The sequence below is a fragment of the Pseudomonas sp. NC02 genome (assembly GCF_002874965.1).
GTDB lineage: Bacteria > Pseudomonadota > Gammaproteobacteria > Pseudomonadales > Pseudomonadaceae > Aquipseudomonas.
Window position 1 is genome coordinate 2,172,119 of record NZ_CP025624.1, and the last position, 55,777, is coordinate 2,227,895.

57 protein-coding genes (2 of these 57 cut by a window edge) are annotated in these 55,777 nt (G+C 60.1%); 28 read left to right on the forward strand and 29 right to left on the reverse strand.

Translation table 11 applies throughout. From position 1 onward, the window contains the following. The 3 genes from C0058_RS10170 to yghU all read left to right on the forward strand — a co-directional run. Positions 1–957, forward strand: the 3' portion of a protein-coding gene (locus tag C0058_RS10170) for an efflux RND transporter periplasmic adaptor subunit (protein WP_003207891.1). The gene continues 225 nt to the left of window position 1, outside the view; only the last 957 of its 1,182 coding nucleotides appear in the window; its start codon lies beyond the left edge, outside the window; the stop codon is at positions 955–957. Continuing rightward, positions 950–2,377: an efflux transporter outer membrane subunit gene (locus C0058_RS10175; RefSeq protein ID WP_003207893.1), complete on the forward strand. Its 1,428-nt coding sequence runs from the start codon at positions 950–952 to the stop codon at positions 2,375–2,377. The genes C0058_RS10170 and C0058_RS10175 overlap by 8 nt, the downstream gene beginning before the upstream one ends. 133 nt (positions 2,378–2,510) lie before the next feature. Continuing rightward, complete coding sequence (gene yghU / locus C0058_RS10180; RefSeq protein ID WP_102368478.1) at positions 2,511–3,344, forward strand: glutathione-dependent disulfide-bond oxidoreductase; 834 nt, start codon at positions 2,511–2,513, stop codon at positions 3,342–3,344. Positions 3,345–3,445: 101 nt separating this feature from the next. On the opposite strand, the gene C0058_RS10185 is transcribed toward yghU, so the two are convergent. The 3 genes from C0058_RS10185 to C0058_RS10195 form a co-directional block, all read right to left on the reverse strand. Next, positions 3,446–4,741, reverse strand: coding sequence for a cation:dicarboxylate symporter family transporter (locus C0058_RS10185; protein ID WP_102368479.1), 1,296 nt, complete (start codon positions 4,739–4,741; stop codon positions 3,446–3,448). A gap of 91 nt (positions 4,742–4,832) precedes the next feature. Further along, positions 4,833–6,041: a pyridoxal phosphate-dependent aminotransferase gene (locus C0058_RS10190; protein WP_102368480.1), complete on the reverse strand. Its 1,209-nt coding sequence runs from the start codon at positions 6,039–6,041 to the stop codon at positions 4,833–4,835. Positions 6,042–6,052: 11 nt separating this feature from the next. Further along, positions 6,053–6,718: an RraA family protein gene (locus tag C0058_RS10195; RefSeq protein ID WP_003207901.1), complete on the reverse strand. Its 666-nt coding sequence runs from the start codon at positions 6,716–6,718 to the stop codon at positions 6,053–6,055. A gap of 117 nt (positions 6,719–6,835) precedes the next feature. Between C0058_RS10195 and C0058_RS10200 the strand changes: the two genes are divergently transcribed. Together C0058_RS10200 and C0058_RS10205 are read left to right on the forward strand one after the other, a co-directional pair. After that, the gene (locus C0058_RS10200; RefSeq protein ID WP_008433274.1) at positions 6,836–7,732 is read left to right on the forward strand and encodes a LysR family transcriptional regulator; all 897 of its coding nucleotides are present in this window, start codon (positions 6,836–6,838) and stop codon (positions 7,730–7,732) included. 51 nt (positions 7,733–7,783) lie between these two features. Beyond that, positions 7,784–8,707, forward strand: a complete 924-nt coding sequence (locus tag C0058_RS10205; protein WP_003207904.1) for a LysR family transcriptional regulator — start codon at positions 7,784–7,786, stop codon at positions 8,705–8,707. On the opposite strand, the gene C0058_RS10210 is transcribed toward C0058_RS10205, so the two are convergent. Further along, positions 8,610–9,314 (reverse strand): TetR/AcrR family transcriptional regulator, encoded by a 705-nt coding sequence (locus C0058_RS10210; protein WP_102368481.1) that lies wholly within the window; start codon positions 9,312–9,314, stop codon positions 8,610–8,612. The genes C0058_RS10205 and C0058_RS10210 overlap by 98 nt on opposite strands. Before the next feature lie 124 nt (positions 9,315–9,438). On the opposite strand from C0058_RS10210, the gene C0058_RS10215 reads away from it, so the two are divergent. The 4 genes from C0058_RS10215 to C0058_RS10230 all read left to right on the forward strand — a co-directional run bounded on the left by C0058_RS10215 (position 9,439) and on the right by C0058_RS10230 (position 13,192). Beyond that, positions 9,439–10,662 (forward strand): MFS transporter, encoded by a 1,224-nt coding sequence (locus tag C0058_RS10215; RefSeq protein WP_003207907.1) that lies wholly within the window; start codon positions 9,439–9,441, stop codon positions 10,660–10,662. Positions 10,663–10,774: 112 nt separating this feature from the next. Then, positions 10,775–11,155: a type 1 fimbrial protein gene (locus C0058_RS10220; protein ID WP_003207908.1), complete on the forward strand. Its 381-nt coding sequence runs from the start codon at positions 10,775–10,777 to the stop codon at positions 11,153–11,155. Between the two features lie 22 nt (positions 11,156–11,177). After that, positions 11,178–12,083 carry a LysR family transcriptional regulator gene (locus tag C0058_RS10225; RefSeq protein ID WP_003207910.1) on the forward strand — a complete coding sequence of 302 codons (906 nt, stop codon included), beginning with the start codon at positions 11,178–11,180 and terminating at the stop codon, positions 12,081–12,083. A gap of 116 nt (positions 12,084–12,199) precedes the next feature. Beyond that, positions 12,200–13,192, forward strand: a complete 993-nt coding sequence (locus C0058_RS10230) for an MBL fold metallo-hydrolase (protein WP_102368482.1) — start codon at positions 12,200–12,202, stop codon at positions 13,190–13,192. Positions 13,193–13,199: 7 nt separating this feature from the next. On the opposite strand, the gene C0058_RS10235 is transcribed toward C0058_RS10230, so the two are convergent. Next, complete coding sequence (locus C0058_RS10235) at positions 13,200–14,123, reverse strand: LysR substrate-binding domain-containing protein (protein WP_087692926.1); 924 nt, start codon at positions 14,121–14,123, stop codon at positions 13,200–13,202. Between the two features lie 196 nt (positions 14,124–14,319). Here C0058_RS10235 and C0058_RS10240 point away from each other — a divergent pair, with 196 nt between their 5' ends. From C0058_RS10240 to C0058_RS10260, 5 genes are all read left to right on the forward strand, one after another. Then, a complete protein-coding gene (locus C0058_RS10240) occupies positions 14,320–15,240 on the forward strand; it encodes an ABC transporter permease (RefSeq protein WP_003207915.1) in 921 nt (306 codons plus the stop codon). A 7-nt stretch (positions 15,241–15,247) separates the two neighbouring features. Then, on the forward strand, positions 15,248–16,111 hold the full coding sequence (locus C0058_RS10245) for an ABC transporter permease (RefSeq protein WP_008433279.1): 864 nt from the start codon (positions 15,248–15,250) through the stop codon (positions 16,109–16,111). A 62-nt stretch (positions 16,112–16,173) separates the two neighbouring features. Beyond that, a complete protein-coding gene (locus C0058_RS10250; RefSeq protein ID WP_102368483.1) occupies positions 16,174–17,754 on the forward strand; it encodes an ABC transporter substrate-binding protein in 1,581 nt (526 codons plus the stop codon). A gap of 5 nt (positions 17,755–17,759) precedes the next feature. Beyond that, the gene (gene argH, locus C0058_RS10255) at positions 17,760–19,265 is read left to right on the forward strand and encodes an argininosuccinate lyase (protein WP_023659030.1); all 1,506 of its coding nucleotides are present in this window, start codon (positions 17,760–17,762) and stop codon (positions 19,263–19,265) included. An 11-nt stretch (positions 19,266–19,276) separates the two neighbouring features. Continuing rightward, on the forward strand, positions 19,277–21,100 hold the full coding sequence (locus C0058_RS10260) for an ABC transporter ATP-binding protein (RefSeq protein ID WP_102368484.1): 1,824 nt from the start codon (positions 19,277–19,279) through the stop codon (positions 21,098–21,100). A gap of 44 nt (positions 21,101–21,144) precedes the next feature. Here the strand turns inward: C0058_RS10260 and C0058_RS10265 are convergent, their stop codons facing one another. From C0058_RS10265 to C0058_RS10290, 6 genes are all read right to left on the reverse strand, one after another. Beyond that, positions 21,145–21,441, reverse strand: a complete 297-nt coding sequence (locus C0058_RS10265) for a DUF3144 domain-containing protein (protein ID WP_003207921.1) — start codon at positions 21,439–21,441, stop codon at positions 21,145–21,147. Between the two features lie 82 nt (positions 21,442–21,523). Continuing rightward, entirely contained in the window at positions 21,524–22,816 is a 1,293-nt protein-coding gene (locus C0058_RS10270) for a sorbosone dehydrogenase family protein (protein ID WP_102368485.1), read from the reverse strand. Continuing rightward, the gene (locus C0058_RS10275) at positions 22,813–23,241 is read right to left on the reverse strand and encodes a DUF2231 domain-containing protein (RefSeq protein ID WP_003207924.1); all 429 of its coding nucleotides are present in this window, start codon (positions 23,239–23,241) and stop codon (positions 22,813–22,815) included. The genes C0058_RS10270 and C0058_RS10275 overlap by 4 nt, the downstream gene beginning before the upstream one ends. A gap of 123 nt (positions 23,242–23,364) precedes the next feature. Further along, positions 23,365–24,867 (reverse strand): glycine betaine/L-proline transporter ProP, encoded by a 1,503-nt coding sequence (gene proP / locus C0058_RS10280; protein ID WP_003207926.1) that lies wholly within the window; start codon positions 24,865–24,867, stop codon positions 23,365–23,367. 128 nt (positions 24,868–24,995) lie between these two features. Beyond that, positions 24,996–25,886, reverse strand: a complete 891-nt coding sequence (locus C0058_RS10285; protein WP_102368486.1) for a bestrophin family protein — start codon at positions 25,884–25,886, stop codon at positions 24,996–24,998. A gap of 86 nt (positions 25,887–25,972) precedes the next feature. Beyond that, positions 25,973–26,479: a GNAT family N-acetyltransferase gene (locus C0058_RS10290; RefSeq protein WP_102368487.1), complete on the reverse strand. Its 507-nt coding sequence runs from the start codon at positions 26,477–26,479 to the stop codon at positions 25,973–25,975. A 101-nt stretch (positions 26,480–26,580) separates the two neighbouring features. On the opposite strand from C0058_RS10290, the gene C0058_RS10295 reads away from it, so the two are divergent. Further along, positions 26,581–27,489 (forward strand): bifunctional oligoribonuclease/PAP phosphatase NrnA, encoded by a 909-nt coding sequence (locus C0058_RS10295; protein ID WP_102368488.1) that lies wholly within the window; start codon positions 26,581–26,583, stop codon positions 27,487–27,489. 78 nt (positions 27,490–27,567) lie between these two features. Next, the gene (locus C0058_RS10300; protein ID WP_102370233.1) at positions 27,568–28,263 is read left to right on the forward strand and encodes a tRNA (adenine(22)-N(1))-methyltransferase TrmK; all 696 of its coding nucleotides are present in this window, start codon (positions 27,568–27,570) and stop codon (positions 28,261–28,263) included. 3 nt (positions 28,264–28,266) lie between these two features. On the opposite strand, the gene C0058_RS10305 is transcribed toward C0058_RS10300, so the two are convergent. Next, positions 28,267–29,121: an aldo/keto reductase family oxidoreductase gene (locus C0058_RS10305; RefSeq protein ID WP_003207934.1), complete on the reverse strand. Its 855-nt coding sequence runs from the start codon at positions 29,119–29,121 to the stop codon at positions 28,267–28,269. Positions 29,122–29,192: 71 nt separating this feature from the next. Between C0058_RS10305 and C0058_RS10310 the strand changes: the two genes are divergently transcribed. Continuing rightward, positions 29,193–29,825: a TetR/AcrR family transcriptional regulator gene (locus tag C0058_RS10310; protein WP_023659027.1), complete on the forward strand. Its 633-nt coding sequence runs from the start codon at positions 29,193–29,195 to the stop codon at positions 29,823–29,825. Between the two features lie 92 nt (positions 29,826–29,917). Further along, positions 29,918–30,781 carry a DNA/RNA non-specific endonuclease gene (locus C0058_RS10315; RefSeq protein ID WP_102368489.1) on the forward strand — a complete coding sequence of 288 codons (864 nt, stop codon included), beginning with the start codon at positions 29,918–29,920 and terminating at the stop codon, positions 30,779–30,781. A 19-nt stretch (positions 30,782–30,800) separates the two neighbouring features. Here the strand turns inward: C0058_RS10315 and C0058_RS10320 are convergent, their stop codons facing one another. From C0058_RS10320 to C0058_RS10350, 7 genes are all read right to left on the reverse strand, one after another. Then, a complete protein-coding gene (locus C0058_RS10320) occupies positions 30,801–30,980 on the reverse strand; it encodes a DUF1289 domain-containing protein (RefSeq protein ID WP_003207939.1) in 180 nt (59 codons plus the stop codon). A gap of 4 nt (positions 30,981–30,984) precedes the next feature. Beyond that, on the reverse strand, positions 30,985–31,356 hold the full coding sequence (locus C0058_RS10325) for a hypothetical protein (RefSeq protein WP_003207940.1): 372 nt from the start codon (positions 31,354–31,356) through the stop codon (positions 30,985–30,987). A 361-nt stretch (positions 31,357–31,717) separates the two neighbouring features. After that, positions 31,718–32,932, reverse strand: coding sequence for an MFS transporter (locus C0058_RS10330; RefSeq protein ID WP_008438863.1), 1,215 nt, complete (start codon positions 32,930–32,932; stop codon positions 31,718–31,720). 5 nt (positions 32,933–32,937) lie between these two features. Beyond that, entirely contained in the window at positions 32,938–33,267 is a 330-nt protein-coding gene (locus C0058_RS10335; protein ID WP_102368490.1) for a hypothetical protein, read from the reverse strand. A 2-nt stretch (positions 33,268–33,269) separates the two neighbouring features. Further along, positions 33,270–33,833 (reverse strand): isochorismatase family protein, encoded by a 564-nt coding sequence (locus C0058_RS10340; RefSeq protein WP_102368491.1) that lies wholly within the window; start codon positions 33,831–33,833, stop codon positions 33,270–33,272. Between the two features lie 28 nt (positions 33,834–33,861). Continuing rightward, complete coding sequence (locus tag C0058_RS10345) at positions 33,862–34,311, reverse strand: MarR family winged helix-turn-helix transcriptional regulator (protein ID WP_003214523.1); 450 nt, start codon at positions 34,309–34,311, stop codon at positions 33,862–33,864. A gap of 275 nt (positions 34,312–34,586) precedes the next feature. Further along, positions 34,587–34,979, reverse strand: coding sequence for a tautomerase family protein (locus C0058_RS10350; RefSeq protein ID WP_003214522.1), 393 nt, complete (start codon positions 34,977–34,979; stop codon positions 34,587–34,589). 107 nt (positions 34,980–35,086) lie between these two features. Between C0058_RS10350 and C0058_RS10355 the strand changes: the two genes are divergently transcribed. After that, complete coding sequence (locus C0058_RS10355; RefSeq protein ID WP_003214521.1) at positions 35,087–35,950, forward strand: LysR family transcriptional regulator; 864 nt, start codon at positions 35,087–35,089, stop codon at positions 35,948–35,950. Between the two features lie 4 nt (positions 35,951–35,954). Here C0058_RS10355 and C0058_RS10360 read toward each other — a convergent pair whose 3' ends face one another. Further along, positions 35,955–36,944 carry an AraC family transcriptional regulator gene (locus C0058_RS10360; protein ID WP_102370234.1) on the reverse strand — a complete coding sequence of 330 codons (990 nt, stop codon included), beginning with the start codon at positions 36,942–36,944 and terminating at the stop codon, positions 35,955–35,957. Positions 36,945–37,009: 65 nt separating this feature from the next. Here C0058_RS10360 and C0058_RS10365 point away from each other — a divergent pair, with 65 nt between their 5' ends. The 3 genes from C0058_RS10365 (at position 37,010) to C0058_RS10375 (ending at position 39,438) form a co-directional block, all read left to right on the forward strand. Continuing rightward, positions 37,010–38,242, forward strand: a complete 1,233-nt coding sequence (locus C0058_RS10365) for an MFS transporter (RefSeq protein ID WP_102368492.1) — start codon at positions 37,010–37,012, stop codon at positions 38,240–38,242. 294 nt (positions 38,243–38,536) lie between these two features. Further along, positions 38,537–38,914, forward strand: a complete 378-nt coding sequence (locus C0058_RS10370; RefSeq protein ID WP_008438853.1) for a glyoxalase/bleomycin resistance/extradiol dioxygenase family protein — start codon at positions 38,537–38,539, stop codon at positions 38,912–38,914. Between the two features lie 20 nt (positions 38,915–38,934). Continuing rightward, positions 38,935–39,438 (forward strand): DUF2867 domain-containing protein, encoded by a 504-nt coding sequence (locus C0058_RS10375; RefSeq protein ID WP_102368493.1) that lies wholly within the window; start codon positions 38,935–38,937, stop codon positions 39,436–39,438. Between the two features lie 28 nt (positions 39,439–39,466). Here the strand turns inward: C0058_RS10375 and C0058_RS10380 are convergent, their stop codons facing one another. Both C0058_RS10380 and C0058_RS10385 read right to left on the reverse strand, forming a co-directional pair. Further along, positions 39,467–39,685, reverse strand: a complete 219-nt coding sequence (locus tag C0058_RS10380) for a DUF4287 domain-containing protein (protein ID WP_003214516.1) — start codon at positions 39,683–39,685, stop codon at positions 39,467–39,469. 85 nt (positions 39,686–39,770) lie between these two features. Continuing rightward, positions 39,771–41,444, reverse strand: a complete 1,674-nt coding sequence (locus tag C0058_RS10385; protein ID WP_102368494.1) for a M24 family metallopeptidase — start codon at positions 41,442–41,444, stop codon at positions 39,771–39,773. A 77-nt stretch (positions 41,445–41,521) separates the two neighbouring features. Here C0058_RS10385 and C0058_RS10390 point away from each other — a divergent pair, with 77 nt between their 5' ends. Together C0058_RS10390 and C0058_RS10395 are read left to right on the forward strand one after the other, a co-directional pair. Further along, positions 41,522–43,021: a PLP-dependent aminotransferase family protein gene (locus C0058_RS10390; protein WP_102368495.1), complete on the forward strand. Its 1,500-nt coding sequence runs from the start codon at positions 41,522–41,524 to the stop codon at positions 43,019–43,021. 77 nt (positions 43,022–43,098) lie between these two features. Then, entirely contained in the window at positions 43,099–44,304 is a 1,206-nt protein-coding gene (locus C0058_RS10395) for an MFS transporter (protein WP_102368496.1), read from the forward strand. Positions 44,305–44,357: 53 nt separating this feature from the next. Here the strand turns inward: C0058_RS10395 and C0058_RS10400 are convergent, their stop codons facing one another. From C0058_RS10400 to C0058_RS10415, 4 genes are all read right to left on the reverse strand, one after another. Next, positions 44,358–44,810, reverse strand: coding sequence for a thiol-disulfide oxidoreductase DCC family protein (locus C0058_RS10400; RefSeq protein WP_102368497.1), 453 nt, complete (start codon positions 44,808–44,810; stop codon positions 44,358–44,360). Between the two features lie 24 nt (positions 44,811–44,834). Further along, a complete protein-coding gene (locus C0058_RS10405; protein WP_102368498.1) occupies positions 44,835–45,494 on the reverse strand; it encodes an aspartate/glutamate racemase family protein in 660 nt (219 codons plus the stop codon). Positions 45,495–45,531: 37 nt separating this feature from the next. Beyond that, a complete protein-coding gene (locus tag C0058_RS10410) occupies positions 45,532–46,869 on the reverse strand; it encodes an MFS transporter (RefSeq protein ID WP_102368499.1) in 1,338 nt (445 codons plus the stop codon). 320 nt (positions 46,870–47,189) lie between these two features. Continuing rightward, positions 47,190–48,905 (reverse strand): ABC transporter ATP-binding protein, encoded by a 1,716-nt coding sequence (locus tag C0058_RS10415; protein ID WP_102368500.1) that lies wholly within the window; start codon positions 48,903–48,905, stop codon positions 47,190–47,192. 613 nt (positions 48,906–49,518) lie between these two features. Here C0058_RS10415 and C0058_RS10420 point away from each other — a divergent pair. Both C0058_RS10420 and C0058_RS10425 read left to right on the forward strand, forming a co-directional pair. Further along, entirely contained in the window at positions 49,519–50,160 is a 642-nt protein-coding gene (locus C0058_RS10420; protein ID WP_256579565.1) for a hypothetical protein, read from the forward strand. A gap of 227 nt (positions 50,161–50,387) precedes the next feature. Then, positions 50,388–50,789: a hypothetical protein gene (locus C0058_RS10425; protein WP_102368502.1), complete on the forward strand. Its 402-nt coding sequence runs from the start codon at positions 50,388–50,390 to the stop codon at positions 50,787–50,789. A gap of 220 nt (positions 50,790–51,009) precedes the next feature. Here C0058_RS10425 and C0058_RS10430 read toward each other — a convergent pair whose 3' ends face one another. Then, positions 51,010–51,900, reverse strand: a complete 891-nt coding sequence (locus tag C0058_RS10430; RefSeq protein WP_102368503.1) for a LysR family transcriptional regulator — start codon at positions 51,898–51,900, stop codon at positions 51,010–51,012. A gap of 121 nt (positions 51,901–52,021) precedes the next feature. On the opposite strand from C0058_RS10430, the gene C0058_RS10435 reads away from it, so the two are divergent. Beyond that, entirely contained in the window at positions 52,022–53,137 is a 1,116-nt protein-coding gene (locus C0058_RS10435; RefSeq protein ID WP_102368504.1) for an NADH:flavin oxidoreductase, read from the forward strand. A 97-nt stretch (positions 53,138–53,234) separates the two neighbouring features. Here C0058_RS10435 and C0058_RS10440 read toward each other — a convergent pair whose 3' ends face one another. After that, positions 53,235–54,407, reverse strand: a complete 1,173-nt coding sequence (locus C0058_RS10440) for a Xaa-Pro peptidase family protein (RefSeq protein ID WP_102368505.1) — start codon at positions 54,405–54,407, stop codon at positions 53,235–53,237. An 87-nt stretch (positions 54,408–54,494) separates the two neighbouring features. On the opposite strand from C0058_RS10440, the gene C0058_RS10445 reads away from it, so the two are divergent. Beyond that, the gene (locus C0058_RS10445) at positions 54,495–55,442 is read left to right on the forward strand and encodes a LysR family transcriptional regulator (protein ID WP_102368506.1); all 948 of its coding nucleotides are present in this window, start codon (positions 54,495–54,497) and stop codon (positions 55,440–55,442) included. A 62-nt stretch (positions 55,443–55,504) separates the two neighbouring features. On the opposite strand, the gene C0058_RS10450 is transcribed toward C0058_RS10445, so the two are convergent. Beyond that, positions 55,505–55,777: the 3' portion of a helix-turn-helix domain-containing protein gene (locus C0058_RS10450; RefSeq protein ID WP_256579566.1), read on the reverse strand. The gene runs 57 nt beyond the window's last position; the window shows 273 of its 330 coding nt (coding positions 58–330); its start codon lies beyond the right edge, outside the window — the gene reads right to left on this strand; the stop codon is at positions 55,505–55,507.

The following is a 55,777-nucleotide window of genomic DNA, read 5'->3' on the forward strand; positions in this document are numbered from 1 at the left end:
GGGCGTCTTGAGGCGTACTCCCGAGCGTCGATCTTTGCCCGGGTCAATGGCTACCTCAAGACCTGGAACGTCGACATCGGCGACCACGTGAAGGCCGGGCAACTGCTGGCCGAAATCGACACGCCGGAGCTCGATCAGCAACTGCTGCAAGCCAAGGCCGTGCTGGCTTCGGCCCAGGCCGACGAGTCGCTGGCACAGACCACCGCCAAGCGCTGGCAGGCGATGCTTTCGTCGGACTCGGTGTCGCGCCAGGACGTGGATGAGCGCACCGGCGACCTGACTGCCAAGCAGGCCAAAGTGGTCGCGGCCAGGGCCAACGTCGACCAGTTGGTTGCCACCAAGGGCTTCCAGCGCTTGACTGCGCCGTTCGCCGGCGTGGTCACTGCACGCTCCACCGATGTGGGGGCGTTGATCAGTGCCGGTGGTGCCACCGGCAAAGAGCTGTTCGCGGTCTCCGACGTCAGCCGCCTGCGGGTTTATGTGCAGGTGCCGCAGTCGTCGGCGCCGCAGATCCAGGTGGGTACCGTGGCACGTCTGAGCGTGCCGGAATATCGCGGTGAAACCTTCAACGCCAAGGTGATCGCCACCGCCGATGCGGTGAACGCCGCGTCCGGCAGCACCCTGGTGCAACTGTTGGTGGAGAACCCCGGCAGCCGCCTGCTGCCGGGCGGATACACCAGCGTGCAGTTCACCTTGCCGGTGCAGACCGACGTGCTGCGCCTGCCTGCCAGCGCCCTGGTGTTCGATGACAAGGGCATGCGCGTGGCCACCCTCGACGCGAATAATCATGTGCACTTCAAGACCGTGACCATCGCCCGGGACTTCGGTGACAGCGTGGAAATCGGCAGCGGCCTGGTCGCCACCGACCGCGTGATCGACACCCCGCCCGACGGCCTGGCCGACGACGATTCGGTGCAGCTGGCCGCCAATCCCGTGGAGGCCAAACCCCATGGCTAAGCGCACTTGCCTGGTATTAGTCGCGACCCTGGGCCTGGGCGCCTGCCATCTTGCGCCGCCGCTGGACGTGCCGGAGGTACCCATTGCCGCGCAGTTCCATACCCAGGGACCGTGGACCGTCGGCACGCCGAACGACCAAGCAAGTCGCGACGGTTGGTGGCACATCTACAAGGACCCGCAACTGGACGCGATGGAGCAGCAGTTGCTGCAAAGCAACCCGGACTTGAGCGCGGCACTGGCTCACTATTCCCAGGCCCAGGCGTTTTTGGCCCAGGCGCAATCCGGGCTGTTTCCAAAGCTGATCGGTTCCAGCAATGCCCAGCGCATTCGCCAGTCGGACACCCGCCCCCTGCGCTCTGCCAGCCCGCCGAATGTTTACGATTCCGGGACAGTGGGGGTCGAACTGGACTATGAAGTCGACCTCTGGGGCCGTGTGCGCGACACCGTTGCCGCCGGCACCAGCGACGCCCAGGCCGCCAAGGCCGACCTGGCCTCAGTGCGTCTGAGTTTGCAGGCGCAATTGGCCGACAGCTACATCCGCCTGCGTGGCATCGACCGGCAAGACCAGTTGCTGCAGGAAACCAGCGATGCCTATGCCAAGGCTTTGAGCCTGACCGAAGGCTTGCACGGCGGCGGTATCGTCTCCGGGCTGGACGTGGCGCGGGCGCGTACCCAACTGTCGACGGTCAAGTCGCAGCTGAGCCAGAATTTGGTGCAGCGTGCAGTGCTTGAACACTCGATAGCGGCGATGCTGGGTGAGTCCGCATCGACCTACGCGATTGCCCCAAGCGTCGCGGATATCGCCTTGCCCGGCGTGCCCACCGGTGTACCGTCTACGCTGTTGCAGCGTCGGCCGGACATCGCCGCTGCCGAGCGCCGGATTGCCTCGGCCAATGCACGCATAGGGGTGGCGAAAGCCGCCTGGTTCCCGGCCCTTACCCTGAGTGCCCAGGGTGGTTTCCAGAGTGATGAGTTCGCGCACTTGTTGAGCGCGCCCAACATTTTCTGGGCGATTGGCCCGTCGCTGGTGGGGACGATTTTTGACGGCGGCGCGCGCCAGGCCGGGGTGGACAGTGCCAAGGCGGCAACCGATGAAGCCGCGGCCAAGTATCGTGGTGTAGTGTTGACCGCGTTCGAGCAGGTGGAGAACAACCTCTCGATCATCTCCGGGCTCGACACCGCCCTGGTTGACCAGCGCGATGCGGCGGCAGCCGCGCAGTACGCCGAGGACTTGTCCCTGGCACGCTATCGCCAGGGTGGCGCGGCGTACCTGGACGTGGTGACGGCGCAGGTAGCGTCGTTGCAGGCACAGCGCACGGTGCTGGATCTGCAGACTCAACAGTTAAGCGCCAACGTAGGGCTGATCAAGGCACTGGGTGGCGGCTGGAATATGGCCCAACTGGCCCAAAAGAACCTGTAGGAGCGAGCGTGCTCGCGAAGGTCGTCGACCACAACGCGGGCATCCTGAAAGAACACGGCGCCCTCGAGTTTTTCGCGAGCAAGCTCGCTCCTGCCGTTAGTTGTTGTGAACATTGAATCCAAGGAGTAGTGGCATGACTGATTACGTACCGCCAAAAGTCTGGACCTGGAAGACCCAAAACGGCGGCACCTTCGCCAGCATCAACCGGCCCATTGCCGGCGCGACCCACGACAAGGAATTGCCGGTAGGCCGTCATCCGTTGCAGCTGTATTCGTTGGCAACGCCCAATGGCCAGAAGGTCACGATCCTGCTGGAAGAGCTGTTGGCCCTGGGTCACAAGGGGGCGGAATACGATGCGTGGTTGATCAGGATCGGTGACGGCGACCAGTTCGGCAGTGGCTTCGTCGGGGTCAATCCGAACTCGAAGATTCCCGCGCTGCTGGACCGCAGCGGGCCCAAGCCGATTCGGGTGTTCGAGTCGGGTGCGATCCTGCAGTACCTGGCCGAGAAGTTCGGCGCGTTCCTGCCCACCGAACCGGCGGCCCGTGCCGAATGCCTGTCGTGGTTGTTCTGGCAGATGGGCAGCGCGCCGTACCTGGGCGGTGGCTTCGGGCATTTCTATGCCTACGCGCCGACCAAGATCGAATACGCCATCGACCGCTTCGCCATGGAAACCAAGCGCCAACTGGACGTACTGGACAAGCAATTGGCCGAGCACGAATACATTGCCGGGGATGAGTACACCATCGCCGACATGGCGATCTGGCCGTGGTACGGCGGCCTGGTGAAAGGCCGCTTGTATGAGGCGGGGGAGTTTCTCTCGGTGCAGGATTACAAGCACGTCGTGCGCTGGGCCAATGCCATCGAAGCGCGGCCGGCGGTGCAGCGTGGGCGCCGGGTCAACCGCGTGTCGGGCGAGCCGTCAGAGCAACTGCGCGAGCGGCATGAGGCGTCGGACCTCGACTGACCCACCACACCCACCCTTGTGGCGAGGGAGCTTGCTCCCGCTGGGCTGCGCAGCAGCCCCAGAACCTGCGCCCACGTTCTACCTGAAAGAATGCGGGATGCTTATTGGGGCCGCTTCGCGGCCCAGCGGGAGCAAGCTCCCTCGCCACAGGTTTCTGCGGTGCTCTCACGCCTTTCCCACTTGGCAATCACCAGCGGTGCCAGGGCATTGCCCAGTACGTTCAACGCGGTGGTCGGCATTTCCATCAGGCGATACACCCCGGCGATGAAGGCGATGCCCTCCAACGGCAAGCCCGCACTCGCCAGGGTCGCCGACAGAATCACGAACATGAACCCCGGCACCCCGGCCGCGCCCTTGGATGTCAGCACCATGGTCACCACCAGCAGGGCCTGGTCGCCCAGGCTCAGGTCAATACCATACAACTGCGCCACAAACAGCGTGCCGATCCCCAGGAACAGCGACGCACCGTCCAGGTTGAACGAATACCCCACCGGCACCACAAAGCTCACCAGCGAAGGCGGCACGCCGTAGGTTTCGAGTTTCTTCATCAGTTGCGGCATCACCGCCGCCGAACTGGCGGTGGAGAACGCCAGGATCAGTTCGTCCTTGATATGTCGCATCAACGCAAACAGGTTGATCCCCCACAGCCGCGCCACCAGGTTGAGCACCACCAGCACGAAGAAAGCAATCGACACGTAGCTGACCATGATCAGCTTGGCCAACGGCAACAGCGAGCTGAACCCGAAGTTGGCCACGGTCACTGCGATCATCCCGAACACGCCGATGGGCGAATAGGCCATGATCATCGACGTGACCTTGAACATCGCCTCCGACACCCCGCGCAGCAGGGCAATCACCGGGTCTTTGCGCTCGGCGGGCAAGCGCGAAACCCCGAGGCCAAACATCACCGCGAAGAACAGCACCGACAGCAGGCTGCCCTGGGCCATGGCGTTGATGACGTTGTCCGGGATGATCCCGACAATGATCTGCCCCAGGCTGTGGCCGCCGCCGGCGCTGCTGGTGGGCAAGGTCACGGCACTCGCTTGCAGGCTGGCCAGTTCGGTACCGGCACCCGGCTTGAGCAGGTTGCCCATCACCAGCCCGACGATGATCGCCAGGGTGGTGATGCAGAAGAAATAGCCCAGGGACTTGGCCCCGATGCGTCCCAGGGATTTACCGTCACCGTGCCCGGCAATGCCCACCACCATGCAGGCAAACACGATGGGCACGACGATCATCTTCATCAGCTTGATAAAGATATCGCCCGCCGGTTGCAGCAGGTTGTCCACCAGCCACGGCCGGGATTCGGGAAAACGGTGCAGCAGGGCGCCGATGGCGATGCCGGCGAGCAAGCCGATCAGGATTTGCCAGACCAGCGCGATGCGGGGCTTGTGCATGGGAATGCCTCATTTATATCAATGATTATGAGTGTTGTTCTAGGCAGTCAATGAGCGGCCATCCCTGGCCGCCGGGTGGGGCGGGAATCCGTCAGCGCAATCGATGGCACGCTTCATTCAGGCGAAGGCAACCTTCTTCAATCACGTCAAGCGAGCTGGCGAAAGACAGGCGGATATACGGCGACATGCCGTACGCCGCGCCGCTTACGGTGGCCAGGCCGTGTTCCCGCAGCAGGTGCTCGGCCAGTTGGGTGTCACTGTCGATCCGCTCGCCCTGGGCGGTTGTCTTGCCCATCAGCCCGGCGACGTTGGCGAACACGTAGAACGCGCCATCCGGTGGCGTGAAGCTCACGCCGGGAATGTCTTCGAGCAGGCCCAGCATGCGTTCGCGGCGTTGCTGGTACACCTCGCGCATCCCGGCGATGGGCGCCTGGTCGCCGGCGAAGGCGGCAACTGCGGCAGCCTGGCTGAGGGAACTGGGGCAGGTGGTGGTTTGCGAAAGCAGCTTGGCAATGGCCGCGATCAGCCAGGCCGGGCCGGCACCGAAACCCAGGCGCCAGCCGGTCATGGCGTAGCCCTTGGAGGCGCCGTTGACGATCAGCGTGCGCGGCTTCAGGTCCGGTGCGAGTCGGGTCAGGGAAACGTGGCGGGCATCGTCGTAGACGAAGTGCTCGTAGATCTCGTCCGCCATGATCAGCACATGGGGATGGCGCCGCAGCACCGCGGCCAGGGCCAGCAGTTCGGCCTCGTTGTACACCGCGCCGCTGGGGTTGTTCGGGCTGTTGAGGATCACCCATTTGCTGCGCGGGGTGATCGCTTGTTCCAGGGCCTGGGGCGACAGTTTGAACCCCAGTGACTCGTCGCCGGGAATGATCACGGGCGTCGCGTCATTCAGCCGTGCGATGTCCGGGTACGACACCCAATACGGCGTGTGCACGATGACTTCGTCGCCGCGATTCAGGGTCGCCGCCAGGGCGTGATAAATGATGTGCTTGCCACCGCACCCGGCGATCACTTCGTCCAGCCCATAGTCCAGCTGGTTGTCGCGCTTGAGCTTGAGGCAGATCGCCTGGCGCAGGGCGAGGGTGCCGCTGGTGGCGGTGTAGTGGGTGTCGCCACCGTGCATCGCGGCGCTGGCTGCTTCGAGGATATGCGCGGGTGTATCGAAATCCGGCTCGCCCACGGTGAAGTTGACGATGTCCCGGCCCTGGGCGCGCAGTTCACTGACCAGTGCATTGGCGGCGATGCTCGGGGAGGGCGCGATGCCCAGCACCCGGTCGGACAGAAAGGCAGTGCTCATGATGACTCCCCTCAGCCTGCCAGGCCGGCCTGTTGCAACACCTTGTCGATCCAGCTCTGGCGCACTGCACCGCTGGCGATTTCGGCTTTGACTTGCTCTTCATGGGCCGCGTGTTGCGCGGCCTTGCGCAGCACTTCGGCGGCGTCGGCCTGGGAGAAGGCGACCAGGCCATCTTCGTCACCCACCAGCACATCCCCCGGGTTGATCAGCATGCCGCCGATGGACACCGGCACATTCACCTCGCCCGGGCCGGTCTTGTAGGGGCCGCAATGCACCACGCTGCGGGCGTAGCAAGGGGTGTCTTCGAAGCTCGCGACATCGCGAATCGCCCCGTCAATCACAAACCCCACGCAGCCGCGTTGCTGGGCGTAGAGCTTGACCAGTTCGCCGATCACCGCGTTGTTGGTGTCGCCCTGGGCGTCCACCACCAGCACGTGGCCGGGCTCCAGCATGCTCAAGGCCTTGTAGATCAGCAGGTTGTCGCCGGGGCGGGTTTTCACCGTGAGCGCGGTGCCCACCAGCTTGCCGGTGCGGTTGTAGCGGTTCAGCCCACGGGCGCCGATGTGCCGGCCGAGGTTGTCGCTGATGTGCGGGGTGACCACGTGAGTGAAGGCTTCAAGCACTTCGGCGCAAGCCAGAGGTGGGTTGGGGAGGATGCGGGAACCGGGCAAGGACATGGCTGTAACTCCGATTGATCTTATGGGTCTGTGGCTAGATCTTAGGAGTGATGAACATACAGTTTTAGCGATATTTTATTATCTGATAGGATCGCTTTTTCTCATGGGAGATAGCCGATGATCACGTTCAAGCAAATCGACGCGTTGTACTGGATTGCCGAGCTGGGCAGTTTCGAGGCGGCGGCGAACAAGCTGAACATGTCGCAGTCGGCGATTTCCAAGCGCATCCAGGAGTTGGAAGAAACCTTCGATGTGGAGATTTTCGACCGCAGCAAACGCAATGCGCGGTTGACGGAAAAGGGCGCCGAGTTGCTCGACTACGCCAAGGACCTGCTGGAGCGTCGCGACTACATGCTGGAGCGGGTCAGCACCCGTGAAGTGCTGGTGCGCAGGTTTCGCCTGGGGGTGACGGAATTGACGGCTTTCACCTGGTTGCCGGCGCTGGTGGAGGCGTTGCGCGAGGCCTATCCCAAGGTGCAGATCGAGCCGTCGGTGGAGTTGAGCAGTGAGCTGTTTCGCAAGCTGGAGAGTGATGAGCTGGACCTGGTGATCGTGCCTGATGCCTACAGTGATTCGCGCTTCCTGAGTACGCCGCTGGGCAGTGTGGAAAACGCCTGGATGTGCGCACCGGGGTTGGTCAGCGAGGCTGATCCGGTGGGGCTTGAGGCATTGGCCGGGTATACGGTGTTGACCCAGGGGTCGCACTCGGGGACGGGGCTGATTTATGAGCGCTGGTTGGCAGCGCATGCTGTGCAGATGCCGCGCAAGTTGACCAGTCATAACCTGTTGGTGCAGGTCGGGCTGGCGCTGTCGGGGGTGGGGGTGAGTTATTTGCCCAAGGGGTGTTTGTCGCATTTGATCGAGCGCGGGGAGCTGCGCGCGCTGGTGACGGAACCGGCGCTACCGAGGGTTGGGTATGTGGCGTTGCATCGCGGGGATCGGCAGTTTGGCTTGAACCAGAATGTGGCGCAGTTGGCGGTGCAGTGTTGTGATTTTTCGCGGTTGTTGTTTTAGTTTTTCGAAGCAGTGAGCGAGTCCTTAAAGACCTACCCGGTGTAATCCATCATGAAACGCCATTTCGAAGATTTGCAGCTGGGCAGCATCGAGCTGTTCTGCCTGGCCGCCGAGGCCAGCAGCTTTACCGCCGCCGCCCAGGTGGCAGGCGTGACCCCGGCGGCGGTGAGCCGCAGCATCTCGCGGTTGGAAGAGCGCCTGGGCTCCCGGCTGTTTGTGCGCACCACCCGCAGCATCCGCCTGACCGATGGCGGCCGGACATTTTTCGAGCAATGCCGCCAGGCGCTGACGCAACTGGTGGAAGCCCAGCAGGAAATGATGGGCGCGCAATCGGTGCCGTCCGGGCTGTTGCGCATCAGCATCCCGACCACCTACGGCCATCACCGGATCCTGCCGCTGCTGCCGAAATTCCGTGCGCTGTACCCGCAAGTCAGCGTGGATATCCACATCAGCAACCGCAACATCGATTTCGTCGCCGAAGGCTATGACCTGGCCATTCGCGTGCGGGCCCAGCCGGACTCGACGCTGATTGCGCGGTTGCTGGAAGACGCCAGGCTGGTGGTGGTCGCGACGCCGTCATACCTGAAGCGTGCCGGCACGCCCCATGCCCTGGAGGATTTGCCGAACCATGAGTGCATCCAGTACGAATTGCCGAGCAACGGGCGGCGCATTTCCTGGCTGTTCCAGGTGGACGGCAAGGAGCGGGAGTTTGCCGGGGAAGCAGGCTACAGCTGCTCTGACGATGTGCTGGGTGGCGTAACCCTGGCCAAGCACGGCGCGGGGTTATTCCAGACCTACAAGTTCATCGTCGAGGAGGAGTTGGCCAACGGCAGCCTGGTAGAGGTCTTACAGCCTTACGGCGGGCGATCACGGCCGTTTACCTTGCTGTATCCCCACGGCCGCTATGTGCCCCATCGGGTGCGGGCGTTTGTGGATTTTCTGCTGGAGCATCGCGCCGAATGGGCGGCGCTGTAGCGGCGGATAAGTCCCAGGTCAGCATCAGTTGGCCAATGGCAGTATCGATGGCATCAGCGTCGACGCCATCCCGGGCCAGGATCGACACGCCTTGCAGAAAACTGTCGTAGACCGTGGCCATGGCACGGGCGTTGGTCTCGGAGGGTAACTGGCCCGCCCGGATGCCGCGCTCGACACAATGCACGATGCCCGCCCGTGTGCGCTCTCGCGAATGGGTCAGCCCATGGGTGACTTGTGCGTTCTCGGGGGAGGGCGCGCTCATCACGCCCAGGGCTACCATGCAGCCTTTGGGATGCCCCTCTTCACACTGCATGCGTGCCGATTGGCGCAACGCCGTCTCGATGGCCTGGCGCGGTGGCAGGCTGTCATCCCACAGGCATTCGGTGACCTGGGCGAACGTCGCCAGATAACGCTGCACGCACTCCTGGAACAGCGCGTCCTTGGAGCCGAACGCCGCGTAGAAACTCGGCGCGGAGATGCCGCCGCCCAATCCGGCTTTCAACTGGCTCAGGGACGTCGCGTCGTAACCGTGCTGCCAGAACAGGTGCATGGCCTGTTCCACGGCCTGGTCGCGGTCGAAGGTGCGGGGGCGGCCCATCTGTGCCATGTGGAAATCCTCTCGGGTGATGAGATAAATACTAGTCGATACATAAGTCGTTGACAACGCTGCGTGGGGCGCCCAACATTTATATCGATCGGTATTTAAATCCTCTCGCTCAAGGAGTTTCCCTGTGACCCCCTCAACCACCTTATCGGCAGACGCCGTTCCCGACCGCTTGCCCGTCGGCGCCTTGCTCGCCCTGGCCATGACCGGTTTCATCTGCATCGTCACCGAAACCCTGCCGGCGGGCCTGTTGCCGCTGATCAGCGATGGGCTGGGAGTTTCAGCGTCCATGGCCGGGCAGATGGTCACCGCGTATGCGCTGGGCTCGGTGCTGGCGGTGATCCCGCTGACCATCGCGACTCGCGGCTGGCGTAGACGCAATGTGCTGCTGCTGACCATCGTCGGTTTTCTGCTGTTCAACTCCATCACGGCGCTGTCCTCCCACTACGGGCTGACGTTGCTGGCGCGGTTCCTCGCCGGGATGGCGGCGGGGCTGGCCTGGAGTTTGTTGGCCGGCTATGCGCGGCGCATGGTTGAGCCTCATCAGCAGGGCAAGGCGTTGGCGCTGGCCATGGTAGGAACGCCGATTGCCCTGTCACTCGGCGTACCGCTGGGCACCTGGCTGGGTGGGCTGGTGGGCTGGCGCACCACGTTCGGGATCATGTCGGCACTGACCCTGGTGCTGATTGTCTGGGTGCTGGTGAAAGTGCCTGATTACCCCGGCCAGTCGGCCCATCAGCGCATGCCGTTGCGCAAGGTGCTGACCACTCCGGGTGTGCGACCAGTGCTGGCGGTGGTGATCTCATGGATGCTCGCCCACAACATTCTCTATACCTACATCGCGCCGTTTGTGGCCCCGGCGGGCTTGGTGGACCGTGTGGATCTGGTGTTGTTGGTGTTTGGTATAGCGGCGCTGCTCGGGATTTGGGTGACTGCCCGGTTGGTGGATGTGGCGTTGCGCAAGACGGTGCTGGTCAGCCTGGCGGGCTTTGCGGCGACGTGCCTGGCGTTCGGTTTTCTCGCGCAAGTGCCGGGCGTTATTTACCTCGGCGTGGCGGTCTGGGGCTTGAGTTTTGGCGGCGCTGCGACGTTGCTGCAAACCGCACTGGCGGATGCGGCAGGCGATGGAGCGGACGTGGCACTGTCGCTGAACGTGGTGGCCTGGAACAGCGCGATTGCCGGAAGCGGCGTGGTGGGTGGCGTGTTGCTGGATACCTGGGGCGTGGCGTCTTTCCCATGGGCAATGTTGGTGTTGCTGGCGGTGGGCTTCGCGATTGTGTGGTGCGCGCGACTCCATGGCTTCAAGCCGGGGCACCGGGCCCACGGTAAACCTGTGGTTGGCGGGCACTGATATTTCCAAAGTCTTTGGAAAAACCGCTTCTAACATCAGACAAATCTTAAAATATCCTGCTGCTCGGCCGATATCCCGGGGCATAGGCTTTATCACCCCCGGGAGTATCGGCATGCGCATCAAGAGAATGTCTGCAATCCATGTTGGCCTGTTGTTCAGCCTGTCCGGTGCCTGCATGGCCGCGAGCCCGGTGGGGCAGGGAGTCATCTCGTTTCACGGCAGCATCGTCGAAGCGTCTTGCACACCGCTCGCCGTGGCCAACGGGATGAAACTCAACAATTGCCCTACGTCCGCACGCGGCAGCGCCATCAGCGTGCGCAGTGTGCAACCGGTGGGCTCGGTCACGGCCCTCGACCACAGCGCCGTGAACGTGAAGCTGGTCGCCGACAGTGGCCGGGGAGACCGCTATTACCAGCAGCAATATGCGTTGGTGGATGGCCAAGGGAGGCCTGTGACGTCGGGGCAGTATCTGATTACATTAACGTCACCTTGAGAGATGGCAGTGGATCAACCCGATGAACCTGACTGGACACAACCTCGCGCTCCTGACTTCCCTCAGCGTCTTGCTTGAGGAGAGGAACGTCACGCGGGCGGCGGCGAAGCTCAACCTGACGCAGTCGGCGTTATCCGCGCAGTTGTCGCGGTTGCGTGACCTGTTCGGCGACCCTTTATTGATGCCTGCTCAGTCCGGAAAAGGCATGGTGCTGACAGCACGTGCCGAACATTTGCGTCAGCCGTTGCGCCAGGCGTTGCAGGTACTGGGGACGGTGGTCGGTGACCTTCCATGCTTTGATCCTGCCAAGTCGGACCGGACCTTTGTGATTGGCGCGAACGATAACGCCGCTGCGATCGTCGCGCCCCGGCTGGTGCAGCTTGTGCAGGCTGCGAGTCCTGGGGGCATCCGGGTTTCGATACGTGCGATCGACCAGGTGTTGCTTGGCGATCAGTTGGAAAGCGGCGAGATTGACGTCGCGCTGGTATCACACAGCCGTATCGGGAACCTGTCGCACGAGTTGCTGCTGCAGGAAGAATTCAAGATGGCCCAGCGCGCCGATCACCCTCGCGGATCCGCGCCACCAACGCTGGAGGAATACCTGGGCCTGGAGCATGTGGTGGTGTCGGGTGCCGTGAACAGCTTTCACGGTTTTATTGATGATGTGCTCGCGCAGAAGGGGCGTGCGCGCCGTGTCGCGGTGTCGGTGCCTTACTACAGCATCGTTCCATTGCTGCTGCAGAACAGCGACTGTGTAAGTGTGCTTCCGTCCCGTTTCCTGAGCCGTTATGAGCGCTCGCTGGCGGCCCTTGCTCTGCCCCTCGAGGTGCGCGACTTCAGTTTGTTCTCTGCCTGGCATCCACGGTTCGACAAGGACCTGGCACATCTCTGGTTGCGCGAACAACTCAAGCTCTGCGTGCTTTCCTGACGACATCAGGCCCTGGCAGGTATCTACGCCACACATACCTGGCATGCGGAGTTTCGATTTCAACTATAAAAAACGCTTGAATAGGATGCCGCCGATTCCAACTGGAGAGCTGCACCATGACCAAGCTGACATTTACCCGCGTGTTGAATTACACGGCCCTTGCTGCTGCTCTGGCACTGGGAGCCATCGCGGCACCGGCGGTGGCAGTTGCCGCCGCGCCCCAAGTCAAAACCCAGGCCCCTGGTTACTATCGCACGATGCTTGGAGATTTCGAGGTCACCGCGCTGAGTGACGGCACCATCGATGCACCGTTCGACAAATTGCTGAATGAGCCGGCTGTCAAGACCACTACCGCACTGCGCAAGGCGTTCCTCGGGGTGCCCACCGAGACCTCGACGAACGCGTATCTCGTCAATACCGGCACTCGGCTCATCCTGATCGATACCGGCGCTGGTGCGCTCTTCGGGCCGACCCTGGGCAAGCTCGCGGCCAACCTGCAGGCAGCCGGCTACAAGCCGGAGCAGGTCGATGACATCCTTCTCACGCACATGCACCCGGACCACGTGGGTGGGCTGGTTGCCGAAGGGGTGATGGTGTTTCCGAACGCCACGGTACACGCCGACAAGCGTGACGCCGATTACTGGCTCTCGCCGGCGAGGCTGGAGCCTGCCTCGGCCGACGCCAACAGCTTCGTACCCGAGTTCGCGAAGGGTGCAATGGCTTCCTTGAACCCGTATATCGCGCTTGGAAAGTTCCAGCCTTTCCAGGGCAGCGGGGAGATCCTGCCGGGGTTCAAGGCGCTGTCCAGCTATGGCCATACCCTGGGGCACACCAGCTACCTGGTTGAGAGCAAAGGCCAGAAGATGATTGTCGCCGGTGATCTGATCCACGCCGGTGCCGTGCAGTTTGCCGACCCGTCGGTGACTATCGAGTTTGATACGGACAAGAAAGCCGCCACCACTGCCCGCGAGACCGTGTTCAGCCTGGCTGCGAAAGAGGGCGCGCTGGTCGGCGCGGCGCACCTCTCGTTTCCCGGCCTGGGGCATTTGCGTGGTCAGGGCGCCGCGTGGCAATGGGTGCCGCTGAATTACTCAACCGAACTGAAGTGACTCGCGATTAGTACGCTTCACGGGGAATCATGGAAATAAACTCCGACCTGAAGATACCTTCCATGACCTGCATGAAATCCGAGGCGAGCTTGGAGCGCTGCTGGTGACCCGGAAATACCATCGAAACCTCGAAGGGTATGTCCTGGTCCAGCGGTCTGAACGTAAGGCCCGGGTATTTCGAGTAGGAGGCGGTGAATGGATCACACACGGTGATGCCGAGCCCCCCGGACACCATTCCGCAGGCGGAGTGCGCGGCGGTGGTTTCAACGCTGGAGACGCCTGCAACACCCCGAGCCTCCATGGCTGATGTGATGCGTCGCTGCAAAGGATTGTTGGCGTTCAGGGTAATCAGGCGTCGCCCGTGCAAATCCTCCAGGGTCACCACGTCTTTGGTGGCCAACATATCGTTGGCCGGCATCACGCACACCGCGCTGATGGGTGGCAGGTTGATCACCTGGATCCCGGGATATTCCCCTGAAGGAATCTGCACAAAACCAATATCGATCTGGTTGGCAGACGTCAGTTCCAGGATGCCCACCGAGTTGCGCACATCCAACGAGGTTCTGACCTCGGGGTGCTTTCGCGCGAATCGGCATACCCCCTCAGCCACCACACTGAGCCCCAGCGTGCTCATTGAACTGATCCTCAATGTGCCGGTGCGCAGCGTCACAAGGTCCTCTGCAACCCGCTCGATGCGTTCTATGCCTTGATAAAACTTGTCCACCTCCGCGTACAACACCTGTGCTTCCGCCCCGGGAATGAGGCGATTGCCTTCACGGCGAAACAGTCGAAGGGAAAGGACAATTTCGAGGTCGCGGATGAGCCGGCTGATGGCCGGTTGACTGACCTGAAGTGCCTCGGCGGCGATAGTCATGCTTCCGGTGAGCATGACCGCCCTGAAAGCTTCCAATTGGCGAGGATTGAGTTTCATTGTGGCTCTCGATCGAATGTTGGAGGGCGCATTTTTGCGAGCGTATAACATTTTGTTATGTGCGTCCAACCTGTTACCGGTTTGCTATAAGCATGTAACGGCGCGATGATTTAGTTGCGTGGTTTTACCAAAGAAAAGCCGTTCCCGTTATTAATATCGGGTGCCGCTTAAGTAAAAATAAAAAAGAGGATAGCGCGTGCTGAATTATACCGTCCGCAGGTTGTTACTTCTGCTTCCGATGCTGCTGGGAGTCTCCATTGTGGTCTTCCTGGTCATGCACTTTATTCCGGGAGATCCTGCGCAGCTGGCAGCAGGTCCGGATGCAACAGCGGAAGATGTTGCGCAAATAAGGCAAAACTACGGATTGGATAAGCCGCTAATCAATCAATACCTTATTTATGTCAGGAAAGTTGTCGTGGGTGATTTTGGCGAGTCATTCCAGACATTCACGCCCGTGCTCGAAGGTATAGCCAGAACTCTTCCCGCCACGATTGAACTGACCGCTGCCGGAATGTTGCTTGCCGTCATCATTGGCGTTCCCCTCGGTATTGCGGCCGCTTTGAAGCCCAGAGGCTTCCTTGATAGTTCGCTGACCACCGTTGCAGTTCTGGGCATATCAATGCCTGGCTTCTTTCTGGGACTGATATTGATGCTGATCTTTTCAGCCAACCTCGGATGGTTGCCGCCGACCGGCAGAGGCGGGCTGCAACACCTGATATTACCGGCCTTGACACTTGGTTTGCCGTATGTTGCAACTTTTTCACGGCTGGCCCGATCCACCATGATGGATGTGCTGAGGGAAGATTATATTCGTACTGCCTATGCGAAAGGTGTACCGAGTTACAAGGTAGTACTCAAGCATGCACTTTCCAATGCGGCCATTCCATTGGTGACAGTATTCGGTATGGACTTCGGCCGGTTACTGGGTGGCGCGGTTATTGTCGAGACAGTATTTGCCTGGCCGGGAATGGGGCGGCTCTTGATTGATGCAATCATGGCTCGGGATATTTATGTCGTCCAAGGCACAGTTCTTGTGTTTGCCGCGGTGGTGGTAATTATCAACTTAATGGTGGATTTGGTTTATGGCGTCCTCGACCCTCGCGTCACTTACAACTGAGGCCGATATGAAACTTCCGAAAAAATATCGGTTGGGCTTTGTCAGTTTCCTTATTTCCAATAAGCGCTGGTTCGCGTTTGCTTCATTGATCGTGATCCTGGTGATGGTTGCTGCGGCGATAGCTGCCCCTTTGTTGTTTGATTGGGATTCGGTCACCAAGATCAACTTATCAACGTCCCTTGTCGAGCCCGGTGCAAGTTCCTGGCTCGGCACGGACCAATTGGGCCGTGACTTGTTGGGTCGAGTCGTGTGGGGGGCACGAATTACGCTCACCGTCGCAGTTTCAAGTGTCAGCATTGCGATGGTCATTGGCATCGCTTTAGGTGCGGCGTGTGGCTATTACAACGGCGCCATCGCCGGGGTGGTGATGCGGGTCATGGACTCGATGATTGCATTTCCCCGGACACTGGTTGCCATTCTGGTCATCACGGTGGCGGGCAACAGCATAGTAAGCCTGACACTGGCCATCGCCATTTCAACGATCCCGATTTACGTGCGTTTCTTTGCCGGGCCGGTCATGGCATTGAGAAACCGCGAGTTTGTATTGGCCTCCAAGTCGATTGGCGTCAGCGATCTGCGGCTGCTGCTGATACATATCCTGCCGAATATCGGTTCGCTGGTCATTATCCAGGCCACCGTCTCGCTGGCTGAAGCAATCCTCATTGGTTCCGGGCTCAGCTTTCTGGGGCTTGGCCCGCCGCCGCCCACCCCGGAGTGGGGCTCGATGATTGCCGAGTCGCGGCCGTTATTGACCACCCATCCCTACGTATTGATTGCGCCCGGATTTGCACTGGTTTTGACCATATTGAGTTTCAACATTGTGGGGGATGCGTTGCGAGACTATATCGACCCGAAATCACGTAACGCATAAATGAGTTCGGCGCGGTTAAACACGCCCTGTGTGTCCACCAGAATTATCAAGCGAGAAAGATTATGCGGCGTCTGAATTGCCTGGAAGTATTGATACGGAGTTTCGCTGTTGTCGGCATCCTTGGACTGTCGGCGGGCCTATCGTTTGTTGCCAACGCCAAAGACCTGAAGAAGCTGACATTCGTTCAAGGCGCTGATATCGATACCCTGGACCCAGCGATTTCGCGCAGTGTGCCTTCCTATAACGTGATTAATCACCTGTTTAATCGGTTGGTCGCATGGGACGGTCACGGGCATAACACGTTTGTAGCTGATTTGGCGCAGTCATGGTCAAGGTCCGAGGATGGACGGCAATGGATTTTTATCCTGAAACCGGGAATTACCTTTCATGACGGCACGGCGTTTGATGCTGCAGCGGTGAAGTTTAACCTGGACCGAATCATGAACCCCAAGCTCGGTTCTCCGCACCGGTCCTACTATGCGGATATAGCTTCGGTGGATGCGCTAGCGCCGAATGAGTTACGCATCACCACAAAAAATCCGTCACCCACAATGTTGGAGTTACTGGCAAAAGAATCTTCGTCAATCAGCAGTCCGGCCGCTGTCGTTAAATATGGACGGGCTTATGGGCACCATCCCGTCGGTACCGGGCCCTACGTATTTGATAGTTGGATACCCAACGACCAGGCCGTTATTCATAAGAACAACGCTTTTTATGGAACAACGGCAAAACCGGAAACCATCGTGTTCCGTCCGGTCAGGGAAGATTCTTCCCGAGTCATAGAGCTGCGAACGAACAATGCGGATATCGCGGCAAATTTATCGCCCGAGGCGGCTATTGAATTAAAGGAACTGAATAAATCCACCTTGCTGCGGGTACCCAGCACATTCCAGGTGTTCTTTGAAATGAACTTGACCAAACCGCCCTTTGATGACCCGCGCATACGGAGGGCGGTGAGTATGGCGATTGATCGCCAGGCATTGGTCGACAAAGTGTTGTTGGGATATGGAAAAGCACCCACTGGCCCATTTCCGGAGGGTACGCAAGCCCGACGTGAATTCCCTCCGGTGAAGTACGACCCTGATGCGGCAAGAAAAATAATTAACGAGGTATATCCAGGCGGTTATCCAGGCACCGTAGTTATATGGACCCCGGCGGGACGCTATACCAAAGATCGCCAGGTCTCGGAAGTTGTCCAAGGCTATCTTAACGCCGTGGGGCTGAAGACCGAGTTTAAGGTATGGGAATGGGCAACGTATCAAAAGAACTTGTATCGCCCCGAGCCGGGCAAGGGCACGGGCAAAGGTAGCAATGACGCAAACATGTGGTTACTGGGAACGGGCATATCTGACGCGGATATTCGTTTGCGTCGAAAGTTGTCCAGCGGCGACCCGCAGAATCTCACGGGTTACAGCAACCCTCAGGTAGACAAATTACTTCAGTTGGCCTCGCGTGAACTGGATGAAAAAACACGCATGTCCTATTACGGCCAGATTCAGCAGATTCTATGGGAACAAGACCCGGACAATCTGCCGCTGTTTGACCAGGAGCAAATAATTGGTGTGCGTAAAGCGTTGAATGGCCTGGATGTCGATTATGAAGGGACCATCGATTTGACGAATGTAGAACTTATTGAGCGGTGATTTAAATGTCGAATTTACATGCCAACGAAACACTGTTAACCGACGCTCGCCTGAGTGCTCCTCCCGCTGAACGCATGGTCAAGTACCATGATATTCCGGCACTTGAGACCGAGAAACGTCAGTTTCACGAGTTTGTCGAAGTGGACCTGGCGCACACCGTGATGCTGGTTGAACAGCAGATTCTTTCTGTGTCGGTCGGGCAAGCCATCCTCGCGGAGCTGCGGTTGATTCGGGACATGGTTCCCGCCGACTTCCCGTTTGATGTAAAGAAAGGCAGCTTCCTGCTTCAGGTTGAATCGTACCTTTTCTCCCGGATCGGCGAAGACTCGGCCGGGCAGATGCACACCGGCCGCAGCCGGATAGACCAAGGGGCAACGGTACGCCGCCTGTACGACCGCAAGCGCATCCTGGCGGTGCTGGACCGTATCAATGAGTTCCAGGTGGCGTTGATTCAGAAGGCCTCCACGCATTCGGGCACCATCATGCCCGGCTACACCCATATGCAGCATGCCCAGCCCTGGGTGTTCGGCCACTACCTTTTGAGTTTTACGTCGAGGCTGCACGACAGCTTCAGCCGCTTGATGCACGCTTACACCCGGGTCAATCGCAACCCCCTTGGTGCCGTCGGCCTGGCCGGCACGTCCTGGCCGCTGGACCGTGGGCGCACCACGCACCTGTTGGGGTTCGACAGCCTGGTAGAAAACTCCAAGCTGGGCCGCGAAGCATGGTACGCAGCAGAGACGATTGGCGCATTGTCCTTTGTCATGGCCGACCTGAACGACCTGGCAACCGACCTGCATATCTGGTCGAGCGTCGAATTTGGAACGGTGGAAAGCCACGACGGCTATTGCGGCACCAGCAGTATTTTCCCGCAGAAGAAAAACCCCAGCGGCTTGGAAACCATCAAGAAAGCTGCAGGTGGATCGGTGACCTGGCTCAGCACGGCCCTGGCCACTTTCCGGTCCGAAGGCACCGGCGACCAGGCGATGCGCGACCTGCCGTTGATCCATGATGCGCTGGCCACCACCGAAGGCATGCTGGACCTGTTTACCGGCATCATTGAAACCCTGGTGGTGCATGAGGACCGGATGACAGCCCTGCTCTCCGGGAGTTGGTGCACCGCCAGCAACCTCGCCGATGTGATCGTTCGGGACCGGGGCATCTCTTTCCGCCAGGTCCACCACATCGTGGCCCGCCTGGTGCGTAACTGCCTGTACGAGGGCGTGGCTCCTGCCGGGGTGACCGGCGCCGCACTGGATCAAGCCAGCGTGGAAACTGTCGGCTCAACCCTGGGCTACTCGGATGCCCAGGTCCGCGATGCTTTGAACCCGCGCCGTTTTGTCGAGACCCGCACTTCCGCGGGCGGCGTCGGCCCGGACGAGGTCCGGCGATTATTGTCGATCGCCCAGAACGAGCTGGAGCAGGACCGTGAGTGGGTTGCGCAGAGCCGGCGCAAGGTCGATCAATCCCGTGCCGACCTTGACGCGGCCATCTCGGCGATCGTCGATTAAAGGAGCGCCTCATGAACGAGAATTTGGTAGCCCGGGTGAAAAACCTGAGTGTCGGCTTCGGCACCAGAGGGCGCGAGACGCCGGTGGTGCGCGATGTGTCCTTCGAGGTGATGCGCGGTCAGACGCTGGCGATCGTGGGTGAGTCCGGCTCCGGCAAATCCGTCACCTCAATGGCGATGATGGGCCTGATCAAGCGCGCCGGCGGACGGGTGCTTTCGGGCTCGATGGAGCTGCAAACCAGGAATAACCAGATTGTCGACCTGGTGGCGGCGCCCGAGTCTGTCATGCGCACACTGCGGGGCTCGTCCATGTCGATGATCTTTCAGGAGCCCATGACTTCGCTGAATCCGGTCTTCAAGATCAGCGCGCAACTCATCGAAGGCATCTTGCTGCATCAGCGGTGCATCCGTGCGCAAGCCGAAGCCCAGGCATTACGCATGCTGGACCTGGTGCGTATTCCGGATGCGAAGCAGGTCATGAACCGGTTTCCCCATGAGCTTTCCGGCGGCATGCGCCAACGGATCATGATTGCGATGTCGCTGGTCTGCGAGCCCACACTGCTGATCGCCGACGAGCCGACCACAGCGTTGGATGTGACGGTGCAGGCGCAGATCCTGCGGATTATCAAGGAGCTGCAAGATAGCCTGGCCATGGGTGTGATCTTTATCACCCACGATATGGGCGTGGTGGCGGAAGTCGCAGACCATGTGATGGTGATGAAGAAAGGCGAGACCGTTGAGCAAGGTCCGGCAAGGGCAGTGCTGCAGGAGCCCAAGCAGCCCTACACCCGGGCATTGCTGGCGGCTGTTCCAAAAATCGGCTCAATGCGTGGCACTCAACTTCCCGCAAAATTTGCCTTGATCGATGATGACGTCGCAGCGGGTGCAGAACCTGCGCCTGGCGTGGCCCCGGACTACCAGAGTCCGCCGGTGCTCAGAGTCGAGTCGTTGTCCATTCGGTACGACCTCAAAGGTGGTCTCCTCGGGAAGGTCCGGCGCCGTGTGCATGCCGTCGAAGGCATCGACTTTGATATCTACTCAGGTGAAACGCTGGCCCTGGTGGGCGAGTCCGGGTGCGGGAAATCCACCAGCGCTCGTGCGATTGCCGGGCTGATGCCGATACAGGGCGGGAATATCGTTTTCGGTGGCAAGAACCTTACGACGTTGAACAAGAGCGATATGAACTCGCTGCGCCGCGATATCCAGATGGTCTTCCAGGATCCCTATGCATCCCTGAACCCGCGTCTCACGATCGAGAACAGCCTGCTGGAGCCGCTGCATGTTCATGGCATTGCACATGGCGCGCAAGCACGAAAGCAGGTGCGAATATTGCTGGAGAAGGTGGGGCTGTCGGCGGAGCATGCACAACGCTATCCGCACGAGTTCTCGGGTGGGCAGCGACAGCGGATCTGCATCGCGCGGGCGCTGACTCTGTCTCCGAAGCTGATCATCGCCGATGAAGCCGTCTCGGCGCTGGACGTGTCCATTCAAGCCCAGGTGATTAATCTCCTGCAGGACCTGCAGCGCGAGATGGGCATTTCATTCCTGTTTATTTCCCATGACCTGGCGGTGGTCGAGCGGGTCAGCCACCGGGTGGGGGTGATGTACCACGGACGCATCGTTGAGATCGGGCCACGCCAGTCAGTGTTCGAGCAGCCTCAGCACCCTTACACCCAAAGGTTGCTGAGCGCGGTGCCCTCGGCGGACCTGAACGTGCCCAGAAAGCCGTTCAGCCTGATGGAGGAGAGCGTGCCCAGCAGGATTTACGAGGTGGGCTACAAGGCTCCGCCGATCAGTTACCGCGAGGTCGCCGCGGGCCACTTCGTTGCAATTTGAGCGCCGGGTATCACAGGTCGACACACCACCCTATGCGGGCGGGTTCAACTGCCCTTAACGAGCATGTACTTGCTGAAATTGTTGATGTGATCATCAAGATTATCCTCAAGCATCATCCGGTACTGATCACAGAAATACTTCAGCATCGCCTCACGGGCCTGGGCCATTTCTTCGCCGGATTTAAAGCTGCGTGCGCTGACCCAGGCATTGAAGCGTGTGGTGCCGAACATCATCGAGGCGCTGACTTTGCCCAGGTCGGCGAACGCCCTGAACTGCTCGTTGGACAGCTCGATGTGCGCGTCCGCGCGATCATAGAAGCCGTTGTCGGTGGTGTCTGGCATTGCGGTTACCTTCCTGTTCGTGAGTGCGGCGAAGGTACCGCCGCGCTCCACAGGAAGGCAACCACATCGGCCGCTTCAGGCTTTATTTATTGCGCGTCACCCTCCACACCGTGTTGGCCAGGTCATCGGCAATGATCAGCGCACCCTTCGGATCAACAGTGACCCCCACCGGCCGGCCGCGAGTCTTGCCATCGTCCCCGCGGAAACCCGTGGCGAAGTCCAGCGGCTCACCGGCAGGCCGGCCATTGCTGAACGGCACGAAGATCACCTTGTAGCCCACCGGATTGTCCCGGTTCCAGCTGCCGTGCTCGCCGACGAAGACGCCGTCGGCATATTTCTCGCCCATGGCCGGGATGGAAAAATCGACGCCCAGCGCGGCGACGTGGGAACCCAGGCTGTAATCCGGCTTGATCGCGGCGGCGACCTTGGCCGGGTTCTGCGGTTGGGCGCGGGTGTCGACGTTCTGGCCCCAATAGCTGTAGGGCCAGCCGTAGAATTCGCCTTCGCGCACCGAGGTCAGGTAATCCGGCACCAGGTCCGGCCCCAGTTCATCCCGCTCGTTGACCACCGCCCACACCTGCCCGGAGCCCGGTTGAATGGTCAATGCCGTCGGGTTGCGCAAACCGGTTGCATAAGGCTTGTGGGCGCCGGTGGCGGCGTCGATCTGCCAGACCATCGCCCGGTCGATCTCGACCTCCATGCCGCGTTCGGTGATGTTGCTGTTGGACCCGATGCCCACATACAGCGAGCGGCCGTCGGGGCTGATCGCCAGGGATTTGGTCCAGTGGTGATTGATCGCGGCGGGCAGCTCGGTGACGGTGGTGGGCGGGCCACCGGCCTTGGTCTGGCCGTCTGCGTAGTCGAAGCGCACCAGCGCATCCTGGTTCGCCACGTACAGCTTGCCGTCGGCAAAGGCCAGGCCGTAGGGCGCGTTGAGGTTTTCGGCGAATACGGTTTTCAACTCGTAGGTGCCGTCACCGTCGGCGTCGCGCAGCAGGGTCAGGCGATTGCCGCCCTTGACCTTGGTGTTGCCCTCGGCCTTGATCACGCTGGCGATCACATCCTTGGGCTTGAGTTTCGCTGCGCTGCCGCCCCGGCCTTCGGCGACGAGAATGTCGCCGTTGGGCAGCACCAGGGTCTGGCGCGGGATCCGCAGGTCGGTGGCGATGGCCGTGATGCTGAAACCCTCGGGCACCGTGGGTTTCTGCTCGGCCCAGGCCACCGGTTCGGCGATCTTCATGCTGGGCAACAGGCCGCGCTGGGGTTCCGGCAGCTTGGGGTCGGGGCCGCGAGCCTGAGTGCTGTCGGGTTCGCCACCGCAGGCGCTCAACAGCACCGCCATGCTTAAAACGGTCAGCGTGCTGGAAGGCTTCATTGGGCACCTCCCGAGCGCAGGTTGGTCAGCCCGACCCACGTGGTCACGCAGGCCAGCAGGGTCACGACGGCAGACAGCACCAGGCCCGAAGGCATCACGGCCCAGGCATCCTTCGCATGTTCAAATGCATTTACCAGGCCCAGCGCCCAGGTCACCAGCAACAGCAGGAAGTACACCGTGGGGCGCCCGGCCTTGCGGTCGGCACGCAGCAGGTTGACCAGTGCAAACAATCCCGCCAGCCCGCAGAACAGCAGGGCGCCGGCGATCAGCCAGGCGGCGAAGTTGCTCCATTGGATCTGGTAGGTCTGGTAGTAGGCAATGTCGCTCAGCAGGGCGCCGAGAAACAGCGGGACGGTACCGGCCAGCAAGGTCGCGTGAAGCGGGCCAGGCGTGCAGCGGTAGGTGAGGGTGGTGGTGTCGGTCACGGGCGGCTCCTTATCGTTGAGCGGCCCTGATGAGGCTCATCAGGGCCGCGCTGACTGCGCTTAAGGAAGGAGCGTGCTGCTTGCGCGTTAGTTCACCCGCTATTCGTTTCCAAATATGTTGCGTCAGTTGATGCGTGGATGTTGCTGCACCAGGTTTTCACGCTTGGCTTCCAGCTCGGCGATTTGCGCGTCGATATCTTCGATCTTCTGCTCGATATTATCTTCGTGCTCCTGCAGCAGCTCCTTGGCTTCCTCGATATCCGACGCCGCCGGTGCCGCACCGCGCAGGGGTTTGTTGGCGGTTTCCTTCATGGTCAGGGCGGTGAAAAGCCCCAGTACGGCGAACACCATCAGGTAATAGGCCGGCATGTACAGGTTGTTGGTGGTCTCCACCAGCCAGGCCATGGCGGTTGGCGTGAGGCCGGCAATCAGGATCGAGATGTTGAAGGCGCTGGCGAGCGCGCTGTAGCGGATGTGGGTAGGGAACATCGCCGGCAGGGTGGACGCCATCACGCCGATAAAGAAGTTGAGCACCACCGCAATGATCAGCAGCCCCGAGAAAATCAGCCCGAGCTTGCCGCTGTTGATCAGCATGAACGCCGGAATGGCGAGGAAGAACAGCGCGATGCTGCCGAACAGAATGAAGGGTTTGCGCCCGATCTTGTCGCTGACAAAGCCAATCATCGGCTGCACGAACAACATGCCGACCATGATCGCGATGATGATCAACACGCCGTGATTTTCGCTGTAGTGCAGGTTGTGCGACAGGTAGCTCGGCATGTAGGTGAGCAGCATGTAGTACGTGACGTTGGTCACCACCACCACGCCGACACAGGTCATCAGGCTGCGCCAGTGCTTGGTGGCGACTTCCTTGAACGAGACTTTCGGGCCGCCCGCCAGGCCTTCGCGGTCACCTTGTTCGAGTTGCTCCACGTGCTGTTGAAAGGCCGGTGTTTCTTCCAGGGCATGACGCAAGTAGAGCCCGATCATGCCCAGCGGCAGGGCGAGGAAGAACGGCAGGCGCCAGCCCCAGGACTGGAAGGCGTCTTCGCCGATCACCGCCGAAATCAGCACCACCACGCCCGCGCCGAGCACGAAGCCGGCGATGGAGCCGAAGTCCAGCCAACTGCCGAGGAAGCCGCGCTTGCGGTCCGGGGCGTATTCGGCGACGAAGATCGAGGCACCGGTGTACTCACCGCCCACCGAGAAGCCCTGGGCCATCTTGGCCAGCAGCAACAGGATCGGCGCCCAGATGCCTATCGAGTCATAGGAGGGGATCAGCCCGATGGCGAAGGTGCTCAAGGACATGATCACGATGGTCGCCGCCAGGACCTTTTGCCGGCCGTATTTGTCCCCCAGCCGGCCGAAGAACAGGCCGCCCAACGGGCGAATCAGGAACGGCACCGAGAAGGTCGCCAGGGCGGCGATCATCTGGACGCTGGGGGATGCCTCGGGGAAGAACACCTTGCCGAGTACATAGGCGACAAAGCCGTATACGCCGAAGTCGAACCATTCCATGGCATTGCCCAGCGCAGCGGCGGTGATCGCCTTGCGCATCTTGGCGTCGTCGACGATGGTGATGTCATCCAATCCAATGGGATTGACGGTTTTCTTGCGTGATTTCATGGGAATACTCAGCCGCAGGTCCATTTCGATGCCACTGTTTTGGTGGCATGCGCTTAATGGGTCAGATACATGCGGACACTGAATAATTCACCACTGGCTGGATTTTTTTGTTAACGGCCCGACAAGGATTAACTGATCCGCTCACCCCCCAGGGAATCACGCTGCATCGACTGCAGGTTTTTCTCGATGGTTTCGCAAAGGGCTTCCATCTGGATCTGGTGCTCGCTGTCGCGGAACGGGCTTTGCAAATCGGTGCCGATGCGTTCGATGGCCAGCAGCATGAAGCCCACCACCGTGGACGCCAGCGGGGTGAACCAGCCCAGGGATTCCACCAGGCCCACCGGCACGATCAGGCAGAACAGCGAGATGAACAGCCGCGGGAAATACACGTAAGGGTAGGGCAGCGGTGTATTGGCGATGCGCTCCATGCCGCCCTGGCTGTTGGACAAATCCACCAGGGTCGACTCCAACCGCGCCAGGCGAATGCTGTCCAGGCGCCCGGCCTTGTATTCCTGGGCCAGCAGGGCTGCGGAGCCGTTGATGATGTCGTTGGAAAAGTTATTGGTACTGGTGCTGCGGGCGAACTCGTTGGCCGGCAGGAAGGCGCGGATTTCTTCCGGGCAAGGCTGGCCCCGCAAGTGCGCCGCCAGGCAGTTCACATACGCCACGTGACGGCGCAGCAAGGTCGCCTTTATCGGGTTGACCTCATTGTCCGGGTCATCCAGCAGCGTCAGCACTTGCCGGGCGAAGCTGCGGGAATTGTTGACCATCGCGCCCCATAACGTGCGTGCTTCCCACCAGCGGTTGTAGGCGCTGCTGTTGCGGAAACTGATCAGCACCACCAGCGCCGAGCCGAGCAGGGTGAGCGGCATCAGCGGCAGGTTGATCTTGCTGTTGAGGAACAGCATGAAGTCCACGGTGACGGCGATATCCCAGAGCAGCAGCCAGAACAGCGCCCAGCCTACATAGCCCATGGTCTTGATGATCAGGCGGTATTTTTTGATGATGGCAGCGTTCAAACGGAAACCTCGCGGCGAGCGGTAAACATCAATGCCCTAGCTCGGACGGTGTTTACCGGGTAAAGGTTCGCCGGGGGGCCGGGTCTTCAGGCCTGGAATGTCAGGACAAAGCGGTTTTCGCCCTGGGGCTTGCCGTCCGGTGCGGGCTGGTCGGGCACGAAACCGCAGCGGGTGAGGACTTTTTGTGAGCCCACATTCTCGGGGTATACGTACGCCACCAGTTGGGTCAGTGCCCAGCGCGCCTGTGCCTCGCGGATCAGATGGTTCAGCGCCAGGGTTGCCAGCCCTTGCCCGCACGAGCGCTCACCCACGCGGTAGCCGACTTCGGCAGAGCCCTTTGGCGAGTCGATGCTTTTCAGGTTGGCGCGACCGACGATTTCGCCGCTGGCGTCTTCGATCACGAACGGGTGCCATGTGCCGGTGGCCAGGCCAGATAGATAACCGTCAATATGCTCGGCGACGCCCTGCACCGAGTAAAACGATGGGTCGCGCGCCTCGATATGCGACTCGAACCAGTCACGGTTACGGGCTTCGAAGGCCAGCAATGCTTCAGTGTCCGTACTGCTCAGCTCGCGAACGCGAAATGACGTCATTGCTCGAATCTCCAGGGTTGTTCTGTCCATTTAGTCATGTTTTCGTCATAAAGGCGTGTGAAATTTGCCTGCCAAAAATATGAAATCATGGAGTTTTTCCGATGAGGGTAGTCACCTCCGGCTCGGCGTATCTGGACATCGATGCATACGCCTGCTGCATTGCGTATGCCGAGTTGTTGAATCGTCAGGGAATCGAGGCGCGTGCCGTCAGCAGTGCTCCACTGAATGCCAGCATCTCCAGGACCGTGCTCGGCTGGCTATCATCACTGGATGACTACCGACCCGGGCCCGGCGATGAGTTTGTGATGGTGGATATCTCGGACTTCCACCACTTCGACCCGGTGGTCGTGCTCGATCAGGTGGTGGAGGTGATTGACCATCACCCGGGGTTTGAAACCTATTGGGCGCAGAGGCTGGGAAGTGCCGCAGACATCCGTTTGATCGGTGCAGCAGCGACGCAGGTTTTCCTGCGTTGGGAAGCGGCCGGTTTGTTGCCGCTGATCAGTGAGCACAGTGCCGCGCTGCTGGCCACGGCAATCCTGGACAATACCCTGAATTTTACCGGGCAGTTGACCACCGCGGCGGATGTTCGGGCTTATGAAACCCTCGCGCTGCTGGCGAAACTCGCGGCAGACTGGCCTGAGCGGTATTTCTCCGAGTGCCAGGCCACTATCGAGTCAGACCTTGCAGGCGCGTTGGCGGGTGACCTGAAGTGGCTGAAAGCCGACAGCAACCTGCCGCAGGTTTTTGCGCAGATGACGGTGTGGGATGCCGGTGCGCTGATCCGAAAGCATCGCTCGACCATCGCTGATTGGCTGGCGGCGCAGGGGGAGGACTGGCTGGTGAATCTCATCAGTATCCGCGAGTGCAGAAGTTATTTCCTGGCTGAGCCCAAGGTCAGCCAGGAAAAACTGAGCCAGTTGCTTTCCATCGACTGGCAGGCTGGGATGGCGGTGCTGGATCGTTCGCTGTTGCGCAAGGAACTGGTAAGGCTGGCGGCCACTGATTGACGGCGTTCACCAAAGTGACGTTCCTCTTTGAAGAACCCGCAATACAATGGCCAGGGTATTACCGAAAAGGAACGGCAGTTGAACGAACACACATTGTCCATGCGCCTTGAGCGCGTGGCGACGCACGTCCCCGCCGGGGCGCGCCTGGCGGATATCGGCTCCGACCACGCCTACCTGCCGGTGGCATTGATGCGCCGCGGCGCCATCGTGGCGGCGGTGGCGGGCGAGGTGGCCCTGACGCCGTTTCGCGCAGCCGAGCGCACGGTGCGCGAGAACGAGCTGGAGCAACACATCACCGTACGCCTGGCCAGTGGCCTGGCGGCGATCGAGCCGGGAGACGGGATCACCGCGATCAGCATTTGCGGCATGGGCGGCGAGACCATCCGCGACATCCTCGACAGCGACAAGGCGCGCCTCAACGGCCGGGAGCGCCTGCTGCTGCAGCCCAACGGCGGCGAGCAACCGTTGCGCCAATGGCTGATGGAGAACGGCTACCGCATCGTGTGCGAAGAGCTGCTGCGGGAGAACCGATTCTTCTACGAAATCATCGTTGCCGAGCACGCCGGGCCTGTGACCTATACCGCCGAAGAACTGTACTTCGGCCCGCTGCAAATGCAGGCCCGCAGCCCGGAATTCCTGCTCAAGTGGCAGCGCATCCTGCGCCACAAACAGCAGACCCTGAGCGACTTCGCCCAGGCGCGGCAAGCGGTGCCCGAGGACAAGGTGCAAGAAGTCGCCCAGCAGGCGCGGTGGATCGCAGAACTGCTGGCGTGAGGGTCAGCCTGCGAGGGTGTTCAGCTCTGCGAGTACCTCGTCCGAAAGATCCAGCTCGCCCACCGCGATGTTTTCCCGTAGATGGGTGACCGAGGACGTTCCCGGGATCAGCAGGATATTCGGGGAACGGCGCAGCAGCCATGCCAGGGCCAGTTGCATCGGGGTGACGCCGAGGCGCTGTGCAACGTTCGACAACACCGCTGACTGCACTGGCGAAAATCCGCCCAGCGGGAAGAATGGCACATAGGCGATGCCGTCCCGGGCCAATTCGTCGAGCATCGCGTTATCGTGTTGGTGGGCGATGTTGTACAGGTTCTGGACGCACACGAAGCGCACGATTTTTCGCGCCTCGGCGACCTGCGTCGGGGTAACGTTGCTGATGCCGATATGGCGTATCAGGCCCTGTTGTTGCAGCTCGGCAATGGCACTCAGGGGTTCCTCGATCGAGCCTTCGGCAGTGCCCATCACGCCGTGCATGGCCCGCACATTCACCACGTCCAGCACATCCAGGCCCAGGTTGCGCAGGTTGTCGTGCACGGCCTGGGTCAGCTCGGCCTTCGACGAAGCGTTGAACCAGGCGCCATCGTCGCCACGGCGGGCGCCTACCTTGGTGACGATCGTAAGATCGTCTTTATACGGGTGCAGTGCCTCACGAATAATCTGATTGGTGACATGCGGCCCGTAGAAGTCGCTGGTGTCGATATGGTTCACGCCGCAAGCGACGGCCTCGCGCAGTAAGGCCAGCGCTGCATCACGGTCCTTGGGCGGGCCAAACACGCCTGGGCCGGCCAGTTGCATGGCACCGTAGCCGATGCGGTTGACGGTGCGATCGCCGAGATTGAATGTGCTGGTGGTCATGGTCGGAGCTCTTGCTTGACGGGAGGAAGCCTATAATATGAAGGATCCTTCAGATTTAGAATTCGCATTCCATGAGCCCTCTCAAAGCGTCGTTAAAGCCAAGAAAATCAGCGGTCCAGGCCCGGTCGGCGGCGACGGTGGAAGCGCTGCACACGGCAACCCTTCAGGTTTTGACCGCTCAGGGCCTGGTGCGCTGCACCACGACCCGCGTGGCCGAGCGGGCGGGCATGTCGGTGGGCAGTCTCTATCAGTACTATCCGAACCGCGATGCACTGCTTGCTGCGGTATTGGAGAAGCATCTGGTGCAGGTGGCCGAGACCGTCGAGCAGGCGTGCGATCAACACCAGGGCACCACGGTGGCGGAAATGGCATCGGGGTTTGTCACGGCTTTTCTCGCCGTGAAGCTGATGGACCCGACGGCGTCCAAAGCCCTGTATGCCATCGCAGGTGAGCGGGGCGGTGCGGAGCTTGTGGCGCGGATCAACAAGCGGGTGGTGGCCGCGATTGCAGCGATGTTGGCGACGGCGTCGGATGCCCGTTTTGAAGACCCATCCCTTACCGCCGCCATCTCGCTCAGCGCGGTGGTGGGACCGGTTCGGGCGTTGCTTGAAGGCAATGCATCTGCGGCCTTTGAAGCCGGCCTGGAACAGCAGGTGACCCGCATGCTGCGAGCTTATCTTCAAACCTATCAGTCACTTACGTAAACCGTGTTCAGGGTATTTTGCGGCGCTGCTTCGCACTAAAGTCACATCCATGGGTCCATAAGCCCCGCAATCGAACTTTGAAGATTTAACCCATGCACCTACGCAAAATTGCAGTTGGGCTGTCGGCCCTTGTTTTGCTCTCCACCGGGGCGCAAGCCCGTGGCCTGCTGGACCTCATCACACCACCTCAACCCCATACCTCCCGCTCGGGCTCCATCAGCCAGGGCGCGGCCCTGGATCTGTATTCAAGCCAACAGAAAAAGCCATCGTTCGACAGTTGCGCCGACCTGTTCCCGGCCGCACAACCGATCAACACGGCCACCGTGCCGGCCACCATGAAACCCCTGGCGCTGTGTTCCGATAATTTCGCGGTGCTGTACTCGCAAACCAGCAAGACCCCGCTGGTGGTGGTCGAACGCCTGAATGCCGGCCAGTTGAAGGATGCCAAAGGCGAAGAACGCACCAACCAGTTCTACCCCGACCCGCGTATTCCCAAAGGCGCGCGCGCCGAGTTGAGCGACTACCGTGGCCAACACCCGGCCGTGGACCGTGGCCATCAATCCCCGGCGGCGGATGCGCCGAGCACCAACGCCATGGCCCAGTCCTTTGCGCTGTCGAACATGGTCCCGCAAGACCCGACCAACAACCGCAAGATCTGGAGCAAGGTCGAGGCGGACGTGCGCAAGTTTGCCAAGCGCGCCGACGGCAATGTGTTCGTGTTCACCGGGCCGTTGTTTGACCCGGGCTACAGCACCATTGGCGACAACAAGGTCTGGGTGCCGACTCGCCTGTTCAAGCTGGTTTACGACGTGTCGTCCAAGCGCGCCTGGGCGTATGTTCTGCCCAACGCTGAAACCCGTATCGAGAAGCCGATGGACTACGCGACGTTTGTGAAAACCACCGGGCTCAAGTTGCTCGGGAATTTGCCGGTGACGGGGTCAGTCGGGCGTACTTGACGGCCTGAAACCGGGTGCGTCACTTGCCCTTTTTCAACGTCTTCAAGCGCAACGTTGCGCGCTGCACAGCGGCCATCTTCTCTGGCCGCTTCATCTTTTTCCATTTGCGAATATCGTCCTTGGTGCGTCCACAACTCACGCACAGCTCACCACTGAGCTGGCAGGTTGAGACGCACGGGTTCTCGATATCTTTAGCCAAGGCTTTACCCCTTTACCGCATACAGTTTGAGCAGGCGCAGGCGCCAATTGCCGCCATGCTGCAGGTGGCATTCTTCCTCGGAGTCGAAGCGCACGTAGCGGTGCGAAGAAGGGCGATCCACCCCGGCATCCTCCAGCGCGGTGGCCGTCAGTTCGCGCATGCGCAGGTCCAGTCCGGTAGAAAGGGCCAGTTCCCGGTTCGCCCTGGTATCGAATACCCAGATGACCAGCAGGCTTTGGGCAAAGGCCTGGTAGTCGACTTCGTGGGTCAGCCAGTCGAAGCCGGTGATTTCGGCTTTCGCGATCTCACAGGCTTCGGTCAGGGTCGCGACCAGGCGACGTTCGATGCGTGCGCTGTCGCGTTTGCTTGAAGACATGGGGATTCCTTGAGGAGCGAGGAGGGTGATGATACGCGAGAGGTCCACTGTAGGAGCTGTCGAGCTTTAGCGAGGCTGCGATGGCGGACTGGCAGGCGACATCTTTATTGCCTGACAGGGCCTCTTCGCAGCCTCGCTAAAGCTCGACAGCTCCTACGCAGGATTTTGTCGGATCGAGATGATCGTTCCCACGCTCTGCGTGGGAATGCCGCCTCGGACGCTCTGCGTCCAGCTGACGATGCAAGGTTCAAGTCCTGCGCAATGGTGACGCGGAGCGTCACAGGATGTATTCCCACGCAGAGCGTGGGAACGATCAACTGTGCGAGCCTGCGAAGATCAACTGTGGGAGCTGTGTTGCCCATCAGATATTTTTAGGCCGATCCAGCTTGCGCGTCATGGTGTACACCGCCACGCCGGCCGCCAGGATGCCCGAGGCCGCGCCGACCGCCAACGCCCAGCGCGGCCCAAGATGGTCGGCCACCCAGCCCACAATCGGTGCGCCAATCGGTGTGCCGCCCAGGGCCACGCCCACCCGCAGGGCGATTACCCGGCCGCGCATGGAGGGTTCGGTGGTGAGTTGCATCAGGCTGTTGGTGGTGTTGCTGAAGGTCAGGGCGCCCACGCCGATGATCACCAGCGCCCCGGCGAACAACCAATAGTTCGGGGCAATCGCCGCCAGCGTGCAGCCCACCCCGAACACCAGCGCGCCGATCAACAACGCCTTGAAGTGTGGCCGCTCGCGACCGGCTGCGAGCAGCGCCCCGGCAACGGTGCCGATGGCCAGGGTCGACGTCAGCAGGCCATAGCCGCGGGCATCGGCGTGGAACACGGTGACGGCCATGGTCGAGATGAAGATCGGAAAATTCATGCCGAAGGTGCCGATCAAGAACAGCATGATCAGGATCGCCATCAGGTCCGGCCGTGCCCACACATAACGCAGGCCTTCAGTCAGGCTGCCCTTGGTGCGCAGCGCCCGCAGGCTGGTGTGCAGGCCGGAAACCCGCAGCAGAAACAGCGAGGCCAGCACCGCGAAAAAACTCGCGCCATTGAGCAGGAACGCCCAGCCGGTGCCCACCGATGCGATGGTCACGCCGGCCACCGCCGGGCCAATCATGCGCGCCATGTTGAACGAGGTGGAATTGAGCGCGATGGCATTGGACAGGTCCGCTTCGCCCACCAGCTCCGCCACGAATATCTGCCGCACCGGTGCATCGAAGGCCGAGGCGCAGCCAGACAAAAACGCGAACACATACACGTGCCACAGCTGCACGATGCCGGTCAGGGTAAACACCCCCAGCATCAGCGCCAGCACGCCCATCACGCCCTGGGTGACCATCAGCAGCTTGCGCTTGTCGTAGTGATCGGCGGCGAAGCCGGTCCAGGGCAGCAACAGCAATTGCGGCCCGAACTGCAACGCCATGACGATGCCGACGGCCGACGCGTTATGCGGCGTGAGCTGGGTCAGCACCAGCCAGTCCTGGGCCGTGCGTTGCATCCAGGTGCCGATATTCGACACCAGGGCGCCGGCGGCCCAAATGCGGTAGTTGACGCTGCGCAGCGAGCGGAAAATGCCCATCGAACTCACACCGGCCCTGAGGAATGACCACCGTTGAAGCGCCCGAAATGCTGCGCCAGGAATACACTCAGGGCCAAGGCCCCGAGCCCGAGGGCGAGCACATCAGCGGTGCTTTTGAGGTCGAAGTCCCCGACCCGGCAGACCAGCACGTAGCCGATCACCAGGTTGAGAAAACCCCAGAGCACATTCAGCGTCGAGGAGGACCGCCCCTGGCCGCGCGGCTTGGCAAACGGCGTCTGGAAGGACTGGCCCATCAAGCCACTGAGGCAATGGGGCAGCGCGTTGGCGAGCAATACGCCGCCGAAGAAATAAGACACCAGCTCATGCCATTGCATCGTCACGCCCCCCTTGTTGCAAGCAAGCCGATGATCTCTTGCGCCGTGCCGGTTTCCCCCAGCTTCGGGAATACCTGGTTCAGGCTGTAGTGATGGGCCTCGGCGTTCGCGTCGGTCATGGCGTCGACGGCCAGGGTCACGTTGAAGCCGGCCTCGTAGGCCTGGCGCGCGGTGGACTCCACGCCGGTTCCGGTAGCAACGCCGGTGATCACCACTTGGGTCACGCCGAGTGCTTTGAGTTGCGCCTCAAGATCGGTGCTGGCGAAGGCGCCCCAGGTGCGTTTGGTCACCCCTATGTCGCCGGGTTGCTGATCGAGTTCGGGCAACAGGTCGGCCCATCCTGGTGGAAACACATCACTGCGCCGTGGCCGCTCGGTGCGCCCGGGGGCGAAGCCTGTGACGTTGACCAGCACCACCGGCATGCCGCGCTCGCGGAACGCGTCGAGCAGTGCACGGGAGCGTTCCACCACGGCGCCGATGGGGTGGATGAACGGGTATTCGGCGATGCCTTTCTGCAAGTCCACGATGATCAGCGCGGTGTTGGGATCCAGCAAGGTGACGGCCATGGGAGGTCCTCGAACGGATAGAAGTGGCTCAAAAGTCGGCGAGGCGCTCCAGCAGCTTTACCGCTGCCGCGAGTTCAGCTTGTTCTTCGGCAGACAGTTGCTCCTGCAGCGCCCGCAGCAGCCAATCGTCCTTGGCTGCCCGGCTGGCGATCAGGTGCTTACGAAAGCCGGGAGTCAGCTCGATCAGGGTTTGGCGCCCATCGCTGGGGTCGGGTTTGCCCCTGATCGCTTTCATCGTTTCCAGCCCGGCCACGGTGATGCGCATGGACTGCGGCCGCACGCTCTCCGCCCGGGCCAGGGCCGAGACGGTGCTGGGCCCGTCTCGGTCCAGGCGCAGCAGCACCGACTTCTGGGCGGAAGTGAAATCGTTCGGATGGGTTTGTTCCCGCAGCCGGCGTATCAGCTTGCCCAGGGAGATGCGCAGCTCGGCAGCTAGGGCGGCGGATTGGGTTTCGGAGGTGATGGAAGGTTTGTTCATGCCCGGACGTTAGCATGCGTGCAGAAAAACTGTACAGTTTAGCTGTATGAAATTTTTGTCATAAAAGCCCGCGTCGACGGTCCTTTTGCCGGGGCGTTACCTGGTGTCGCGGCTGGGCGTGCTGTCGTTCATGGACCGGGATGGTGCAAGACCGAATGCTATGTGGGTGACCGATTGTTGGGCGTGGATGATGAACGGGTTCTGCAACTGTTCACGGACTTGATGAGCCGCGCATTGACCTGATCGACATGCATGCGCGGCTTTTTCCCGGCCTATCAAGTGTGTTGATAGCGGTACTCCTGAGTCACCCCTTCATAGCCGTAGGCACTGGCTCGGCAGTCGATGATATGCACATTGGAGTGTGGGTGCAGGTTGCCGATCAACTCCGCCAACAGCGTGTAGGCCTCACGATGAAAACGCGCCTTTTGCGCCTTGGTGTTGGTCTCATCGGTCACGGTGACTTCCAGGCGGAATGCGTTGCGCCCATGTTCGGCCAGCGAGCGGTTATGAATGAACCACTGGTCATGCGGTACAAAATCGAGAATCAGCAAGGTCTGCTCCGGGCGTTTCTCGAGCACTTCACAGGTCAGTGCAGTGAGCTGCGGGACGAGCTGGCGGACCAGTTCGGGATTGCGTTCTCCGGATATTTTCAGGGTGATGCCTGGCATGGCGAATTCCTCGTAAGGGTAGGGTGAGGTGCCAGATTAAGAAAATTATTCGGATCTGAAAAACGGGAAGATATAATGATATCTATCGGAAAAAACGCAGGTTAGACATGCGCCCCTTTGACCTTGAGCAACTGCGCTCCTTCGTCACCATCCTGGAATCCGGCAGCCTTTCGGCGGCCGCGCCCAAGCTGTGCCGTTCCCAGTCCGCGCTCAGTGAGCAACTTCGCAAGCTGGAAACCTTCACCGGCGTGACGCTGCTGGAGCGCGGCAAAAAAGGCGTGAGCCCCACACCTGCCGGGGAGCGCCTGCTGGCACATGCGCGTGAATTGCTCGCGCTGAGTGACTGCGTGCTTGAGGACATGCGCGGCGTGACCTTGAGCGGCGAACTGCGCCTGGCCATCACCGACTATTTTTTGCCGAGCGCCATCGCGGGCATGTTGAAGGGTTTGCGCACGCGATATCCGCAGCTTCGGTTGCATGTTTCGGTGCGCAAGAGCCTCCAAATCGAAAAGGGCGCCAACAGCGGCGAATTCGACATTGGCCTGTCGATGCGCATCCTCGATGGTCGCAGCCTTCCCGAAGGCATTCCCGTACGACGAGAGGCCCTGCGGTGGGTGGCACTCAGTGGGTTCGACGCACAGCACCAACTCGCGGCGCCGCTGCCGTTGGTGGTACTTCCCCAGGATTGCAGCTTGCAGCGGTTCACCATCGACCTGCTGGATGCGCGCGGGGTGCCGTATGTCATCGCGCATTCCGCGTCCGGGGTGGCGGGCCTGCAATCGGCACTGCTGGCGGGGCTGGGCGTGGCGTGCCTGAACAGCTCGGCCGTGCCTGCCGGGGCCGAGGCATGCCGGACGATTCAAACGCTTCCGGCGTTGCCCGATGTCGAGTTCAGCCTGTTACCGCCGCGTCCGGGCGAGGCTTCGCTGGTCAGTGCAGTGCGAGAAATGTTGATCACGCACTTTTCCTAGCGGCTCAAGATCGCCGGCTGGCCCCCGGCGGCTGCCCGGTGACGCGCTTGAATGCCCGGCTGAACGCGGCCTGGGAGTTATAGCCAAGGCGCTGCGCCACGGTTTCAATGGGCAGCCGCTCCAGCGTCAGCCACTGGCTGGCCAGGCGCATCCGCAGTTCGGTGGCGTAGCGCAACGGTGGCGTTCCGATTGTGGTTTGAAAGTGTTGGGCGAACACCGAGCGCGAGGTATGACACTGCGCCGCGAGCTCTTCCACCGTCCAGTCGCGCCCAGGCTGTTGATGCAACGCCAGCAGGGCCTTGGCCAGGCGCGGGTCGCGTAGCGCGGCCACCAGGCCGGACGCATTCCCGCAGGCACATTCGACCCAGCCCCGAACAACCATGGCCGCCACCACGTCCGCCAGGCGCGCCAGTATGCCGGCGAAGCCGATGCGGGCGCTGCTGACTTCACGCTCCATGGCCGCCAGGATCGGCATCAACCCCGGATAACGTTGGCCCTTGGCGTCGATCAGCATCAGGTCCGGCATCAGGCGGCCAAGGCCGTGCAAACTCCCCAGTTCAAACTCCATGCAGCCGCTGAAGAGCAGGGTGCTTTGAGCCACGCCTGCATCGGTGCGGGCATCCACGGCACACACCGCATCGCCGAGGGCTGCGGCGTTGAAGCTGTCGATGTCCTGCACCGGCACCTCCGGGCTGGAGAGCAACTGATGGGCGCCCCCGTGGGAGATGAACACGGCGTTGCCCGGCGTCAGTTCGTACTGCGTGCCGTCCTCGGTACGCAGGGTGACGCCGCCGGCGGCGACAAGGTGGAAGTACGCATGCCCGGGTTTGGCCGCAAAGCCCAGGCCAAACGCCGGCCCAGCCTGGATACGGCGGTACTCGACGCCCCGCAGGCGCATGCCGCGCAGCAGCTCGTTGATGAGGTCAGAGGACACGTCGAACGGTTCTGGAAGCATCATTTTCGGGGTTTCGGTAAAGAATTCAAGATTTTGCATCATAGATCATCCTGCCCTGCGTACCTAGACTGGCGGTCGCGATAACTTTTGGAGGGTGACCAGTGATGAGCAGTTGTGTGTGTGACGCCGTAACCGGTGCAGATGTGGCGCCCGCGACACCGGCCTGGATGGCGGTGTTTTCGTTGGCGATGGGCGTGTTCGGATTACTCACGGCGGAGTACCTGCCGGCCAGTTTGTTGACGCCGATGGCGGCCGAACTCGGCGTCTCGGAAGCCTTGGCAGGGCAGGCGGTGACAGTCACGGCGGTGGTGGCGTTGTTCGCCGGGTTGCTGGTGCCGGGCCTGACCCGCGGGATCGACCGGCGCGTGGTGCTGTTGTGCTTCAGCGCACTGATGATCTGCTCCAACCTGCTGGTGGCGGTCTCGTCGAGCCTCACGGTGTTGCTGCTGATGCGCGTCCTGCTGGGCATCGCCCTGGGTGGCTTCTGGAGCATGGCGGCGGCGGTGGCGATGCGGCTTGTACCGGCGGCACTGCTGCCGCGTGCCTTGTCGATCATCTTCAGCGGCATCGCGGTGGGCACTGTCGTGGCGGTGCCGCTGGGCAGCTTTTTGGGTGGGCTGTACGGCTGGCGCAGCGCGTTTCTCGCCGCCGCCGCAGTGGGCGGCGTGACCCTGGTGTTCCAGCTGTTCACCCTGCCGCCGCTCGCACCCCGCAGGACCGCCCGCTTGAGGACGGTGCTGGAAGTGCTGTTGCGTCCGGGCATTGCCGTGGGCATGTTGGGGTGCGTGCTGGTGCACACCGGGCACTTTGCGCTGTTCACCTATATCCGGCCATTCCTGGAAAGCACCACTGGCGTCGATGCCGAGGGGCTGGCGTTGATGTTGCTGGGGTTTGGCGTTGCGAACTTTGCCGGCACGCTGCTGGCCGGTTGGCTGCTGGTGCGTCTGCCGCGTGGAACATTGGTGCTGATGCCCGCGCTGGTGGGCGTTGCGGCGCTCGCCCTGGCGCTGTTGCCTGCAACCGTGACCGGGCAGGTGTGGTTGTTGATGCTCTGGGGCCTGGCGTTTGGCGGGGTGCCGGTGGCCTGGTCGAACTGGGTGGCGCGGGCCGTGCCTGACCAGGCGGAAAGCGCCGGGGGCATGGTGGTGGCTTCAGTGCAGTCGGCGATTGCCGCCGGGGCGGCGGCAGGCGGCGCGATGTTCAGTTTCAGTGGTATCGGCGGGGTCTTTGTCGCGGCAGGTATCTTGATGCTGTTGGCGGCACTGTTGATTGCGCTGAAGGTGAAGGTTGAAGCGCCTCCACAAGGTGCAGAGGCGGGGCCGGCGTTTCATCTCTGAAACCGTGTTAGAGGCAGGGGGCGAGAATAAACGCATGCGCTTCGCCCCCTTTCAGTTCGCTTGATCAATCCTGCTGGTTTTGGGCTCAGTTCCGACTCCGAGCAATCGTAGCTGAACGACCGCCTGCTGATCATTGACCTGCAGCGACCCTCGTATCTCTCTTTACTTCAGTAGCTGCGCAAAATAACCTCTGCCTCGCAGGCACCGTCCTGCTCCTTCAGGTTTGGCAAGGCGCTTCACACTCACCAGCACCGCCTGGCAGGTGTCATGGTGCTTGCACGTTGAGGTTCTGCGATGAGCGCAGTCGTTGATCATGGCGTCCGTTTCGGACGAATTGCAGTAACGCTTCCCGTAAAGGACATGGGCAGGGCCCATGATTTTTACACCAGGGTCCTGGGGTTTACGAAAGCCTTCGAAAATGGAAACCCGATCGGCTTCATGATTCTGCAGCGCGACCAGGGCGAGCTGCATTTGACCTTGCAACCCAACCACCCAGCCGCCGCGTTCACGATTGCCCACCTGATGGTGGACGATGTCGACAGGCTGCACGCCGCTTGCGTGCAGCATGGGGCGAGGATCATCAAGCGCCTCAAGGATCAGGATTACGGGTTGCGGGCGTTTGTGTTCGAAGACCCGGACGGGAATCGTATTGATGTAGGTCAGCCGCTCTAACCGAGCAATCAGGGAAGATAATGTTGACGACTACCGATGTTGTTCACACGCTGCGTGCACCGTCAGAGCTTGATTACTACGACACCCGGTCAGCCCCGCTGCCTACTGAAATCACCGCGCTGGATGCCTGGAACATCATGACCGGCGAACCGGGGCCGTTGATGCAGGTGGCTTTCCGAATCAGGGATGCCATTTCCTCGTTGTTTGGTGTGAAGCGCATCGGTGGGTTCTCCGGCACCTTGCGCGAGGCTGTGCAGGTCGGCGACCGGCTGGACTTCTTCCTGGTGGAACGCAGCGCGCCCGACATGCTGGTGCTGACCGAGCGTGACCGGCACCTGGATGTGATGATCTGCCTTTCAATCGCTGACCGTGTACTCACGATCACCTCGTCGGTTGTCACCCATAACACCTATGGGCGCCTCTACATGCTGCCAGTGGGGCCAGCGCACAAACTCATTGTGAATGCTCACCTACGACGACTTGAACGAACGCTGCAAGAGACAGCCGCAACGCCCGGCGGGTAGGCACGTTCACCGCCCGCCGGGAGGTGGATCAATTGCCTTTTTCAGCCGCCAAGAAGTACGCAACCAACGCATTGGCGTGACCATGGCCCATGCCGTGTTCAGTCTTGAGCAAGGCCACAAGCTCCATATGCTTCCTGGAACTGGCGGCCTTGAGCAGATCCAGCCAGTGGCTAATGGGTTGCCCATAGTTTTTTTCGATGGAGGGGAAGTACGACGCTGGCCCTTTTGTTTTTGTGTCGTCGGTCATGATGCAAACTCCCTTTTTGCTGAGGTGATAATGCCCGGATAACGTTACCGCTCTGGACTCACCGGGTCCACCGTACGGCCCGTCCCTACAGGCCCCCGTTGGCCTCGCCAATCAGAATATCCTCGAAGAACGCCCCGACCGGTTGTGTGGGATGGCAGATCTGTATCTCCAGCACCCAGACCATCTCGCTCGGTACGATCTCGACTTCAGCCAGCTTGTCCTGCCCGAACAGGGCATGGGGGAAGTCGGCGATGCGGTGTCCGGCCAGGTTGCGCTCAAGGCGCCAGCCCTTGGAGAGGGCGCTACCCTCAGCGAAGTCGTACAGCTCGCGCCCGGTCAGCCCGCGGTGCCAGGCATCGCGGGTCTCGTCGAACACTTCATGCAGGGCCTTCGTGCAAGCGTCATGCAACGGGTGCTCGCCGAAGACGAAGGTGTCGCCATAATCGCCTTCATAGCCATCCCACACCGGGCCAAGGTCCACCACGGCGATATCGGTGGGCCGCAGCTTGCGCAGCAGGTCGATGCCTTGGCGGGGTGTGCGGATGGTGTCTTCGCCAAAGCGAATATAGGTGGGATGCCAGGTGTGAGACGCGCCCATGGCCTGCAATGTCTCGCTGGCCATTGCGAGGGCTTGCGCCGTGGTCATGCCGACTTTCAATTGATCGGCGATGGCGGCCAGGGCCCTGACCGTTTGCTCGCGGGCCGCGAGCATGCCGTCCAACGAGTAGCGCGGGCCGACTTTTTCCAGCACCGGGTGCCGCGTGTTGAGCGACTCCGCTGGCGTCAATGCACCGCTGGGGACGAAGGCTTCGGCGACAAAACGATGCGCCTGCGCACCTGCCGCCAGGCAGGCTTCGCGGGCCTGGTTGATCATCGTGCTATTGCCGCAGGCGTAGATTTGGCTCTCGGCCCAGTCATGGGGCTGTGTCAACGCGACCTGCTGTACGCGGGCGTCTGCCGACAAAACCCGATGCCAGAGAAAGCGTGGATGGGCCTGGCTGGCCCGTTCGAGAAACTCGACGTCATAGAAGTCCGCCGGTGCCGAGTTACCCCAATACAGGGTGACCTCGGCCTGGCGGGCCAGGGCCGTCAGCAACAAGGGCTTGATACCGGCATAACCGGTCCCGGTAGCGAACAGCACAACAGGGCGCTCATCGTCGTGTTGCCAGGTGCAGGCGCCCACGGGGCCTTCGAGTTTTACGGCATCGCCCACTTGCAGGGTCGGCAGGATGCGTTCGGAAAACAGGCCGCCGCTGACCTGGCGAATATGAAATACCAACCGGCCTTGATCCTGCGCGGGCAGATTGGCCACGGAGAAACAGCGGCTGTCGCCATCGTCGAGGCGAAACCTGAGGTACTGGCCGGCCCGGACTTCGAGTGGCTGGGCAGTCAGCAACACCAGCTCGACGATGTCGGCGCTCAACGCGCGTTTGCTGATCACCTGTGCGCTGGCTTCCAGCGCGGGCGTGTCCAGTGACCAGCCGGGGATTTCCACGCGCATGTCGCTGCAGGCATGGCTCTGGCACAGCAACATCTCGTCAGCCGCGAGCGGATAAGAAGGGGCAGGGGTGTCGGGTGTGCGCAGCTTTTCCCGGTGCTGGCCCGACACCACCTTGACCTTGCACGATCCGCAGGCGCCGCGCCGGCAGGAAAAGGGTACGGCGAGACCGCTGGCCAGCATGGCGTCGAGCAGCAATTGATCGGCAGCTTCGAAGGATTTGCCCGAGGGCAACAATTCAACGACATGGCGGTTTTGCATAAACACCTCGGGGCAATTGAGGCTCGATTGTTGCGGTAGACTAGGACCAGGAGAACCTCCAGTTTTGGATAATTCATATGGTCCAGCTTCGCAAATGGCGCCCGTTGCTCAAACTCGATGGGGCGCAGCCGCAGGCGTCCTACAGAAAGATCGTCGAGGGCCTGGTGAGTGCGATTGTCGAGGGCCGCCTGCGCCCCGGAGCGCTGTTGCCCGGCACGCGGGAGATGGCGCAACTGCTGGACGTCAACCGCAAGACGGTGATCCTTGCCTACGAGGAGGCGGTGACCAAGGGCTGGCTGGTCAGCCTTCAACGTCGCGGTACCTTCGTCAGTTCGCAGTTGGCGACAGGCGCCGTGCCGGCCACCCGCGCCCCGAAGTCGTTTGCCCCGGCATTGCGGGAGGTGCCTGCGGCGGCCTATTTCACCCCAGGCGAACAGGTGACAGCCCTGCAACACCGGCCCGGCGCGCTGTTTTTCGACAATGGCGCCTGTGACCATCGCTTGCTGCCGCAAGCCGTGCTGCACCGCTATTACCGCAATGCCTTGCGCAACAGCTTTACCACCAACACCGTGCGCCATGGCAGCGAAGGCAGCGGCCAGTACCTGCGCAATGCCCTGGCCGAAATGTTGCGCCACAATCGCGGCCTGACGGTCGGCGCGCCGCAGATTTGCCTGACCCAAGGCGTGCAGATGTCGCTGTACCTGACCGCCAGCGCGCTGCTCAAGCCCGGTGATGTGGTGGTGGTCGAACGCCTGAGTTACCCACCGGCCTGGGAGATTTTCCGCCAGTTGGGTGCGCAACTGGTCACCGTGGACCTGGACGACGAAGGTTGCCGGGTCGACCAGCTCGCCGAGCTGTGCCGCCTGCATAACGTACGGATGATGTACGTCACCCCCCATCACCAGTTTCCTACCACCGTCAGCCTGCGTGCCGGCCGTCGCCAGCAGCTCCTGGAACTGGCCCGGCTGCATGACTTCTGCATCATCGAGGAAGACTACGACCACGAGTATCACTTTGCCGGACGGCCCTATTTGCCCCTGGCCAGTGACAGCGCGCAGCGTCATGTGATCTACATCGGCTCGCTGTCCAAGTCCCTGGGCAGCACCTTCCGTTGCAGCTACATCGTTGCACCGTCGAACCTCATCGAAGTGCTTGAGCGTACGGCGGCGGTGAGCCTGGGCCAGGGCGATGCCGTGATGCAGCGGATGCTCGCGGACCTGATCAATGATGGCGAATTGAAGAAGCACCTGCGGCGGGTGTCCAGGGAATACCGTCGGCGTCGGGAGACCCTGCTCAGTTGTTTGCTGGAAGCTTTTGGCGAGCAGATCTCTGTGCAGGAACCCGAAGGCGGGCTGGCGCTGTGGGTAAGGTTCGCCGACTCAATCGACGTCGACCGACTGGCCGAAAAAGCGCTGGAGCTGGACCTGGTGGTGCGCAGCGGTCGCCTGTTTTCACCGTTTGATCATCCTGAAAATGCCTTGCGCCTGGGCTTCGCCTCGCTCAATTCGGAGGAAATCCGCGTCGCTACGCAGCGTTTGGCTGAGGCTTCACGGGCGATTGGGGGCGCGGCTAAATAATTAAGCCGGCTCAAAGGTGGATGTGTAAGGATATGTTACTTAGCCTTTGATACTGCCAATAACAGGAACCGACGCTGATGCTCGCTGCCTTCAGACACTACCCGTTTTCGGTCAATCTGCTGCTGTCGTCTGCGTTGTTCCTGACCCTGGGGCGCGCCATTACCCTGCCGTATATGGTGATTTATCTGTCATCCAACTTCACGTTGGGCATCAGCGAAATCGGCCTGGTGGTGGGCGGTGCAATGCTCGTCGGTTCGTTGCTGAGCCTTTACGGCGGCTACCTGACTGACAAAATCTCCAGCTACCGATTGATCCTCAGCTTCACGGGGTTTTTCACCGTCGGCTTCATCGGCATGTGCGTCACGTCGCACCTGTGGCTGTTTTTCCTGTTTCTGGTGTCGTTCAACTTCGCCTATTCAGTGATCGATATCGTGGTCAAGGCCGCGTTTGGCAAACTGCTGCCGGAAGCCGAACGCGGCAAAGTGTTTTCGGTGCGCTACACCCTGATCAACATTGGTTACGCAGTGGGGCCGTTCATTGGCGCCGGGCTCGCGCACATGGATATGAAACTGCCGTTCCTGGTGTCGGCGATCCTGGGCATGGGCTTCTTCCTCACCTATTGGGTGTGGGGCGACAGGAGCCTCAGCTCCGCCGACCCGGCCAATGCCCCGGTGTCGTTCGTCGCGGTGGGGCGCATTCTGCTCAAGGACTATCGCCTGGTCTGCTTCACGGTGGGCGGCGCGTTGAGCGCCGTGGCGTTCGGCCAGTTCACCGGCTACATCTCGCAATACCTGGTGACCACAAGCACGCCGGAATTTACCTACCGGGTCATCAGCTCGGTGGTGGCGGTCAATGCGACCGTGGTGATCTGCCTGCAGTACATCGTGGGCAAGCGCATTACCAACGAGCATCTGAATCAATGGCTGACGGCGGGCTTCAGCCTGTTTCTGCTGGGCGTCGTCGGTTTTGCGCTGTCCACCACCGTGCTGCATTGGGCGTTGGCCGTGGCGATATTCACCGTGGGCGAAATCATCGTGTTCCCGGCCGAGTACATGTTTATCGACCGCATCGCACCGGAGCACCTGCGCGGCATGTATTACGGCGCGCAAAACCTGTCCAGCCTCGGCGGTGCGCTGGGGCCGGTGCTGTGCGGGTTTGCCCTGGCAACGCAGTCGGCGCATTTCATGTTCTATATGCTCGCGGCGTTTATCGTGGCGGGTGGGTGCTTCTATCTGATGGGGGCTTCCTATTCCAAACGCTACGACACTGGACGCGGGGAGTGAGTGCTTTACCTATCCTCCACGCCTGCCCAGGTGAGTAAGCCAAACTCAGGTGTTCATGGCGGCCCCTTCAAAAAACGCCGCGCATGATCCGGATCCGGCAACAGGCAGGTGTCGTATTTCCCGAAGAGCCGATAGCGATTACGCGCGATGCGATCATAAGCCCAATCCCGAAGGAAGCGCGGGATGGCGCGCAGCACCAGCAACGGGCGCCAGCGGGCAGGCAGTTGCGCAATGATTTCGAACACCGCCTCCGAACGCTCCCAGTAATGCCTGTCGCGGATCACTGCGAGGGTGTCGAACTGATCCAGCGGCAACCCGGCCCAGGCTAATAGCGCCTGACCTTCGGGCGACTGAACGGCCGCCAAGCGCACATGTCGGTCGTGGTCGTGGCGAATCAGGAACCTCGCCCAGCCGTTGCACAGCTTGCACACACCGTCGAACAGCACCACGGTTTCGCCGGGCTTGAGGAGTGGTGCGGGAGTAGGCCGGGTGTGGGAGGCGGGCATCAGCGTGGGTCCAGTCGGGCCGGGTTAGCCTGGATCATACCCGCGTTCGGCACGACTCAGCGCTGCCCGCAGCCCCGTCGATGCACTGGTGAGTGGAGCAGGGCCCGTCGTTACAAGCGAAGAGGCTTCGCTCATGGACGCTTGCGCCAGTGCCACGATAGACGCGCCATCCCCATAGGCACGGTCCGCAGCCTTGGCGATGGTCGCGAGATAGCCGTGCAGGTCGCCCGCCTTGAACATCGCCCACGCCCCCGGAACCAGTTGCACCTCCACCGACGCCCCGGTGTGCTGTGCCATCTGGTAAAACAAGCGAGCAGTCGGCTCGAGTGTGGTTTCGACAGCGCACAACACCACCACCTTCCCGCCAGCTTGAACCGCCGCGAATGCCAGCGCTTCATCTGCCCGCAAAATCGGCACCGGGGTGTGAGTACCGGCAAGTTCAACCACCGGGCCCAGGGTCGAACAGGTGAGCACCACTGCATCGCAGTGCTGAGCCAGGGCAACCAGCGCCAGCTGCGTTTCCTCGGCTATGCCTGCGGTCAGCTTACCCGCGCATTCAACCGCTGCCAGAAGATCGGCCCGGACTGCATGGTGCAAAACCCGTGACCTGATCCCCAGCGCTGCTGCGGCAGCGTCAAACACGGCAATGTTGCTCTCGGCGGTATGCAGGCAGGTAATACGCATCGCTCAGGTCTCCGGCACTTTTGAACACCCGCCGACTTTAACGCGACAACACCGGCGCCGCGCCTTTTTCCTCCGCGCCCACCTCATGCAGCGAGATCCGCGACGTCTCCGGCAACGCCAACCCGCCCGCCAACGCCAGCACCGCCACCGCAATCAGATAAAACGCCGGCGACAGGTTGCTGCCGGTGGTACTGATCAACCACGTCGCCACCAACGGCGCCGTACCGCCAAAGATCGTGTACGCCATGTTGTAGGTAATCGCCGAAGCCGTATACCGAGTGCGTGTCGGAAAGGTCTCCGACAACAACGCCGCCGTCACCACCCCACACAGCACCGCGCCCACCGCCAGCAACATCACCCCTACCACCGACGCCGCGAACGACCCGGAACTGGCCATCAGGAACGACGGGTACACCACCACAATCAACAACACACACGCCGTCATCACCGTGACCCGACGCCCCACCCGATCCGAATACAACCCCGCCAGCGGGCAGATCGCCGCCGCGAAAATCAGCGCAATCAGCGACACCAGCAACGCCACCGCCCGACTCAAGCCACCCGCCACCTGCAGATACGTCGCGAAGTAGGTGGTGAACATATAGAACGACAACGCCGTGAGCGACACAAAAGCGCCCAGGCAACAGATCGCCGCACCATGGTTGCGCAAGGTTTCCTTGAGGGGAGAGTGCGCTACCGCGTGCTCCTGCTTCACCGCCTGGAAGGCCGGCGTCTCATCCAGCTTCCAGCGCAGGTAAAGCCCCACCAGCCCCAGCGGCGCAGCGATCAGGAACGGCAAGCGCCAGCCCCAGCTGCCCATTGCCTCGGCGGACAGCGAAGCCTCCAGGGCGTACGCCACCACGGCCGCCGCAGCGAACGCAGAAAACGTCGACACCGGCACAAAACTGCCATACCAGGCGCGCTTGTCACTGGGCGCGTGCTCCATCAGATAGGCACAGGCCCCGGCGTATTCGCCCCCGGCGGAAAAACCCTGGGCGCAGCGAATCAACGACAACAGAATCGGCGCCGCCACGCCGATGGCGGCGTAGGTGGGCAGCAGGCCGATCAGCGTGGTGGCGCCCGCCATCAGCAAAATCGTCATGGCCAGCGTGCGTTTGCGCCCGATCCGGTCGCCGAGCATGCCAAAGAAAATCCCGCCCAGGGGCCGGAAGGCGAAGGCCACCGCGAACACCGCAAAGGTCTTGAGCAACGCCGCGCTGGCGTCACCGCTGGGGAAGAATTGCTGGGCGATGGTGGTGGCGAGAAAACCGTAGACGGCGAAGTCGAACCACTCCACGAAGTTACCGATACCGGCGGCGATGATCACTCTGCGCAGGGTTTGGGGGCTGACCTGGTCGGTGGATGGGCTCGTCATGGGGGAAGGCCTCGGCGGTGGTAAGGGGATGCTTGATTATCGGGGGCGGGGATTGGGCGGCGGGGCTCAAAAGAGTCGTCCGCGTAGTCAGTAGCGACTGGGTGGGAGTGATGCAGGCAGGATTTGGGCCAGGTAAGGCGGGGAGCTATCCAGGGAGGGGGTGGGTGATTTCTACGCAAGGACCACAACGGAAAAGGGGGCATTTATTAGATCAAAAATAAATGCCTCCTTTTCCGTCCCGTATTGAGACCTACGCGACCTGAGAGGAATAGGGGTCTGACTCCTATTTCATTCTTAGCGTACAAAGCCGTTTCAGTAACTTAATGCCCTGAAACCGGCTCTTCCTCCTGAACTTTGCGTATGACGTTGGAGACCGACTCCAGAGCCACCAGGTCTTGCCACTTGCCATCTGCAACGATTCTGCCCGTGTCGAAGACGATGACTCGATCAAAGTGATTGAGCACAGTGAAATCGTGGGTTACACAGATTAGACTTTTATCGGCAAAGCAGGTGAAGAGTGCATCCCAGATTAACGAGGCGCCCTGAGGATCAACGGATGAGGTCGGCTCATCGAATATGTTGAAATTCCCAGGTCGTAGCAGCACGCGTAGAAGCGAAAGCTTTTTTGCTTCGCCACCGGAAATACTGGTCGCGTCTTGATTTATCGTTCGAACAGGCAATTCGTCAAACAGGTGCTGGATATTGAGCTGCGCCGCGACGCTGCTAAATGTCGAGTTGAACGAGCCATGAAAAAAAACAGCGTCTGCCAGGTTGCCTGATAAAAACTTCGGAGTTTGGGGGCAATACCGAATGAGCCGAAAATGTTCCTCTTCAGCGATTGACTCTAGCGCGGTCTGCCCTATCCGGACGGTGAGCCCGGAACGCTGCTTCACGCCCACGAGCAGTTCCACAAAGGTTGATTTTCCGGAGCCACTTGCCCCAACGACGGCAAGATGCTCACCGGGGCGCACTTCGATGGCCTGTTGAATGACTAATGAAACTCCCTCGGCGATCAGTGCAGTGGAGGCGGGGTAAATCAAGCTGTCAGAATCCAAGGGCAAGCTCTCGGCCTTACCCTTGAAGCTTTGCTCGCGCAGAATCGATCGAAACTTGGCGTAGTCCGAAGAGAATTGATCGGCGAAACGATAGACCTCTCCGATGCTGAACACCGTGTTGAAAAACATCGTGGATAAGGTAAACAAGACGACAAAGTCGCCGACCGTCAGTTCGGACGCCGAAGCCTGTCTTACAAAGATGCCGTACCCGATCACTGTGCTGCTGGTCAGGGTTAAGAAAAGTGCCCTTGACGCCCCTAGTACCGCAGCGGAATATCCGACTTTTGTGGCGGCATCCGCGTACTGGTAAAACGTATCGAACAGGGGTTTCAGCCCCGATTCCTGGGCCCGCTCCAGCCTTATCTGTTTACCCGCCTGAATCGTGTTTGCAAATACTCCCGCCTGTTCATCTTCGGCGTCATTGACCGCATCGATATGAGCGCGGCGCCACGTGATCAAGTAGTGGGTCAATGCCAGGTAGACGCCGGAAAGTGCAAGCACAAGCGCCAGGAACACAATATTCGCAATCCATACCAGCCACGCCGAAATCACGATGAACTCGATGCAAAGCGGCAAAATAGTGATCAGCGCGTAGTTAAGAATTCGCTCGCTGGCTTGTATGCCGCGTTCAATCGATTTGAGCATCTTGCCGATATTGATCGATGAGAACAGGTCGAAGTGCTTGGTGAATATCTCGCGAACCCATCGAATCGAAACATCGCTGAGCCCTTTTTGAATAAAACGGGTCAAGTAGTACCCCTGAATAGGGATAAGAATAACGTTAATAACGCCGACGCAGATAAACCCCAACAGATACAAGGCCGTCTCTGAATCCAAGGTGTGCTGGGTAAAGGTATCTACTACGCGCCCGATGATAATCGCCGGCATTATGGTTGCCACTTTGGATAGGATGACAATAACCATCACCAGCCAGAACAGCCTCTTATGGCGGTAAAGTGCGTGTTTAAAATCCTCAAGCATGACCCGCCTCCTCAGTTGCTCTCGTTAATTGTGTTCAAGCAAAACGTTGTTGGGTACCACGAGAGAAAAGAGTAGGGGGCAGCCCCCGTTTTCAATAATGGTGGTCTGACCCCTATTTAAAAATGTGGGCGCAGGCTATCCCAGTTCACACTAGCCTCCAATACCAGCCTCGCTATTATTTATGCATACCCAAAGAGAAAAATATTCTATGAGACTACTCTATAAATTTTCACATGTTGTGCCTCATGGGGCGTGAATTCAGGAACTCTCAGGATTTTCCAATCAACTTGCCGCATGGCGTTGTCACGTCGTGACTTTCCCGGCACGGGCCACTATTTGCCAAGAAAATACTTCATGACGCAGTTCTCTATTTTCTACTGCGCAGTTGATACCAGCCCTTCACCGTTCTCCCGTCAGGCACGTCACCACGCTTTCGCAGCTCGCGGTAATCGCCAGCTGCAAGACCCAAACAGCGCAGACACCAGAGAAGAATAGGGGTCAGACCACGTTTTCAATAATGGTGGTCTGACCGCTATTTCTGCATCTATTATCTGAGGTCGAACCAACGACCGAAGTTGTCGAAGTGGGATTACTTTTGAGCATGGGGCCGCCGATGCAGGGAAAAACGTTCGAGATAGTGCGAATAGATCAAATCCACGAAATTGTTTCGCCAACCGTAGAGTCACTTTTACAGCCGTTAGGATTCGAAGTTCAGGGCCCGCTATCCTGGCTTCGTAGCGTCGATGCTCCCATTCGCCAACTCTTTCGCCTTGAGCAGTGGAAAGGCGGCGCGCTAGCGCCGTCATGGGCTCTGTCACTGGACTTCGTTCCCCATCTTTCCGGCAATGAAATCAAATGGCACAGGACGTCAAAATCAGCACGACCTGATCTGACTTTCGATGTGCGCGATCGAGCGTTTGATATCTCATGCAGCTGCGGACCTGATGCCATAGCAACCAGCGCACCCAATATCCTCCGGGCTGCCATTCCAAAAGCTGAATCGTTTTGGGACGAGGCTCGTTCGATAGCCGACCTGCCTGGTGCTTTCGAGCGGGTCAAGCAGCATTTGTCGACGGGTGGCCTGGGTTTCTACAACTACATACAACATCCTCTTGCATACGCGTTTGTATTGGCCATGAACGGCAAGCCCGACACAGCCGAAGAAGAGTTTCAACGCTATTCACAGCGTCTTTCAGAGGCGGCTCGAAAAAAGCTCCGCAAGCTATTCATTGATGCAGGCGGTCACCTTGGCTAAGCGAGTACGGCTTTTTCAACAGAATCGGCCAGAAGCGGCCGCTCATGACCGACCGCTTCCGACCCAAAGCTGCACTTCGCGAAGGGCAGCAATCGGCCAATAGCTGCCAGTGATGGAAAGCTGCTCCTGAATCAAAGCGGAGGTTAAGCAGTGCATCTGGCAGTATGTTTTCTGACAAGCTTGTCCCGAATCCTTCGCACAAATAAATTGACGAGTACTTCAATCCCATGACCAAAGGTCTGAGTGATGCCAACCTTAACTACGTACTTAAGGCACTCGAAAATGACCAAAATATGGGATTAAGCGTGATGTGTGAGCATCTGCAGATCGAGAGTCACGATCTTGTAAATCAATTGGCGATCTCAATGGCGACACTGTTTATGACGGGCACTCGCGATTTTCATTACTGTGATGAAGTAATGAATATTGTCAGCAGCTATATTGGCGACTTGTGCATGCACGTGGAGGTGCCCCAACCGGCATTCTCTATTTACCAGGCATTTGATGCAGGTGAGTATTGGCACAGCGGCGATGACCGGGACATATTTCCTTGGGAGAAGTGGACGCGGCCTGAGCTCGAGAGAATATTGTGTGAGATCAACGACGGCGCAACCGGGCTTTCGAAGTAGGTTCGACTTGACTCTCAAAGGACTGCTTTTGGCTGTGGATTCAACCGGTCGATGCAACAGATTGGCTAAATCGTTCTGCCGGTCAACGCCCCCTCTGCTGTGCTGGTTACATTTGATGCAAACGACTGGTCAAGTCGAATTAAAGTGAGCGGGTAAGTGGAATGCAATTCTCCAGCTGAATTCGGGCACCGCAGAGGCGTCGGTTGAAGGTAAATGCGCGTCAGCCTGATTTTCTGATCATATCCAGCTCATCCTCCAGCGCGCCTAAGAATATTTTGACCCGCATAGGCGTAAAACGTCGGCTAGGCGTCACGGCCCAGACCGAGAGATCCTCCATTTCGGCATCCTGTAACTCAACGATTTCAAGCTTACCGTCGCGCACTTGGCGGATGATGTCCCATGAGGTCAGCATGGCGAGGCCGAGACCTTGGATCGCTGCGCTTCTTACCGCGTCTACGCTGCTGGTGTTGACACGACCGTTTACACGCTTGCGAGTGAGCGCTCCATCAATGATGAACGGCCAGCGCGGAATGGCTTGAAGCTGAATGCAGTGGTGAGCCGCCAGCTCAGTCAACTTCGTAGGTCGGCCATGGCGGCGTAGGTAGTCAGGCGATGCACATATCACGCGGGGGTTTGAAGTAATTCGCTTGGCGACCAGTTCGGAATCTCCCAATGGTGCAAGGCGAAGGGCTAGATCCAGCCCTTGTCCGACGATGTCGATCACTTTGTCCGAGAGATCTAGGTCAACGCTCAGATCAGGATGGGCTTCCAATAAGCGAGAGAGCATAGGCACCACTATTGATTGGCCAAATACGCTCGGTGCGGTCATGCGCAGGACGCCTTTCGCTTTGGCGGACGCCGGGCCCAGTTCGCTTTTCGCACTGTCTTCCGCATCAATTATCGTTGATGCATACGGCAGGAAGAGCTGGCCTTCAGAGGTGAGCGAAACTGATCGGGTGGTGCGATGGAACAAGCGCGTGCCCAATTCTTCCTCCAGTGCGGCCACTCGCCGTGACACCTGCATAGGCTGCACATCCAGTTGACGCGCAGCAGCGGAAAGACTGCCGGCAGACGCGACTGCCTGAAATACCCGAAGGTCGGACGTCAGCATTTTATATCCTTTTTTGTTAAGCCCGCTTCACTGGCAAGAGCCTTTGTCTCGCCAATTTCGCTCGATAGCATGCTTGAAACAGCCGGTTCCATAGTGTGTTAAACGACTTTACGAGGCAATTATGAGCGAAACAAAGCAAGTCATCTTATCGGCCTACGATATCAAAGGCGCGCATTTCCGGAACCGCCTATCGGTAGCACCGATGACGCGGGTAACTGCGACGGAGGACGGCCTGGTCACGCAAACTATGCGTGACTATTACCTACGGTTCGCCAAAGGCGGGTTCGGTCTAGTCATCACCGAAGGTTTGTACACCGATAAGGCATTTTCGCAGGGGTACCCCAACCAACCGGGATTAGCAGATGAGGAGCAGGCAGCAAAATGGGCGATGCTCAACCAGGATCTGCAGGCGCAGGGCACTCTCGTTTTTGCGCAGATCATGCACGCCGGTGCGCTGAGTCAGGGCAATATCTATCGCCATCACAACATCGCCCCCTCTGCCGTACAGCCCGTGGGCAAGCAGATGACTGTTTACCATGGCACAGGCTCCTACCGTATGCCTGTCGAAATGACTGAAGCTGAGATCGCGGAGGCCATTCAAGGCTTCGTGGATACGGCAGCACGTGCGGTCGAGGTGGCAGGATTTGATGGTATCGAAATCCACGGAGCGAACGGGTACCTACTCGACCAGTTTCTGACGGCCCACACCAACTTGCGCAATGACTGCTGGGGCGGTGATATCCGTCAGCGGATGAGTCTTCTCGTCGAGGTGGTCGCTGCGGTGAAGGAACGTATCGGAGCGAAAGTGCCGGTGGGCATCCGTATTTCTCAGGGCAAGGTCAACGATTTCAAGAACAAGTGGCTCGGTGGTGAAAGCGACGCTCAAATTATCTTCAGTACTCTGGCTGATGCTGAGGTCGATTTTATTCATGTCACTGAGTATGAGGCGTGGCAGCCTGCATTCGAGGGTTCTCAAGAAAGTCTCGTCGCTATGGCCAGGAAGTATGCTCCGGGCGTGTCGATCATTGCGAACGGCGGCCTGCATGATCCAGATCGTGCAGCCGAGGTAATACGTTCGGGGGCTGATCTTGTGGCGTTGGGGCGCGGCGCGCTCGGCAATCCTGACTATCCTTTGCTGATCGAGGCAGGCGCAGAGCTTCGTGAGTTCGATGGTTCCATCCTTCAGCCCATCGCCAACATCAAGGAACGTGAATTGGACGTAGAGTTGTGCGAATAGCCGCGACTAACTCGTAGACTAATAGCCGCGCGAATGCCCGTCCCATCATCAGGGCGGGCATTGCAGCTGCTATTTAATCCGTGTCAGGAATATGGCGTTACAGGCGGGCTGGGCAAGTTGAAATCAGTTCTATGCGATCAGCGTGCACCAGTACGTTATGCTCGAACTTCACGAAGCCAACGTCTTTTCGTCCAGCCATGCATTCGATGGCAATTGCCATGCCGGCCTCAATCTTCGTTTCGTTGCCAGGCACCAACCAAGGCGATTCCCAGCCAATACCGTAGGAATGCCCGTGCAGCGGGTATCCGCAATAAATCTCTCTGCTCTGAAGTACCTGCAGAACGACGTCATACAGCGCTTGTGCCGACACCCCCGGCCTGCACGCGTCAACGCCTGCCTCAATGGCCGCAATTGCGCCGTCGTACACTTCATTCTGTTCAGCTGTCCATTTACCGCCTGCGACGACAGATCGCGAAAAGTCCCAAGTGTAGCCTTCGACGGCTGCCCCGTACATGTCACAGTGGAAGAGGTCGCCCGCTTCAAGCTTGCGTGTCGTCCATTGCGGTGCCATGCCATGTGCGTAGAAAGATGAATGCGGGCCTGAGGAGCAGGCCGCGTCGATCATTGCCGCGCCCCGACGAATAGCAATGTTGTAGGCAGCCGCAACAGCATCGGCTTCAGTGGTGCCAACGGTGGCTGCACTTTTCATCATCGCCTCCATGGAGGCATTGCCCACCTCGGCGGCTTCGCGAAGCAGTTCGAACTCGAAAGCTGACTTATGGGTGCGCAGCCCTTCAATAGCGTAATCGAGCTCTATGAACTGTACGCCCACCGCAGCGCTGAGCAGGCGTTTGTAGACAGACGCAACCAACCAAGGCCCGGCGACCAGGCCTACGCGGGAACTGCCGAGGCCAATTTCCTTTAGCGTTGCCGCAACTTTGTCGGGAACGAAGCCATTTGCCGAGCGCACGTCCTGAACGGCAATCACGTCCCGACGAATCGCCGGTGACTCGGTGATTAAAATGGGTTCGCCTGTGGCAGGGATGATGACGGCGCCGTGAGAAAGTCCCGCCCAGAGACCCGGTAGATCCGGAGCATAGGGAAACACAGGGCAATAGTTGGAGAGGTAGATCAGGTCGTTAGCTGTGTCGACGGTGCCGCCACCTTTACCCCAGATAACCAGTGCCTCAACGCCGTTGGCCTTGGCAACAGCTTGGGCGCGCTTCCAACGATTTTCAAACTCAGACTGGGGAGTGCGATTCGTAAGCAAAGTGTCATCCTCTTGGAATGCTTAGATGAAACACCGAGCTTAATGGCGAGGTTTGTTGACGATAAGGCGGTAAGTTCGTTATAGGTTATGAACTTAAAGTTGATAATCGAGGCGAATGTGCAATCCACATCGAGCGGTCATAACCCGGCACTTCTCCCTGGACTTTCGGTGTTCGTTACGGTGGCCCGTAATTTGAGCTTTGCCCGTGCTGCCTCCGAGTTGGGTGTCAGCTCTACGGCGGTCTCCAAAACGATAAAGCAGGTGGAGGCAGCGCTGGGCGCCAGGCTCTTTAATCGCACCACGCGCAGCGTTTCCCTGACCGATGCCGGAAGTCAGTTACTCAAGACTGTCGAGCCTGCGCTGGCTTCCGTGGACAGCGCCATCGATCAGATCCGATCAGACTACGATCAGCCGAGCGGGGAGCTTCGCATAAATTCCTCCCACGTCGCGTTCGTCTCCTTGATCGAGCCTCATCTCACCGAGTTCTTGCGGTTGTATCCGGCCCTGAGCGTGGAAGTTTCCATCGACAACATTCTCAGCGATATTGTGGGAGGGGGATTCGATGTCGGCGTGCGGTTGGGGCATACCGTCCAGCAAGATATGATCGGCGTGCCTCTGGGGCCGCCCCAACATCGCATTGTCGTTGGTTCTCCAGACTACTTCCGTCAGCACGGCGAGCCCAAGGAGCCTCAGCTACTGATAGCTCATATCTGCATTCGTCAGCGACTTCATACGCGAGGGCAATTTTACGAATGGGTATTCTGTGTTAATGACAGAAATCAGCAGGTCAACGTGACTGGCAATGTCATATACGACGAAATGCGCGCGGTGGTTTCTGCTGCGTGCAAGGGCGTGGGGCTAGCCTACGTATTTCGCCAGTTTGCCGAGAAAGAGCTTGCCGAAGGAAAGCTGCGCGCAGTGTTGGAACCCTTCAGTCCGGTCGGGGAGCCTTTCTATTTGTACTATCCCCACCGAACGCACATGCCCGCCAAGTTGAGGGTCTTCGTGGATTACCTCAAAGCCAAATGCCCCTAGCCTGCTGACCAGGTTCTATAGTGCGAAAGCCCCTTAAGTATCACATCCAGAGCCAAGGCTTTTCAGTCGACTGCCGTTGCTAGATCGTTGCAACTCTCCGCTGCTCTGTGCTTTTCAATTTCGTCCAGCAGGTCGGCGTTTTGTTCGGCCCAATCGTATAGCGCCATCAAGGGCTCCACAAACCTGACCCCATTTTCAGTAAGCGAATACTCAACCATGGGGGGAATAACTTGGAAGACTTTACGGACGATCAGTTGGTCTCTTTCAAGTTCGCGTAGGGTCTGTGTCAGCATTTTCTTTGAGATACCGGGCATGGAGCGTTGGAGCTGGCCGGT

Excerpts from the sequence above, each read along its gene's own strand:
- C0058_RS10195 (WP_003207901.1), bottom strand. The coding sequence starts at position 6,718 with ATGTCCTTGCCCGGTTCCCGCATCCTCCCCAACCCACCTCTGGCTTGC.
- C0058_RS10385 (WP_102368494.1), bottom strand. The coding sequence starts at position 41,444 with ATGCAAAACCGCCATGTCGTTGAATTGTTGCCCTCGGGCAAATCCTTC.
- C0058_RS10435 (WP_102368504.1), top strand. The coding sequence starts at position 52,022 with ATGAGCGAAACAAAGCAAGTCATCTTATCGGCCTACGATATCAAAGGC.
- C0058_RS10370 (WP_008438853.1), top strand. The coding sequence starts at position 38,537 with ATGAGCGCAGTCGTTGATCATGGCGTCCGTTTCGGACGAATTGCAGTA.
- C0058_RS10185 (WP_102368479.1), bottom strand. The coding sequence starts at position 4,741 with ATGCACAAGCCCCGCATCGCGCTGGTCTGGCAAATCCTGATCGGCTTG.
- C0058_RS10380 (WP_003214516.1), bottom strand. The coding sequence starts at position 39,685 with ATGACCGACGACACAAAAACAAAAGGGCCAGCGTCGTACTTCCCCTCC.
- C0058_RS10205 (WP_003207904.1), top strand. The coding sequence starts at position 7,784 with ATGAAACGCCATTTCGAAGATTTGCAGCTGGGCAGCATCGAGCTGTTC.
- C0058_RS10235 (WP_087692926.1), bottom strand. The coding sequence starts at position 14,123 with ATGAAACTCAATCCTCGCCAATTGGAAGCTTTCAGGGCGGTCATGCTC.
- C0058_RS10310 (WP_023659027.1), top strand. The coding sequence starts at position 29,193 with ATGAGCCCTCTCAAAGCGTCGTTAAAGCCAAGAAAATCAGCGGTCCAG.
- C0058_RS10425 (WP_102368502.1), top strand. The coding sequence starts at position 50,388 with ATGACCAAAGGTCTGAGTGATGCCAACCTTAACTACGTACTTAAGGCA.
- C0058_RS10395 (WP_102368496.1), top strand. The coding sequence starts at position 43,099 with ATGCTCGCTGCCTTCAGACACTACCCGTTTTCGGTCAATCTGCTGCTG.
- C0058_RS10270 (WP_102368485.1), bottom strand. The coding sequence starts at position 22,816 with ATGAAGCCTTCCAGCACGCTGACCGTTTTAAGCATGGCGGTGCTGTTG.
- C0058_RS10315 (WP_102368489.1), top strand. The coding sequence starts at position 29,918 with ATGCACCTACGCAAAATTGCAGTTGGGCTGTCGGCCCTTGTTTTGCTC.
- C0058_RS10415 (WP_102368500.1), bottom strand. The coding sequence starts at position 48,905 with ATGCTTGAGGATTTTAAACACGCACTTTACCGCCATAAGAGGCTGTTC.
- C0058_RS10175 (WP_003207893.1), top strand. The coding sequence starts at position 950 with ATGGCTAAGCGCACTTGCCTGGTATTAGTCGCGACCCTGGGCCTGGGC.
- C0058_RS10345 (WP_003214523.1), bottom strand. The coding sequence starts at position 34,311 with ATGAACAAACCTTCCATCACCTCCGAAACCCAATCCGCCGCCCTAGCT.
- C0058_RS10360 (WP_102370234.1), bottom strand. The coding sequence starts at position 36,944 with ATGCAAAATCTTGAATTCTTTACCGAAACCCCGAAAATGATGCTTCCA.
- C0058_RS10330 (WP_008438863.1), bottom strand. The coding sequence starts at position 32,932 with ATGGGCATTTTCCGCTCGCTGCGCAGCGTCAACTACCGCATTTGGGCC.
- C0058_RS10210 (WP_102368481.1), bottom strand. The coding sequence starts at position 9,314 with ATGGCACAGATGGGCCGCCCCCGCACCTTCGACCGCGACCAGGCCGTG.
- C0058_RS10390 (WP_102368495.1), top strand. The coding sequence starts at position 41,522 with ATGGTCCAGCTTCGCAAATGGCGCCCGTTGCTCAAACTCGATGGGGCG.
- C0058_RS10405 (WP_102368498.1), bottom strand. The coding sequence starts at position 45,494 with ATGCGTATTACCTGCCTGCATACCGCCGAGAGCAACATTGCCGTGTTT.
- C0058_RS10365 (WP_102368492.1), top strand. The coding sequence starts at position 37,010 with ATGAGCAGTTGTGTGTGTGACGCCGTAACCGGTGCAGATGTGGCGCCC.
- C0058_RS10250 (WP_102368483.1), top strand. The coding sequence starts at position 16,174 with ATGCGGCGTCTGAATTGCCTGGAAGTATTGATACGGAGTTTCGCTGTT.
- C0058_RS10220 (WP_003207908.1), top strand. The coding sequence starts at position 10,775 with ATGCGCATCAAGAGAATGTCTGCAATCCATGTTGGCCTGTTGTTCAGC.
- C0058_RS10325 (WP_003207940.1), bottom strand. The coding sequence starts at position 31,356 with ATGTCTTCAAGCAAACGCGACAGCGCACGCATCGAACGTCGCCTGGTC.
- C0058_RS10190 (WP_102368480.1), bottom strand. The coding sequence starts at position 6,041 with ATGAGCACTGCCTTTCTGTCCGACCGGGTGCTGGGCATCGCGCCCTCC.
- C0058_RS10400 (WP_102368497.1), bottom strand. The coding sequence starts at position 44,810 with ATGCCCGCCTCCCACACCCGGCCTACTCCCGCACCACTCCTCAAGCCC.
- C0058_RS10305 (WP_003207934.1), bottom strand. The coding sequence starts at position 29,121 with ATGACCACCAGCACATTCAATCTCGGCGATCGCACCGTCAACCGCATC.
- C0058_RS10445 (WP_102368506.1), top strand. The coding sequence starts at position 54,495 with ATGAACTTAAAGTTGATAATCGAGGCGAATGTGCAATCCACATCGAGC.
- C0058_RS10200 (WP_008433274.1), top strand. The coding sequence starts at position 6,836 with ATGATCACGTTCAAGCAAATCGACGCGTTGTACTGGATTGCCGAGCTG.
- C0058_RS10350 (WP_003214522.1), bottom strand. The coding sequence starts at position 34,979 with ATGCCAGGCATCACCCTGAAAATATCCGGAGAACGCAATCCCGAACTG.
- C0058_RS10335 (WP_102368490.1), bottom strand. The coding sequence starts at position 33,267 with ATGCAATGGCATGAGCTGGTGTCTTATTTCTTCGGCGGCGTATTGCTC.
- C0058_RS10420 (WP_256579565.1), top strand. The coding sequence starts at position 49,519 with ATGCAGGGAAAAACGTTCGAGATAGTGCGAATAGATCAAATCCACGAA.
- C0058_RS10355 (WP_003214521.1), top strand. The coding sequence starts at position 35,087 with ATGCGCCCCTTTGACCTTGAGCAACTGCGCTCCTTCGTCACCATCCTG.
- C0058_RS10410 (WP_102368499.1), bottom strand. The coding sequence starts at position 46,869 with ATGACGAGCCCATCCACCGACCAGGTCAGCCCCCAAACCCTGCGCAGA.
- argH (WP_023659030.1), top strand. The coding sequence starts at position 17,760 with ATGTCGAATTTACATGCCAACGAAACACTGTTAACCGACGCTCGCCTG.
- C0058_RS10265 (WP_003207921.1), bottom strand. The coding sequence starts at position 21,441 with ATGCCAGACACCACCGACAACGGCTTCTATGATCGCGCGGACGCGCAC.
- C0058_RS10295 (WP_102368488.1), top strand. The coding sequence starts at position 26,581 with ATGAGGGTAGTCACCTCCGGCTCGGCGTATCTGGACATCGATGCATAC.
- C0058_RS10245 (WP_008433279.1), top strand. The coding sequence starts at position 15,248 with ATGAAACTTCCGAAAAAATATCGGTTGGGCTTTGTCAGTTTCCTTATT.
- C0058_RS10375 (WP_102368493.1), top strand. The coding sequence starts at position 38,935 with ATGTTGACGACTACCGATGTTGTTCACACGCTGCGTGCACCGTCAGAG.
- C0058_RS10230 (WP_102368482.1), top strand. The coding sequence starts at position 12,200 with ATGACCAAGCTGACATTTACCCGCGTGTTGAATTACACGGCCCTTGCT.
- C0058_RS10430 (WP_102368503.1), bottom strand. The coding sequence starts at position 51,900 with ATGCTGACGTCCGACCTTCGGGTATTTCAGGCAGTCGCGTCTGCCGGC.
- C0058_RS10260 (WP_102368484.1), top strand. The coding sequence starts at position 19,277 with ATGAACGAGAATTTGGTAGCCCGGGTGAAAAACCTGAGTGTCGGCTTC.
- proP (WP_003207926.1), bottom strand. The coding sequence starts at position 24,867 with ATGAAATCACGCAAGAAAACCGTCAATCCCATTGGATTGGATGACATC.
- C0058_RS10225 (WP_003207910.1), top strand. The coding sequence starts at position 11,178 with ATGAACCTGACTGGACACAACCTCGCGCTCCTGACTTCCCTCAGCGTC.
- yghU (WP_102368478.1), top strand. The coding sequence starts at position 2,511 with ATGACTGATTACGTACCGCCAAAAGTCTGGACCTGGAAGACCCAAAAC.
- C0058_RS10290 (WP_102368487.1), bottom strand. The coding sequence starts at position 26,479 with ATGACGTCATTTCGCGTTCGCGAGCTGAGCAGTACGGACACTGAAGCA.
- C0058_RS10340 (WP_102368491.1), bottom strand. The coding sequence starts at position 33,833 with ATGGCCGTCACCTTGCTGGATCCCAACACCGCGCTGATCATCGTGGAC.